This window comes from Pseudoalteromonas sp. Of11M-6 (assembly GCF_022347905.1).
Classification (GTDB): domain Bacteria; phylum Pseudomonadota; class Gammaproteobacteria; order Enterobacterales; family Alteromonadaceae; genus Pseudoalteromonas.
In genome coordinates this window covers 1-57,671 of record NZ_JAKRFW010000026.1, presented here as the reverse complement: position 1 = coordinate 57,671, position 57,671 = coordinate 1, and the positions used below count along the sequence as shown (strand labels likewise).

The following is a 57,671-nucleotide window of genomic DNA, read 5'->3' as shown; positions in this document are numbered from 1 at the left end:
ACAGCAGAAATCTTTGAATATTTTCTGCCATTTTTACCAGAGTCTGTGCCGAGTGTGGATATAGAGAAACTCTATTTCGAGCTTGATTCAGCCTCTGAAAATTACAAAATCGAGTTTGTTGCAACCAATAATGACTGGTGGATCATTCAGAATAAACTTGCCATTAGAGAGTTCTCTTTTCGCCTGAATAAACAGCAACCAACAATCAGGCTGGATGCCAGGGGCAGCTTCGAACTCTGTCAATGCCAATTTTTTATTGAATCCTTTTACGATACAGATACTGGTTGGCTGTTTAAAGGTGGTTCAGCAGAAAATCAAACCATACCATTAGGCAACATAGTTGTAGAATTTGCTTCTCTGTTTGATGTTGGCAACATAGTTCCTGATTTTATACAAAACACCATACTTGAAGACCTATTAATCGAATTTAATGCGGACGCCAGTCATCTGTTGTTTGGCGGAAAACTTTCGCTATCCATTATGGACACTCCAGTTGTCATTGAAGCTTGCGTGCGAGTTGATGAAGAAGAAAACCGTTATAAACGTTCTATAAAGGGTCAGTTGGAGATCGGCAAAGCCCAGTTCTCATTAAGCTTTGAAGCCGAAAAAGAAGACGAACAGCAAAAAGAGCTACTCCACGGCGATTGGAAAATGCAGGATGATCAGACTCTAGGCCTTGATGACTTTACCGAGTTCTTTGGTCTTCACTGGCCAGTTGGGAATATCATTGATATTTCTCTCAAGTCTGCGTCAATGGATTATCTAGAAAAACAAACGGAGAAACAAGAAACTGGAACACCTGCTGTTGAAAAATGCATGGAATTTAACGCTAAAGCAGAAGTATTTTCAACAGGTGCGCTTTTCCAAAAACATAAGGTAAAGCAAGAAACAGAGAAAAAAGAGCAGGACAAGGAAAGTCAACCAGAACTAACGGAAGAATGGGGCTATTTGTTGGCTATGGGTCTTAATAAAGGCAAAACGTTGTGGGATTTGTTGCCTCAGTTAAAGGTTATTGAAGACTATCTAAAAATCTCCGACCTGTGTTTTTCAGTCAGTTCATTTCCTGAAGATACCGCGGTTAAACTGCTTAAACAAAAATCACCAATTACAGATCTAATACCTCAGCCTTTCTTGCCAAAAGCGGGTGAAAAATCCAAAAAGAAATCTAAGGTTAAAATTGCTCAAGGTCTTAATTTATATGGCTGCCTGGAGTTTGGTACACCGTTATTTAGCGCTCTGCCTGCACTTATCGACTTTGGTAATGACTCTGATGAAAACGGCCAGATTAAGCTGTATGCGCTGATCAACGAAGAGGATCAGGAAAAAACGCTATTTGAGGCTCAAATCGAAAATGTCACCCTAGTCAGTCTGATTAAATTTGACCAATTCGCTTTTAGGTATACGCCAGCAGAAAAAGATAAAGCTGAATTTATAGGCGAAGGCAAAATCAAAGGGTTGGAAGTTGGCTTTGACGGCAAACTAGAGTTGACCGAGCCGCAAGCCAAGTTTGATTCCGAGTTTGTCTTGATGGAAAGCCCTTTGGGTATTCCGGGTATTAACTTTGACAAGGCCAGTGTGCATTACCTATGCGTCTATGCAACCAAAGCAACTGAAGATACCCCAGCGAAAGAACAAATATCTGAGCTGTCGCTGACTGGTGAAGTATCACTAGGAGATCTGATACTCAAAGGAGAAATCCTCTTTAAAGACTCTGAAGCCGCTGTTGTGGCTATGAAACTGGACGGCAGGTTATCTATCATAGCTTTGTTCGACCAAGTATTAGGTGGCTTGTTAGGAGACATTAAAGAGATTCCAATTCTTGAACTTTATGACGGTCAGATTTATTACCAAGGCACGGAAGAAAAAATAGTCTTAAATGAACACACTTACTTACCGGGTTTCCATTTAAATGGTCATTTCGATATTTTCGGTGTGGCATTTGATGCCGATCTTGGTTTGAAACAAGACAAAGGTTTAGAAATAACAGGTAGCAAAACCAAGCCGATTGATTTGGGACCGATCCAGTTTACTGGCAAAGAACTAGTCGAAAAAACAACAGATACAGGTGAAAAGGAAAAAGTCGATACAGGGCCCTCACTGGCTTACATCGCCACAACCGATGAAAAATCAGCAGAGCTTGGTTTTGGTTTCCATTTCCTTGGCCTGACCTTTAAACAAGGAGGACTGGGTTGGCATCGAGAAAAGCAGGGAGAATATTACAAGGGTGCCATTACCTATGATGGTAGCTTAATCGGTATTAAAGATCCCAGCCTTGAAGTTAAGTGGTCAGAAGAGAGAGGCTTTGAAATCCTTCACTGGCCTATGGAGCCCATAATAGAAGCGCTGGATTTAATGCGGGAAATGGACAATTTCAGCCTTAGTGGCAAATCCACCTGTGAGTCGATTAAGAAGTTACTGGGCGACATATTAGAAGGTGAGTTTGACGTTGATACTCAACTGCAATTTCCTACCAGGTTAAAAGATGAGGATAGCAGGTCAGGTTATTACGTGCCTTTGTGTTTGGACATAAAATATACCATCTATGTTAACCCGCCTCTTATCGATAGAAGACCAGTTCTTACTGCAGCTCTACCTACTTTCCATCTGGAATTTCATATTCCAACAGGTGCCAATATAAACGCTCTGCTTAAAGCGATAAGTGATAGCGTTTTGGGCAGCGTAAAAGACATGATTAATACCCTGATGGATGACCCTGTTGCCTTTGGCGAGTTCCTAGCAGCCATTGCTGGTATGAAAGCCTTTGACAAAGCCGTTGAAAGTTTCCTGTGCCGAGGCTCAAAAAACAAAGCATTGGAAAAAGAAGCTAAAAAAGAAGCTAAACGCCGCACCGATAAAGATTCCAAGAACAAAAAAGATCTGGATAAGGCGAGAAATGCTCGTAGCACAGGAGGTGGTGGAAGCGGCGGTGGAGGACTTGGTCTATGGCCATTAATAACTGTAATGGGGTTAGCGTTTGGTGCAATGAAAGGCTTTGGCAGCGCACTTGGTCTGTTAGAACTATTTATTCCTCGTGGTAAAAAGTCTGAAGAACAAGAACAAGCTGAAAAAGACTTCCAAGAGGCCAGGGGCATCTATGAAGAAAGCAAAAAAGAGCTCCTTAGTTTGTTGGCTACAATTGAGCTCGACGCTGAATATACTGACAAGTGTCTAGCGGTCAGCTGGTCAAAAATTGAAAAGGGTGAAAAGAACGAAGAGGATGAAATTGATGCAGAGCTTATTTACAGCCTACGAATCTTAAATGAAAACGAGGACACTCTGTTTTCTGACAAATATGTTGACCCACAAACAAAAGTGAAGCTTGTTGACCAGAACTGGCTGCAAGAAGGACAGCCTATAACCATAGAGTTACAGACACAGATAAGCACATATCCAGAGCTGATAGGTCAACCTATTACTAAAAACATAGAGCTAATTGATATAAATAGTAAATGGCGGATAGGCCAAGCTCGCATTGGCATAAATACACGTCCAAATAAAAAAGACTAGGAACCCATTATGACTGATAAGAATACAGTAGAGCGATTGATTTACCGTAATGGTGAGTTGCTGGACGCCAATGATTTAACTCATGAACAGCAATACCATATCAACCAACGTCAGCAACAGACTAGGGCACTATTTACCCCTGGAGTGTTATCTGGATTAGGAGTTTCTTTTAATGAAACTCATATCTCATTGTCATCTGGTTTAGCTATTGATTCTAAAGGCCGGCAAATAGCGCTAGTAAGTAAGGGGCAATTTGGTAATACTCAAATTGAAGCAGATGAACATGGTGTGTTTAGTATTCCACTTAATGACTTGACAGAAGAAAACAGCAGAATTTATATAGAGTATGGTTACGAGCAGAATTCTGGTGATAATCGCCAAACCAGTTGTCCGAAGATTATATTATTAGGTGCTGAAAAAAAAGCGCCAGAAGAAGCCGTTAGTTTATCAAGAGACGACCGTTTTGCTCAATTGAAGACTGAATTTTTCCCCCATCAGACCGAGCCTAAAGCTGGTAGTAATATTCTGTTCAGCGACGGAAAACCTGCAAAGGAACTAGGTAAAGAAGATGACAGCTGTTTTGACAAAATCAATAACGATCTTTATTTAAAAACTTCAGCTGGTTGGCAATTACAAGGTAACTTAAAAGGGCTGGCGGGTGCACAAGGAGATACTGGTGCGCATGGTGAAAAGGGAGAGAAGGGAGAGAAGGGAGAGAAGGGAGAGAAGGGAGAGAAGGGAGAACAAGGTCCCGCAGGACATTGTGGAGTTTCAGACTCTGGACTATTTCGCCGGGTAGATAATGAACACTTAGAAACACCTATCATTGGCATCGAATATTATTCACCACAACAGCACGGCGGTTTATATGGCAATATTTATCGTATTTACATAGGTAGTAACTATTCGGATTCTTCTCTTATCACTACATCACCTAGAGGAGAATTAATCGACTCAAATTTGCTTGTAAAACAGCTAGGCTGCCAAACGGTTATTAAAAATGCATCCTATAGCGATAATAGTAATGAAGCCAGATTTCAGTTGCTTGATAATGGCGAATTGCGATTGAAAATATCATCTGCTTATGAATTAAAAGGTGGGTGGGTTGATTTTACTCGGGTCGAATTACCCGATAGTGCGGGTAAGCTGGCTTTACATAACCTAATCAGTCAGAGCAAAATAAAAATATCTGCTGTCAAACAGTTGGAAAGCTTTGAGCAACTGTGTAAAGGTGTGACATTAGCGAGCGGCAGTGCACAGGCCTATTTAACACAAAAACAGTATGTTGATGCAGGTTACCCATTAGAAATAGTCCTGAATACCTTAGGTGTTAGAGCATTGATGCGGTTGGTGCCACCTTTAATGAGTGGAAGTGAGCACCGTCCTCACTTGGAACCTTATTACGTAGGGAAATTTCAGATTAGTCAAATAGAATGGCAGCGAGTGACAGGTTCGACACCAAGTGAGTTTAAACTTGATGATAACCCAGTGAATAAAGTAACTCGTCAAGAGTGTGTTGACTTCGCTGCAAAATTGAATAGTGATCTGGTGGGCACTGGTTGGGAAGTTTCTTTGCCAAGTGTAGAAGAATGGATCCATGCTTGCCGTGCAGGTACTACAACACAATATTATTCCGGCTCTCTGCCATTGAACAAACAAGGCAAGGAGTTATCTGGTATGTCCCCAGCACAAGCCCATAGCAATGATATGCTTAGAGTTGGCACAATAGCGCCACCTAATGCTTATGGTTTGTACGATCTTTATAGCTATATTTACGACTTTACCATGACCAACGACTTTTCTGGTCAAGATATCTATTTGCGGGGTGGATACTATGGCGGTTTCTTTGGAAGCGAACAACACAGTGGTTCAGATCCGAATGGACCCGCAGCCAACTTTAAAAGCTTTAGATTGGCCCTAAGATATGTTGGAAAGTAATAACTTTTTGTTGGCATATGTATATGTTTTAACAGGTAATGCCACCAGCTAATTAGTATTAGAGGGGTTCTATGTTACTTTCGAGGGGAAAATCCCTAGAACCCCAAACTGTGGGATTTTTTGCAATATGGGGGTTAGCTTATGAAAAGTTCAAATGTTATCGGGTTTGTTTTAGCTACTTTATTGTTTTTTATTGCTAGTTTTATTGACGGAGAGTTTAATGAACTCTTTTTTAGTATTGCTATTTTGTTGGTTATCTTATCTTTGTTTTACTTTTATAAATCAAAAAATGAATTCTAATGATTAAGTGTTATTCTGGCGAGATTTATAAAGTTTTTTAGGTTTTAGGGCATCGAAGGTGTTAAGCTGACATCCTCCGATACCTCTAGTTGTTCTATGATTTGGTTTGTAGTTTCAATAGTTATAAATTGAATGTGTCAGTAATGCGTAAACGTTTTCCTTTCTATTATTCAGCTGAATAGCCTTCACCAGCAGTAGACAACACGCCCTTTGGAACTTCTCCATATACAGAGTTAATAAGTGTGGTCACAGTTGTATTTGTCGTCTTTGGGTTCGCGTGCAACCAAATTATCTGTGCAGAAGCCGTAATTGGATCAACTGTGTTTCCTTCTTCTCGATTGCGGCAGTTTGAATCAAAACTGGGCCACTTGTCCGACTTCGTATGAATTTGTGTGTTCTGATCCTTGTAACTCCGAAAAGCCTTTACTGGATCACATTTAACAGAAGGTGAAACTCCAGGGGCTCCTCTATCAGTGTGGCTTTTTGAATATGAATCTTGAATCAAATGTAAGACTGACCCTAATGCAGCCATCCGAACCTCATCTTCGTTTTCAATAACCGTACAGCTAGCGGAAATAAACATTCCGTCACACGCTAAGTTGAACGTCGTTGCAACACTGAATCCCTTGAAAGTCTTTTGTTTGCCATTCCAAAGCTCAGTGTTAAATAAACGAGACCAAAAACTAATAGGTCTTTCCTCACACCAGCCTTTTGCTCTTACATTGTCTACCCCAAGCGCTGGTTCAATATTTGGGTATTCACCACTAGACCAGTGGTCGCAATACGGTTGACTAAGGTCGCTTGAACCAAGAGATAGATTGAAAGCAAAATTTGACCATTCGATAACCTTATTCAGAGTCTTCTCGCTTGGTATGCCGTTAGCTGATGCCATGGAGTGTAAAAATTGTAATTCCCCTAAATGACTGGCACAAAGTAATCCGTCATCTGTAATATCAATCTTGTTATCAGGGTCATCATCCAGTCTGCGGTTACAAACACGCTTTATGGTAGCTGCAAATTTGGCTGCGGTTCTATCCTTATTCTGCACTTGCCGTGTCGGATCATCAGACCATCTAATCGACTTTACCAGTTGGTAGTAATCTCTAATCGCCTCCGGATACTTATTGGGCGATGAATATATGTCAATGTTGTTATTCTCTGAAATCTGTGAATTGCATTCGTTCGGCATATTGGTGATTTCAGTTTCATTGATATTTGCTTCGGCCAAACACTGTAAAGCTAATACAGTCATTTTTTCGTGGTTCCGCTCCCATTCGATGCCGACGATTCCTAATTTATCCGTATCAAAGGTGGGGGCGGACTCGTTCTTTACTGCTTTTTTCCCTATTTCATAAGAAAGTGCGGATGTGGTAATAGCAAACAGAACAGCTGAAAACAATGAACAGATGACTTTCATATTTGGTCCCCTAAAAATTAACAAATTTATGATCCTTAAAGTGTCGAAATGAAGGCCGACAAAATGGAGCTCGCTACAGTATAGTAGATTTCGCCATGATTTCAGGCTGTAAATATCTGGTTGTGCAAAGCGAAAATAGCAACATATTTATATTGGCGAATGCAGACCTCAGCGATTGCCTTCTGCATCTAAAAATAACGCGAAGAAACTGCTTTCGTTATCGAAAAAATTTCGAGAATTTAACTCTTATGAATGCTTTAAAGTCCTTATTAAAGTGAAATTCTACTAGCAATTACTTTTGTACGCGATGTTAGTGAGGCTGTCTTTACGATTAGTGTTAAAGTGCTTTGCAAGCGTACAAGTTTACTTAAATGCTTTGGACTAATACCAACAAAATCTAAAAACTCCGCTCCAGTAGGCGCTTTTTATTGGGATTTGATGATTGTATTAACCGATATATCGTTATCTAGTGCAAAGTAAATATAAAAGTTCACTTATTATTTATCCAACCTCTATATTTTCATTCAGCGCAAAAGCGCTTGTTTGACCTGCACTTCTCACATTGTTTCCCCTATGAGTCTCCTGACAGTGCTGTGTTTATGTAACTTCTGTAACCGTAGAGTTTGCGAAAGAGCGTGTAGGCCATTTCTGTCACCAGCTTTCGATCATCTACGTGTGTGAGCTTCAACGCCACAATTTCACCTATGTGATTGACGATCAAATGCAGTGTAAATCTAAACGATCAGACCATGGTGCCTTTGCTATCCTGAGCAATGCTTTCAAATACCTTATTTCTCTTGGCGCGAATGACGTGACAGACCCTCGCAATAGGTTTCAACTAACTTATTCACGCTCGTTTCTTTTGGTCGAATGAACTGGTCAGGAAGTGAGCTATTCGTTCCTTTGATTTTTTAAATTCTTATCCGAAGTCAAGACTAAGTTAAATTGGCTAGGCTTAACTTATGACTCTATTGCTGGATAGTACTTATTAAGCCAGTCTAATTCTGCTAACTCTGAGTAATCTTGTTGCAACGTTTGCTCTCTAGTTTGATGTCTAAAGTTTCTTTTTAGACTTATTAAGTAGCTTGAATACATTTTTGCAACGCGTTCCATTGAGTAGTTGTTTTCAGCCCATTCTCTACAATGTTTTGAAGAAATTTTATCTATATTTTTGGTTGCCCAGTAAAACTGCTCTTCGTTACGACACCTAAATCCTGTGAGGCCATGTAGATTATTTTCTGGAATGCCGCCCCAATCACTAGAAATTACAGGTGTACCACTCAACATGGCTTCGATCATAACGCCCCCAAACACTTCAAGAACAATAGTTGGCAGAAAGAGAGCTTTGGCCTTTTTAAGTAAATGCTTTCTTTTATTTAAATCAGCATAACCCACAAACTCAACATGGCTTGGAATTGTTTTATAACTTAGGTGATTGATATCTCCCGGACCTGCGACAATAAGCTTAGCGTTGGCTTTTCTCGTTGCTTCAACAGCTATTACTAAACCTTTATTGGGATCCATCCTACCAAGATATAAAAAATAGTTATCTTTAGCTTCACAGTATTCGAAATCATCACAATCAAAATAGTTTGGTATTACTGCGTCGTAACGTTTGGGATGTGTTATCCCCAATTGACCGTAAACATAGCTCATATGAGCATATGACTCGAATATTTTAAAAGGAGCAAAACATCCCTTGCCATCGTAGCCGATGCCTGGTTCTATGATGAAACATTTTTCCTCGAACATGGATACCGCTTCTTCCATACTATTACCCCAAAAGCATAAAATAGCGTCTCCAGCTTCAACTCTAATTTCTAGTTCTCGTTGAACATTTTGTTTAAATTTATGATGAGCGATGTCCAATGTGCTGTGATTGCAATAACTATCTTGCCAACTTTTACCGCCGTATGCTTTAGTTAAAATGTCGTCGGTCGTCACAGTTACATGTTCATGGCAGTCAACCTCTGATCGTTCATGACCATAATGAATGATCTTAAAAAAAGGTTTCATCATTTTGCAGAATTTGACGACTTTTTGCGTGAAGGCGCAAAACAGATAGTCCTGATTTGTTGTTACGGTATGAGGGGGGGCTAGTACATGCAATATCATTTGTGTTCTTCCATTATTTTGTTGTTTTTATTGGATTCGAAAGTTCTTAAAGATAGAAGGTGAAAATTTGCATGGTAAATCTGCAGAAAATTCTTTCCCTTCAACAGTTAGGACACCTCTCGTAGAGCATGACTTATTATAGCTATCTAAAAGCAAATATCCGTCGCTTCGAATATCCAGCGAATTTATCTTTTCGATGTATCCGTTTGCTTTTTCGAAACTCGATGGACAACTGGAATGTTGGTATATTCTTACTCGCTCTTCGCGAGTTTCGAATGAAAAAAAGCCATCACATGCCGACGTCATAAAATGCCTAAAAATTGCTTTTTTTAATATGTGGTTAGGAGTTGATTTATTAATTATTATTTCACCGATTAGCTGCTGATAGCTTTTTATTATCGCTTCTTCGGGTGGGGGAGTTGAGTTGCCAGAAGTGAGCGCACCTAACGCCGTTTTACTTTCAGGAGATATATTACTCACGAAGTGATTGAGACTATTTTCTCGAGTGTTAAGAAGTTTTTGTCGCCAGTAGTGAAAAAATTGTTTTTCCCCAATTAAGTGATGTAAAAATGCATGTCCGCAGCTATAGCGGCCTGGCCAATACTGCGTTCCCGGTATTACCTTATAGCTATGCTCAAGCGAACAGGTGAGCTTTTGAAGATTATTTTGTGTGTCAAACTGCTCCCTATCGATGAGCTTTAAATTGAGCTTGGCTATATTTGCTGCGAATTCAGCACCACCTTCGCTAAGCCAGTGAGGTTCATGACTGTCATTACTTGTCCAAATATGGAATACTTCGTGAGCGATAAATTGTTCTAGGTGTTGAGCAATAGCAGGGCTAAAGTTGAGGTAACGTTTACCACCAAACCTTAAGACAAAAGTGTTACCATTATGCACCCCGCCATCATAAAAATCAGACTCTGGACTCTCGAAGCTTGCAACAATGGTTAACTTTTTATCATTTGATAGTGCTAATTCTTTACTGTAATAACTGTGAAACTTTTTGAAATTTTCAGTTATCAGATCACTTAGCCATTGTGGTAGATTATCATTGAAGATGAAGTTGAATTTACTTTTCTTACTGACGAGCACTGATTCTTCGTTAAAGTTAAATATTAAAAAGTTATTTTTCTTCTCTACACTTACCAGTTTTTTGTCTTTTTCTGCGAAAAAAGTGATGCAATTTTCTTCTAAACTTTCCCATTCGTCATCTGGCTTTATTTTCATTGCAATTGGAGTGATTGCGGTCATGAATACGCCATGAGAGTCTCCTAAATTCACGTATGGCGCGTATGTTGCGTTAATATACTTATTTAAGGGGGATAGAAGGAATGAGGTAGTTAAGCCTTTCTCATTCATTAGAACTATGTTACTACTATGATGAGCTATATTTTCCCTCTGGTTAATATTTAAAAATGCAGATTCTGTTTCTTTCGATGCGTTGAGTTTCAATGCAGTGTAAGGTTTGCTAGCTCGATATTCGACCTGCAATCCTTTTGGGCTTTGTTTAAGTATTAACTTTACAGGAAAAGTACAGCTCTCTTTTGCGAAACTAGAGAATGAAAGTATCATCGAACTAAAAAATATAAAAATCTTAATCATTTTACTTCCCTTCTATAATTTTAAGGATTTCATCTTTAGGATAGCCATTGGAGACTAAATGCTGAGTAATTTCAAAATATAATGCACTTATTGCCTCGCAAAACACGGATGGGTTATTAAACCCGTTGTTTTTACTGTATCTATTTTCTAAGTCTCCGCCTCTGCAGAGCTTCTCCCATACACAGTCTTTACAGCCTTCAGGTGTTTCTTTGTAAATTTTATCTATCTCTTTAAAAATTTCGTGTTCCAAAAATGATCTTAATGTGGTTTCTTTTACGTTGCTTGTTGGCGCCATTTTTCGCCATTCACTCGTTGGAATGAATGAATCATCAATGGTTATCGTTCCATCTGATTGAATACAAATTATTTGATTGTTTATTATTTCTTTTCGATCATATGGTCTATTGTCTCCTCCTTCCCTCTTTTGAAATATTCTAAATTTGTCTTCAATTTGACGTGCTGAAAAATTATTAGTTTCTCTCCAAAGATTAAAAATATCGAGCACTGCTTTTTTATAATCATTGATTGTTGTATTGTTAGGGAATGGGTCGTCATGACTTATATCTGGGAATAAGAAGCTTAAATTTTTTATATTTAAATCTTCAACTAAGTGCTCAGTGATTTTTTTATAGTCAAAGGTGCCATTTAATACGCTAATGACACCAGGCTGAGTAAGTCGTCCTTCGGAGGCCGCCTTGGTTATAAGTTCAGTGCCCGCCTTTATTTTGTCATAAGAGCCTTTACCATTGTGGTCGATTCTGAATTTATCATTGAAGCTCTTTGGGCCATCAATACTTAAGCCTGGACTCACCTGATATTTCTCGAAGAGCGTAATCCACTCTTCAGTAACTAGAGTTACATTAGTTTGTACTGATAACTTCAACTGGGTATGCTCAGACAGCCCTTTACTTAGTTTTTCACATAAATCTGAAAACTTTTTAAGCGGGAGCATCAAAGGCTCCCCACCATGTAAAGCTATCTCGATAACAGAAATCTTTATTTCTTTTAATGAACGAAGGAGGAAGTCAATCAAGTCATCAACGGTTTTGCCTGAAATTAATGCAGGTCTATCTTTGTAAGAATCATCGCCACCAAAAAAATAATAGCAATATGTACATGCTAAATTACATCTTTCAGATACTTTTAATATAACCTGCAATCTATCTATAGACTTTAGCATTATTATCTCTTTCTATTTTTAGGCTAAAAGTAGCCCATGCTTTTGCATTACATGGGCATAGATTTATACTTATGAACAGCGCTGGCTGTAACTTCCAGAACCTTGAGTGTAACCACTCCCATCATTTCTCTGGTCGTAACTTCCTCCATTTTGTCCATAGCCAGGATTTGAGCCACCACACTGGGCGTAGTTTCCACCTGAAATGGAAGGTAATACTTCAGGCTCTAGTAGCTTAGTCACTAGTGGGCTTTCTGTTACCTTTCCCTCGTGTTGTTGTAGTTGGTTGAATAAATTACTTTTTTCTATCATGAGCTTTCCTTGTAAAAGATTGTTATTAATATCTCGAATTACAGAAGTCTATGTCTGGAGGCATTACTTCGTAATTCACTCGTAGTGACGTTGTCATATCAATCAGCTCTTATTGGCCTTAAAAGTTAATAATGTTTACTTTTGTACCTTAATGCTGAACTTTTAATTTATCAGTACGTAAGTTAAATGAAACTATCTAAGTGGGTAGTTTTGAGGCGACCAACTTTTGCCAAATGGTTATAGCTGCTGAGGAGTTGCGAGTGATGCTGTTGCGCCGAAAATTGTTTGATGTATACCGCTTCAGATAACAGCTGCTATCAATATGAAAGTAAATGAAGGTTGTTTTTATTGAGATGAAAGTATTTGAATGTTAATGTTGAGTTTAAAGGTAATTTTTATGTGATCAAGGAGGTGGGTGTGTCTTGCTGTTTTTCTAAATTATCAAGCCGAGAGCGTGATGTATTACTACTTTTATTATCAGGGAAGTCCTATAAAGACATTGCATTTGAGCTGCATGTTTCATCAAATACCGTGAAGTTTCATTGTGGAAACATTTACGACAAGCTGGGTGTTGCCAATAGAAAAGTGCTGTCGGCTAGGTACTTTAGACATGATGTATTGGAGCAGAATGAGGCTGTAAATGATAAACTACAATACAATGACGCCAAAGAGCCTATCATTTAGCTTGCTATTGTTTATTAAAGCTCAAAGGGAAGCAGAGACAAGCTTAAATTTAACAAAGACTTGTCACTACTTGGCAAACCATTCCTGTAAGCTTTTAGTCGCAGTGGCTGTTTTATCACAACGATCAACATACCTTATTACCTTCGTAAATTTAGCAACCGCCTTATGGTTTGCTTTTTAGACGCGCTTTACCTGCTACTGGCCTTTATTGATATGCTTATTTATCCAATCTTGGTAATAAGATACACGCGTTAATACTGCGGTTGAACCGTATTTTCCTAAAGTATAATTTTCCAAATCGCCTTCAATTTCTCTCCATGCAGCTAATCCAACCAATACCGGAGTTGAGCCTTGATAAATGATTGCTGCGCCGCCGCTATCTCCTGAGCCTATAGTGCCTTCTAACGGTAGCGCATCGGCTCCTTGTTCGAAGGTAAATCTGAGCCAGTGTGCTTTTGCTTCTGTGATCACGTTGTTGTAAACATGCATTTGATAGTCGTCTTGAGTGAAAGCCCAATCTGAGAAAAATTTGGTGACTTGATACCATGCATAGGTAGTTAGACTTGGTCCCTCAGAGTCGTGCTCTTCACCCGTTATTCCCGTTCCGATAGCGCCGCGACCAAACCCGGTTATTTCCATGCCTAACTCTTCATTTCCCTCATATATAGCGATGGGTTGAATGTGTGTCACAGGCTTACTTAAGCGAATTAACGCAATGTCTTTGGCGTTATTTAGCTGCTCCATAAGCGGTGCCGGGTCGCCTTCACTCCAATCACCTTCTACCTTTTTGTAATCCGGGTGAATAATGATTTGTGCGATTTGATTTTCAACGCCATGTACCATGATAGGTTTGTCTTGGTAGTCATACATAAACGTATAAATGACGTGAGCTGGTGCCAATAACCAATGCTTATCGATTAACACCGAACCGCCTTGAAATGGCATATCAACATAAAACTGCGGAATGCTGTTAACCTTATACAAGTCAGGGTCAACATCATGTCTTTTGACAACCGCATGGTTCTGAAAAGAGGCAAACATGAGCAAAAAAATGGCAAGGTATTTCATCATTATTCCTTATTTATTATTATTTCCAAAGTGGCCAATAAATCATCATACTGAAACTTTCTTTTCAATGCATCAATGAATGTACCTATTTTCATACGATGCTCGCTCCCTCAAAAATATCTGCACGCTCACCAAATTAAAATAAATAAAAACAAATGGTTATTGTCATGCTATGACGCCAAAAATATTGCAAATTAGTTCGGAAACATGATTGATAAGAAATGTGACTGGTGCAATCAAGTTTGTGAGGTAACAGCACTAAGGTAAAGTTAATTTACTTGCTCTAGGCTAGGCTATTTGCCGTTTATGCAATCAAAAGCGAGTTGCTTGCAAGGAGATGTCTGAAAGCTAAACTGCTTTGCGGCAATCACATAAAATAAATTGAAAGGAACAACGCATGATAAGGATGATATTTGCAACTTTTCTATTGCTTTGGGGCATGCAGGTTAGCGCTCAAGAGCTTATCTTATCGAAGGTCGTCAAGTTAAAGGTTGACTCACCTATCACTATTTCGCATGTGTCTGAAACGTTAGTGTTAGCGTTTAAAGACAGTAAATTACTTCACGAAACGTTAGATCCGCAAAAGTTTGTACCTGCTGTTGATTTATCTGGGCATGAACATCAATTTATACGGAGTTTGTTTGAGGTTGATTCAAGAATGAACTTGCCTGCTTGGCTCCAGGTACTTTCAGAAGAGATCGCAAGCACCTATCAAATACAGAATGTCCAACAAAAATCTATTCAAGAAATTACGATATTTAGTAGTTACAACAAAGAGGAAACACACGGGATAGCGTTTGTTCTTGAAGCGCAAGTAATTCATAAAATAGAGGTTGTTGGACAACAATCACAGTTTCAAAATGTGATAAATAACATAGCGACAAGGTTTTAGGGAGCTAATAATAAAAGTGCTGTGGCGGAGGTCCAATCACTGCTGCTCAGCACATTAAGTTACTGGCTTTCGATTCGCTAAAACTATCTAAGGCTTTGCTGCTAATCCAGTTAAGCCAATCAAGCTTCAAACCCAACCACACTCTTGACCTCAAGTTTACTTGAAGTAGTACAGTCACCACTTATTAGCATGGCGCAATGGTAGGAGTGGTAACGCATGTTAGAAGATACGGTAAATACAGAGGATAAAATTGCTCTGGGGGCCGGACAAAAGCGGGTGTTGTTCAGCTTGGCTGTGGTACTCATTTTGCCTACGCTTGGCATGAGTAGTATCAATGTCTTGTTGCCAACACTTGCTGAGGAGTTTGGCGTGGGGCAGGCATTGGTGAATTGGGTCGTTGTGGCATATTTGCTTTCGCTTACCGCGTTTATTCTTGGTGCTGGCGCTGTTGGAGATAGTGTTGGCCGAAAAAGGGCGCTGCGCATTGGGATTTGCGTCTTTTGTGTGGGTTCCATTGTCGCTGGACTGAGCGTAAATCTTTGGATGCTGATTGCTGCTAGGCTGTTCCAAGGCATTGGCGCTGCGCTGTTATTATCTCAAGTATTTGCACTGGCAAGCGTTGTGATGCCAAAGCGTAAAGTTGGACTTGCAATGGGGCTACTCGGTACTACCGCTGCGATTGGCACTGCACTGGGGCCACTGCTAAGTGGCGCAATGCTAGAGTGGTTATCATGGCAGTTCACTTTTTGGTTGATGATATTGCTTGGTGGTGCAGCTTACTTTTTAATAGCAAGATTTCTGCCTGATGATGTCGCAAATCCACCTGAGCCGCAGCGTTTTGATGTTATTGGAAGTGTGTGGCTGTCGGCGTCATGCCTATTTTATGTGTTGGCTATGCCATCGAGTAGTTCGTTTAGCCTTGTCTTGCATAGCGTATTTTTCTTCTTTTCTGTGGCTTTTATCTACTGTTTTGTAAAAAGCCAAAAGCGTGCTCAATTTCCACTTGTGAGTTTGGCTTTTCTGAAACACAAGCTACGCAATACCTCATTAATCGTGAGCTTTATAGTTGACGCCATCGCGATGTCGACATTAGTTGTCGGACCTTTTTATCTCACTTATGCGTTAGGGCTGAGCCCGGTCACGGTTGGTCTTATTGTATCTATCGGGCCTTGTATTGCTGCTGTCGCTGGTTATCCATCAGGCGAGGTGGTTGATCATTTTGGTATCGCGTTTGCTATGTTTTTGGGCTTGCTGATGATCCTTATTGGGACAATTAGCTTTGCAATCCTACCTTCATTATTTGGACTTTATGGCTATGTTGTGGCGTTATTTGTGTTAACTCCCGGAAGGCAGTTGTTTCTAGCGGCTCACCATACCTTTGTGATGACGACAGTAGCCGAAAAAGAAAAGGGCATGGGATCAGGGCTCATTAATTTATGTAAAAACTTAGGGTTAATGACTGGAGCCTCATTACTTGGTGGTGTATTTAGCCTGTTGTTGCAGGTCAAGAGTGCGGCCTTGGCAAGCTCTGCACAACTTAATATGGCATTTTCACTGACCTTCTTACTCGCTGCACTGTTTATTTTGGCTTCGCTCGTTGCCGTATTTGTGATTAGCCGAAAGCAAGCGTTTTAAAAGTAGAATGTGTATCAAGAAAAATTTTTTTCTCTTTTTTTCAAACTTAAGGTTTTCTTAATTTTCGCTTTTTAAAGTTTTTACATCAGAACAGGAAAGGTGTGAAAACGATGGGTGAAGCACTACAAGCAACAAACTCACAAAGTCGTCTTAGATGGGCAAACAAGACTTGCGGTGCGCGCGCTGAATTGGAGCACGCTATCCACAGTGGTTTTGCCCATGCTTTTGGCGCTGACATTCATGAGTATTATCCCCTTTTAAGCCATTTAAACTACCGCCAAAGCGATTGCTTTTTAGGTCTTAGATTTGCAGCCAAAGACGCATTATTTGTGGAGCAGTATCTTAATCGTGCGGTAGAGCAGTGCCTCTCAACGGTTTCAGATCGTAATCATATCGCAGAACTTGGCAATTTGTTCTCAACAGGCCGAATGGCAACGTTAAGCCACTTTATTGTACTGACTCAAGCACTGCTTGAGAGTGATATCCGCTACTTGGTGTTTACGGCAACCAAACAAGTGCGTGCATTGATGAAGTTATGCCAAGTCGAGGTTAACAAGATTTCTTTGGCACACGGCACTATCGCCTCAGCCAAAGATTATGGCAGCTATTACCAATGTGCTCCCATGGTTTGTTCGGTCGATTTACATCAAGCCCTGCAGGTGATCACAAACACTGAAATGTATCAACACTTACTACAAGGACTCGAGGTCGAAATCGCGAGCTTAAAAGAGGCATTTTTATATGTGTGATTTCTTAAAAAAACTGCCACATCAAGACAGAGATGTGATTTTACAACAAGGGCAAACTCGTCTCACTTTTGCTGAGGTAAAGTCTTACACGCAAGCATTGGCTGAGCGCTTTATTGTGATGAGTGGCGAGAGTGTTGCGGTCTCTCTAGACAACTCTATCGCTTGGTTATTGGTAGATTTTGCACTATTACAAGCGAATAAAGTGTCTATTCCAGTACCTCATTTCTTTACCACAGCGCAAGTTGAACACACCCTTGAGCAGTCAAAAGCAAACTGGTTGATCAGCGATACCAAGCTTGAAAATAGCGCTGAATATTCGGTGTTAGATGTCTATGGTCAAGCAATCTATGTATATCAAACTAGGTGTGAAAGCACGGGAGCCTATTTTCCTAAAACGCAAAAGATCACTTATACCTCAGGTTCAACAGGCGCACCAAAAGGCGTATGTCTGTCGGTTGAAAACCAGCTTGTTGTGGCGAGCAGTTTATGCGAAACCATCGCACTTAATCGGCCTAAGCACTTATGTTTATTGCCGCTACCAGTGTTGCTAGAAAACATCGCGGGTGTGTATGCGCCGCTACTCAGTGGTGGCATGGTTGAGGTAACCGAACTTGCGTCGCTAGGCTTTTCGGGGAGCCAGTTGCTATATCCACAAAAGTTGCTGCAAAAGATAAGTGAAGTACAACCAAATAGCTTAATTTTAGTGCCTGAGCTGCTGCGTTGCCTGATAAGCGCTGCACAGCAAGGGTGGCAACCCCCTGCAAGTTTACGCTTTATTGCGGTCGGTGGCGCTAAAGTTGACACTGAACTGCTACAGCAAGCTAAACGGCTGGGCTTACCTGTGTTTCAAGGGTATGGGCTTTCCGAGTCGGGGTCTGTTGTTGCATTGAATACTGGTGAGCAAGATGGCAGCGTTGGTAAGTTACTGCCTCATATTCAGGCACGTATTGTGGCAGATGAGTTAGAGATCAAAGGTAATAACTTTTTAGGTTACTTAGGCGGCGAAGCGATAGCCCAAGATGCGTGGTTAAAAACCGGCGATAGAGTGTCCAAGCGTGAGCAGCATTTTGTCATCGAAGGTCGGCTAAAAAATCTTCTGATCAATAGCTTTGGACGCAATATTTCTCCCGAGTGGCCGGAGTCCGTTTTGCTTGCTTATGTACCTTTACTGCAATGCGTGGTGGTGGGTGATGGCAAGCCATTTTTAACGGCGCTTATTTACACCCCGACACAACTAACAGCTGCTGTGATTGATAACGCCATTGAGCTTGCCAACCAGCAACTCCCTGATTACGCCCAAATAAAATGTTATGTGCGCGTAGATGAAGCCTTTTCGGTAGGTAACGGCATGCTTACCGCGAACGGGAGACCTAAACGCGACGTGATTTTAGTTAATTTCGCGCAGCAAATTTCAGCGCTTTACTCCCAGAATCAATACGAAGCGGCAGAGCCCGTAGCTTCGGTTTAAAAGGAAAACGACAATGAGTAACTTTTACCAAATCCTACAATCCGAAACGGAACAAGCGCGCCAATATCTTCTAAGCGCACCCATTATTCATGATGTTTTTCATGGTCAGATCACCAAAGGCCAATACGTTTCATTTTTACAGCAGGCGTTTCATCACGTAAAGCACACAGTACCACTCCTTATGGCGTGTGGCGCAAGACTAGATGACAGTAAAGAATGGTTGCGAGAAGCGATAGGGCATTACATCGAAGAAGAAATGGGACACCAAGAGTGGATCCTTAATGATATTGCCGCCTGTGGTGTGGATAAAGAAGTAATACGTCATAGCATGCCAAGCTTCGCAACTGAAATGATGGTGTCTTATGCGTACGACAGTATCGCTCGTAAACATCCATTGAGCTTTTTTGGCATGGTTAATGTGCTTGAGGGCACTTCCATCGCACTTGCCGATGATGCAGCTCGTCAAATTGCGAAGAAACTTGGTCTGCCTTGTAGCGCATTTTCCTATTTAACATCTCATGGCGCGTTAGATTTTGAGCATATTGACTTTTTTACAGGGCTGATGAACAAGATCAGCTGTGAAAAAGAGCAAGCGATCATTATTCACAGCGCTAAACAGTTTTATCGCTTGTACGGCGACATATTCCGCAATATTGAAGCGGTGCCTGCAGGTGTTGAATTTGCGGAGGTAGGTTGATGAAAGCAACAAAACTTGCCGTTATCACCGGGGGATCTCGGGGGATCGGTCGGGCCATTAGTAAACAGTTGGCCATGCATAATTGGCGTTGTTTGCTGATTGGTCGAGACAGCGAAAAATTAAAGCAGGTGATAGCAGGGTTATCCGGAGAGCACGATTATCTTGCTTTGGATATCACCGCTGAGGACGCTGCGACACAAATCGCGAGAAAAGCGGCGACTATGGGTGGGGTTGACTTACTCGTCAACAACGCGGGCATTAATACCATGGCTGGGTTTGCTGAAATTTTACCAACTGACTTAAAAAAGCAGATGGAGACGAATTTATTAGCGCCCATGCTAGTTAGTCAAGCCTGCTTACCACAACTGATCTCAAGTCATGGCACCATAGTTAACCTAGGTTCAGCGTTTGGTTCTATCGGCTTTCCATATCAAAGCAGTTATTGCGCAAGCAAGTTCGGTTTGCGTGGTTTTACAGAGGCACTGACGCGGGAACTCTATAACCGAGTAGCGGTTAAATATCTCGCGCCACGCGCAACCACAACTGAAATGAATGACGACCGCGCGACAGCTGTAAACCATGCACTCGGCAATCAGATGGACTCGCCAGAGGTCGTCGCACAAGCCTTTATGAAATTGCTCCATAGCAACACCAAACGTGCTGCCATTGGTTTTCCCGAAAGGTTTTTTGCGAGACTTAATGGCTTGTTACCAGAGCTCGTTGATAACGCATTAATCAAAAAAGTGAAAACCATCCAAACCATTTTTTCCACTAAGGAGTCATTACGATGAACGCACTAAAAACCTTGTTAGCTTCAGCAACAATACTGATATTCAGTCAAGGTGCTTGGGCTGCATTTGACGATGATCTTAGCCAAGTCCAAACTAAATGGGCAACGGTAAATTATGAAACTGAGGGCGATGCCCAAGAAAAAGCATTTGAAGAGCTGGTTAAGCAGTGCGTGGCATTTGTTGAACAATATCCAGATCGCGCAGAAGCTTACATCTGGCGTGGTATTGTGCAGTCGAGCTTTGCAGGAGCGAAAGGTGGCTTAGGGGCGCTTGGTCTTGCCAAAGATGCAAAAGCCTCATTCGAAAAAGCCATTGAACTTGATAAAAACGCACTGTCTGGTTCTGCATTAACTAGTTTAGGCACGCTCTATGCTCAGGTCCCAGGCTGGCCAATTGGGTTTGGCAGCGATAAAAAGGCGAAAAAGCTGTTCCAAGAATCATTAGCGATCAATCCGGCAGGAATTGATGTAAACTATTTCTATGCACAGTTTTTATATGACGAACGTGATTATAGTGCCGCACTTGCGCACTTAAAAAAAGCGCAGAATGCGCCAAGCCGTCCGGGTAGAGAAAAAGCCGATGAATACCGTCAAGAAGAAGTGGCACAGCTACTGGCTAAAGTCGAAAAAAAGCTAAAAAGAAGGAATAAATGAGGCTATTACTTGTAGAGGACGATGAGCTACTGGCACAGGGGCTCATCGCATCACTCAAAAAAGAAGGGTATGCCATTGAGCATGCGTCGACGCAAAGACAAGCAATCAGTTTTGTTGAATCTGGTGAATTTGAGCTGGTGGTGCTTGACCTAGGTCTACCCGACGGAGATGGTTTAGCGGTACTCAGGGCGCTAAAAAAAACCAAATCGCAAACCACTGTGCTCATTCTAACGGCGAGAAATAGTCTTGATGATAAAATTGCAGGGCTGGATTTAGGGGCTGATGACTATTTGGCTAAGCCGTTTGAGCCAAAAGAACTGTTTGCGCGTTTACGGGTGATTGGTCGACGCTTCACCAAACAAGTGAGCAGCACCTTGAGCTGCAACGATGTCGTGTTAGATCTTGCCAGTCACGAGGTGCTTGTAAGTGGTAGCGCTCAAGAATTACCTCGTAAAGAATATATGCTACTCAAGGCGCTGATGGAAAACAGTGGCCGTGTGCTGTCTAAAACTCAGTTAGAATCTAAGCTCTATGATTGGGGAGAAGCTTTGGGCTCTAATGCTATTGAGGTGCATATTCACCACCTCCGCAAGAAAATGCCCGACGGATTTATCAAAACGCTGCGTGGCATTGGCTACGTGGTTGGCAAGGGGGCTTAGTGGGCACGAGAAGCTCGCTTGGAGGTGCTTCAATAACGAGAAAGTTGACCCTAATTTTAGTGTCAGCTTTGGTGCTGACTGCATCCATGGCCCTGTTACGGGGTTATCATTCCAGCATGGCGATGGCACAAGCACAATTAGACAGCCATTTAGAGTCCATCGCAACACTCGTTAATGCTCAAGTTACTGCGACTACCTTGCCCAGTGCTGCGGGTAACAACGCATTTTACTTTTTAGTGCTTGAACACAATCAAGTTGTTGCGGGCAGTGAGCTACTTGTTAAGTACAAGAACAAACTTAAATATCATGCTGGGTTTAGCACCCAAAATGTGGGGGCGACTAGACTCAGAACCTTCAGTGAAGCGTTTGGCGAAAGGCAAATACTGGTAGCAGAGCCGGTACAAAAGCGTTTTGCACTTGCTGAAGGCATGATTGTCTCCGCAATGACGCCATTGGTGGTGATTATGCCGTTTCTTGCGGTGTTTATTGCATGGATTATTTATACGGCGTTAAAGCCTTTACGAGATCTTTCTAAAGAGCTTAAACGACGTAACCCCAAAGACTTTACACAGTTGGAAGTGCAAAGCGACAAAGCAGAAGTGGCAATCGTTATCGCGACGCTAAATGACCTCTTTCAAAAGGTTGAGGTTGCGTATCTCAAAGAGCGTTATTTTGCTTCCGATGCCGCTCATGAGTTAAAAACGCCGATCGCAAGCTTAAAAATTCATCTGCATAATTTAACGCACGATACTAAGCATCCCAGTGCCACTGCTATGTCAAAAGGGCTTGAGCAGCTAAACCATGTGGTTGAACAAATGCTGACGTTAGCGCGTACAGAGCCGGAACTGTGGCATAAGCAATTTGCGCAGCAAGACTTAGTGGCATTAACTCAAGACTTGATTGCTAACTGTTACCCGAGAATTGAACAAAAATCACAAAATATCAGCTTAGAAGCGTCAGAAGCGACCATAGAGGGCTGTGAGTTCACATTAACCATATTATTTTCTAATCTAATTGGTAATGCTATTAAATACACGCCAATTGAAGGTGACATAGAAGTAAAAATTCAGCAGCATGCGCAGCGGGTTGTATGGCAAATCGATGATTCGGGTTGTGGTATGTCGGATGCGGAAATAGAACGAATTTTTGACAGATTTTATCGCGTTGGTGGAGATAAACACCCTTCAGGGGAAAAAGGGGCAGGTTTAGGAATGGCGATAGTCAATCATATAATTGCAATTTACCATGCAGATATCTCTTTTGCTCGTAGTCATTTAGGCGGGCTTAGAGTTTGTGTAAATTTACCGAGGGGGCTGGATGCTAAGGACTAAGGTCTCTTCGCTGTCTTTCGCGCTTGGTTTGCCTTTGGCGACCTGTAGTTTCGCCTTGTGGGCGGAAGAAAGTTATACCATTATTCTTAAAAATCATTTGTTTACACCTGCACAAGTTGAGGTTCCTGCAAATCGTAAAGTAAAGCTCATCATCGAAAATCAAGACCCTCAGGTTGAAGAGTTTGACAGTTTTGATCTTAATCGTGAAAAAGTGCTCTTTCCGAACCGTAAAAGTGTGATTTATATCGGCCCGCTAGCACCCGGTGAATATAGTTTTTTTGGTGAATTTTCACCAAATACAGCACAAGGTATCGTTATCGTGAAGGAGCCAAACAATGCTTCTTAATGCGGTGGTGGTGAGCGTGAACCAATTATTACCAGTAACTGTACTTTGGGTACTATTAGCACAATGTACCAATGCTGCTTTACCACTTAAAACGACACTCATCGCGTTGAGTGCGGGGCTAGTCGGCTGTTTTGGCATATGGTTTTTGGGTGGAGAAATAGCCTCGAGTTTTGATTATCGCGGGTTCGAGTTATTGCAAATAGGACTGCTACTCAGTTTATTTTGCTTAATGATTGCAACAAAACGCACCGGACGTACGGCACTTGCTGCCTTGGCCTTTGGATTAGCCGTGGTACTGTATTTGCACCATTTGGCAAGCTTTGCGTTCTCTTACTCAAAGCCAGCGGATGGTCAAACCCTCGCTATTGGCACCTCGCTCGGTGTGGGGATCTGTTTGAGCTTTTCTATTCTACTCTTCTTTTTCCTTGATTGGTTGAAGAGTAAGCACTTACCTTGGTTGTTGCTATTGTTATTGGCTTTACACGGTGCGAGTAAGGTGTCGATTGCATTGGACTTGGCGCTTCAAGTGGACTTAATTAGTGCCGCCAGACTTGAAATTGACTTGCGACAAATTGTGGACGAACACAGTGTTGTTGGTCGAGTGCTAAGAGTATTAGTGGGGTATGAAGCAACACCAAATGCTGCGACGCTTGCAGGGTTTGGAGGCGCGTTGATTACGTTCTTGGGATGTACATATTGGAGAACAGCGCATGCGAAATAATGTTTTACTCGCGCTGCTGGTGAGTTTCTTTGGGATTGTAGCGTTTAGTGCAAAAGCGGATGGTATGGTGGTGGACAAAGTTTATCATCCATACGTTTTACCGCTTGAACGTGAGTTGGAGTGGCGACTACTATCTCGCCAAACCGAGCAAGGGAATGTGTTGGCACAGCGTTTAGGACTTGGTTGGAGCCTCACCGAGACAATGACCATCGAAGGTTACGCAATAGGTGAGCGTGACGATGAGGGCAATTTTGACTTGGCAGCTTACGAGCTAGAGTCGCGGTGGCAATTTGTAGAGCAAGGGCGCTACTGGGCGGATATAGGCATGTTGTTCGAGCTTGAAAAACGCCATAAATTCGATGCCTATGAAGCTACCGCAGGGTTTTTATTTGAGAAGGAATTTGGCCGCACGAGCCTTACCATGAATGCATTTTTGGTGAGGGAGTGGGGTAAGGACATTGAGGATGAATGGGAATCTGAGTTTAGAGCGCAACTGCGCTACCGCTTGTATAGTGCTTTTCAGCCCGCAATTGAAGTCTATGTCGGAGAAGACTTTTTTGGTGTTGGTCCGGGTTTTATCGGATTGCATCGATTCGAAGGTCAAAAACAGCTGAAATGGGAAGCGGGTTTTATTTCGGAGATCAGCCAATCCGGCAAAGATCATAGCTTTAGACTCGCATTGGAATTTGAGTTTTAAGCGCCGCTTTTACTTTGTTTAAATAAAGGGGAGATGCAGCAAAAATGTCATTAGCTTATGGTGCATCTAGCTGCTAACTTTAGAGTCGAACTATAGATATCAAGGAAACGATATGTATCGCACGCTAACTTTATTGGGGTTGTTGTTCGTTAATAGTGCTTATGCACAGATTGCGCTTGAACGCGATATTCAAGAGCACATCGTGGTTGCGAACAAAGTATCTTTGCAGGTTTATCATGTTGCGGGCAATGAACCTGCCGTTATTTTTGAAAGTGGCTCTGCAGCGCCTGCCATTTATTGGACACCAGTAATGATGGGTCTCGCGCAGCAAGTACCCAATGCATTGGTGGCCTATAACCGTGAAGGTTATGGCAAAAGCGAGCTTAGCCGCAGAGCTTATAGTATTGATACGGATAATCGTAATCTTCGTGAAGTGTTGAGAACGCTTGATATTCGGCCGCCATTTATTTATGTCGGTCATTCATACGCATACTATGTAATGCAAAACTACATCACCTATTATCCAGATCAAGTTGCAGGCTTGTTATATGTTGACCCTGTGACCGTTTACTTCATCGATAAAACCCATGCCTTAGCGCAGGATAAGCTACTAAAACCCTTGAGTACTCTGCCAGAAAATACCTTCGGTGAAGCTCTGCGCCGGGAAACTCAAGCGCTAAGTGAAACCGTTGCGAGTGTTCGGGCGCATCAAGCACCTGATCATATACCGTGTCGTGTTATCGTTGCCCAAAGACCATTTGATCCAACTCAGCGCGATGTTAAAGCATGGCGAGAAGGACAAGAAGCGTTGGCATCACATTGTGATTCTGAGCTAATTATAGCCAAGGGGAGTGACCACACGGTACCTATGAATGCCCCGCAAGTGGTTGTCGAGCAAGTGGTGCAATTAATTCGGGAATTAGAGTCAAAAAAGCCTCTCTAGCTTTATGAATATTTTATTGCAATCTCTATTATTTACACAGGGTTAGGGGAATAATGTGTTTAAAAAATAGGGTGTTGAAAAAGCCGTGAAAAAAATATTGATATTTGTCATTAGCAAGTCATATTGATGATTAAAAATACATTGACTTAGGGCGGAATCCCTATATGATGTTCATAGACAGAATTTGAGTCAGTGTTTTAAAATCTCCATTACGTTGTTGTATAAGTGTTTGCTTGTAGTAGTACCGTCCTGAAGTTTTATCCACTCTACAAATTTAGGTCTATGCGCCCACATGGGCATAGCTCATCAATGCGCAGCATTGGTTTTTGTTTTTATATCAGGATTAGTATTATGTCTAACACTCTTACAGGTACCGTTAAGTGGTTTAACGAGTCTAAAGGTTTTGGTTTCATCGCTCAAGAAAATGGCCCTGACGTGTTCGCACACTTCAGCGCAATCAAAGGTGACGGTTTCCGTACACTTGCTGAAGGCGAGAGAGTAGAATTCACAGTTACTGACGGCCAGAAAGGTCCTCAAGCTGAGAACATCGTTAAGCTTTAATCGCTTAATTGATGAAGAAAAAGCAAGCTAAGGCTTGCTTTTTTTGTGCCTAAAATTTTGCTATTTGCTCCCTCGGGTTGAGTGAATAATGAACAAGCTTGTATAGCGCGGCTAGACAGATTAACCCCTCAAATTAGCATTGTATTTCTGTGTGTCTTGGCGAGATGTTCAAGCGTATTGATCGCCGAAGCATAAATCTCTCGCGATGTTTTATTGAGCCTGCCGCTAGCTGCTGAGATTTCAAATGTACGCTTCATATCACCAAGTAAATTGATTTTTTCGTGAGGATTTTCAGTTATTGATATTGGCGCGCCGATAGCCATCATTTGGCCTGAATCAATAAATCCTCCTTCGAATAGTTCTCGGGACATAGTTCGTGCTTCTGCCGCTGAAATATTGTGAACGTTGTATTTAGAGGCAATAGTTTGCCAATTATGTTTGGCATTGTTTGCGGTTTGGCTAATGGAGACTTGAGTGTCTTTCTGTACTGCTTCAGCCTCTTTTGGTTGATTCTGGCTCTGGCTGCTATAAATTGTTGGTGAGCCAACCCCTTGAGTTTGACTAACAAGCATAGGTAATCCTTTATATGATGAAATATAGATTAATAACTAAGCAATTGTCGTGCCGCAACATTTTGGGTATCTACTTTTAATTCAATAGCGATTTAAAGAAGAATATAGAGGACGCTCCAGTCACTTTTACAGTATCATATGTCCATGATACACAGCCTAAAAAGTGATACAGTTAATTATGTCTTTACCTGCTTGCCCCAAGTGCAATTCTGAATATGTTTATCAAGATCAAAGTCAGCTAATATGCCCTGAATGTGCTTACGAATGGGATCCTAACGCGACTGCTACCGAGGACGACATTCAAGTAAAAGATGCCAACGGCACACTATTAGCTGATGGCGATAAAGTCACTGTGATTAAAGATCTTAAGATTAAAGGCAGCTCACAAGTCATTAAGATTGGCACCAAGGCTTTGGTAAGGCGTGTGCTGGATAAAAAAGACCACGAACTTGACTGCAAGGTTGATGGCGTAGGTGAAATGATGGTTACGGCGAAATTTGTGAAAAAAGCAAATACTTAAGTGGATAAGTGTTCAGAGGTTATGGAGTTTTGAAGTTGCTCCACTTCTATTAAACTGATTTGTCTTTTACGGGTAGTTGCCATAGCTAGTTTCCTCTGCAGAATTAAAGCTTAGGCGGTATCTTTGGAAGGTGCAAATTAGTGGTAGGTGTCACATCTACACATAAAAACAGGGCAAGCTGTATTTTTAAACAAATATTGAATAACTTAAAATTTAGTTGAACTAGCTCATGATTGAGCTAGTTCACTTAATAGTTTATTCCATCCAAGCAGGAAAAGGATCGGGTAAGGATTTCCAAATATCTACGCCTAATTGCAACTCCTCATCGGTCAATAAGCATTCATCTAGTTTATTAATTAATTCGCCTTTATCTAAACCTTGACCAATGAAAACCAACTCTTGGCGTCTATCGCCATAAGGTTCAGCCCACTGCGCTTCAATCGCAGAAACATATGCAGGATCTTCAGGCCACTCTTCACGAGGTACCGCAAACCAGAATAAGCCTGCCTGACCATATCTGGCGATGCCGCCTGCTTGGCTCCAACTACCAGCAAAGTTGGGTCGAGTTGCTAACCAAAAAAAACCTTTAGAGCGCAGTAGCTTACCAGCTTTATCGTTCGCATGTAAAAAATCATAGAAACGCTTCGGGTGAAATGGGCGCCTACGACAATAGCTAAAACTAGTTATACCGAACTCTTCTGTTTCAGGCATATGTTCACCACGCATTTCTTTAAGCCAGCCGGGAGCTTGCTGCGCTTTTTCAAAGCTAAAACTGTTGGTATTTAAAATTTGCTTTAATGGAATTTGGCCATGCGTTATTGGGATTTGTGTTGCCTCTGTATTCAAACTCCTTAGAATACTTTGTAGTTGTTTGAGCTCTTCAGCACTCACTAAATCTGTTTTACTGATCACGAGTCTATCTGCAAACTCTACCTGTTCAATCAGTAGGTCAGCAACACTTCGTTCGTCTTCCTCACCAAGACTTTCACCAACTTCCAGCAAGGACTTCGCCTGATTATAGTCCTTTAAAAAATTAACAGCATCGACAACCGTAACCATGGTATCTAACTTGGCGACGTTCGATAAGCTAATGCCATCTTCGTCCTCGAAGGTAAACGTTTCGGCAACAGGTAATGGCTCCGAAATACCAGTTGACTCGATAACAAGATAATCATACTTTTCAGATTTAGCTAAACGAGTAACTTCCTCAAGCAAATCCTCTCGAAGGGTACAACAGATACACCCATTGCTCATTTCAACGAGTTTCTCTTCAGCTCGGTTAAGGCTGACTTCGTTTTGTACCGTTGCCACATCAATGTTGATTTCACTCATATCATTCACTATCACAGCGACTCGTAAACCGTCACGATTGTTTAAGATGTAATTGAGTAAAGTTGTTTTACCTGCACCAAGGAATCCTGATAAAACAGTTACAGGTAATAAGTTTGTTGAGTTTAACATTGTAATTTCGCCCCAAGTTACAAGTGTTTTAGTAGGTTAAGATTCTTCTCGAATCTTTGCATAAGCATGCTCTGTAAGTTCTTTTGTTTGTTTTACATCTGCACAATATTCTGCTGTAGGTCTAGCTAAGAGTCTCTCTATACCAATTGGCTCGCCACTTTCTTGGCAATAGCCGTACTCTCCCAATCTAATGCGTTCTAAAGAGTCTTGGATCTTAGGAAGTAACCGCTGCTCTCTATCTACAATCCGCATCAGAATGGCACATTCTTCTTCCCAAGATGCCCTATCACTGATGTCGGCCAGCTCAGGACGATTAGCTAGTTGCGCCTTAGCATCTCTAATGTGTTCTCGCGTTATATCATGAAGTTCAATCAAGTAATTTCGAAAGAATGTGCACTGTTGTTCATTCATATAATCTGACTGAGGTGCCGCTTTTATCTCTTGTATTGATAAAGAACCATACACTTTATTTATATCTTGCATGTTAACCTCCCAAGTAATTGTTGCATTATAACATAACACATGTAATCTAGAACATCGGCTATTTTCTTAAGCTAACCAATTAGACTGGTTGAGCTGTGCTATTTTCTAAAAAGCAACTGTTCTTCTGATATAAATAAATGATTTAATGGAAAAAACTCAATTTATCTTTTTTGGGCTATTACTCAAATTGCCAAGAAAACACTTAGTAGCAATTGTCGTTTCGACTATTACGCTTACTTGGTTGATCAGTTTAGAGTCTTCGAAAAGCCACTTAGTCTCAGATAAGCGAATAGATATTAATGAAGTTATAGCGGCCAAACCCAACTTGATTACAGATAAAGTTTCTGATCTTAGCGAGCAGGATATTTCAGCTCCATTGAAAGTAAGCCCTGAACCCAAATATCAAAAGACCGAAGTGGTCATTACTAAAGGTGATACACTGAGCACTCTATTTGAGCGCTTAAACATTTCACAACAAACACTTTATGAGGTGCTTAGTGCTGATGAATCTATATTGGCACTAGAGACACTCAAGCCAAATAATGTGCTTATTTTTAAATACCTTACTAAAAGTCATGAATTGCAGGAGTTAGAGTTATTCGTTCATGCTGGTCATCGTGTAATTTATCGTCGTGCTGAAGATGGTGGCATAGAGTATGAAACATTAATTCAAGATGGCGAATGGCGCACTAAACTCATTAGTGGTGAAATAAATGGTAGTTTTTATCTCTCGGCGCAAAAAGCTGGATTAACTGAAGCAGATGCAGCCGTAGTGACTAAAATATTTAAGGAACAGCTCAATTTTGCTCGCGCTATTCGAAAAGGCGATAAGTTTCAAGTAATCAGAAATGAGCAGTTTGTTGATGGAAAACCTACTGGACAAGCCCACATAGTTAGTGCCAGATTTCAACAAAAGACCAATGAATACACAGCTTTTTTATTTGATGATGGGCGTTTTTACGACAAGCAGGGCCATAGTTTAACAAGAGCATTTAGAAGGTTGCCTTTACAAAAATCGTACAGGGTAAGCTCTCATTTTAACCCCAGAAGAAAACACCCTGTTACAGGTCGTATTAGGCCTCACAACGGAGTAGACTTTGCCACGCCTACAGGTACTAAAATAGTTTCCACTGGCGATGGTATTGTAACAAGAGTAGGCAATCATAAATTTGCTGGTAAATATATAGATATTAGACACAGTAGTAAGTATAAGACGAGATATTTGCATTTATACAAGATCAATGTCCATAAAGGTCAGTCTATAAAGCGTGGACAGATAATTGCGCTTTCAGGCAACACAGGTCGTTCAACTGGTCCTCATCTGCATTTTGAACTTCACATTAATGGTAGACCAGTTGATCCATTGAAAGCCAAAATTCCACTTACTCGATCATTAACCAAAAGCGACAAAACCGCTTTCTTAAAACTGGTTGCTATGCGTAGTAATATGCTAGACAGTGCACTTGAATCTGAAATAAACAAAGCGCACGAAACCATGTTGGCAGATTGAAGTTTAAGGTGAGCTTACTGTTCACCTTAGCTCAATATCAGACGACAACGCTTTTTTATTAAAGTTAATCCGATAAAGCGAGCTTATCAATCTCCATATGCTTTTTAATAGAGCGGATCTGTTGTGGTTCAATAAATCCGGACACTACTTTAGGTGGTATCATTACCACCTGACACTGCTGCGTCAAATACGGCTGTCAAATTTGATCAATATCTAAAAACCAAATCTGACAGATTAACAGTCAGCCTTGTTTAAACTAGGCTTATATTTTTTTAGACTAGATTTCTGCAGCAACCACCGAAATCTCAACAAGCAATGCATCACGGGCCATGCTCGCTTCTACGCAAGCGCGAGCTGGTGCATAACCTTCAGGCACCCATGCATCCCATACCTCGTTCATTTCTGCAAAATATTTCATGTCTTTAATATAAATTGTCGCAGAAAGAATGTGTTTGCGGTCGCTGCCTGCTTGAATAAGTAGCTCATCAACTTTCTCAAGCATGGTTTCAGTTTGTTCCTTAATTCCTTGTTCTGCGTCTTTACACACTTGGCCACATAAATAAACAGTACCATTGTGTTTTACAATACGGCTCATTCGTTGTTTGGTGTCAATTCGTTCAATCACTGTTTTTCCTTTCTAATCGTTACTGTAATCGGCAGGTTTAGGCTGAAATGTTATCTCTTTTTTATAAAATGAGCTACTTGCTTGGTATTGGTTTTGTGAAAAGCATCGACGGTTAATTGCTACCTACACAAATCAAGATACGTGAGAGTATTTTGAACTAAAGCAATTGGGTTTAGCTACAGCTCTAAAACGCGTCGGTAAGCTTCTGTTTTACTTATCTTAGTAAATGCACTACGTAGTCTCTCAACGATCGCTAACGGAAGCTGGTTGTTCGTTGCAAGGTAACCTTTGACCGAGAGTGCTTCCACATCGTATAAAAAGGTAAAGTGGTCGGCTGGAAGGTTAAGCTCCGAGGCCATGGTTTTGATATAACGCGGGTCATCAATCACTAAATCAACACGGTTTGTGACGAGTAATTCATATGACTTTTCGATGTCGCTGGTTTGAACAAAGTTAAACCCGAGTGCTTTAAGTGTGCCTTCGGCGATATCACCACGCTGAACCGCTATTTTGTATTGCCTGGCATCCTCAAGTGATTGAATTTTTATGTCCTCACGATAGCGATTGGTAACAAACCCTAAATGAAACACAGCAACGGGGCCAATCCAATGAAAGCTGTCTTCTCTCGCGGGGGTCTTTGCGATGCTATAAATTAAGGTATGTTTGTCATGCTGCGCTAATTTAAAAGCTCTAGCCCAAGGGTAAATAGAAAACTGTCCCTCAAGTTCAGCCGCTTTTAAAATCGCTTTGACCAGATCGGTACTTGAGCCTGCAACTTGGTGGTTTTCTATGGTTTGATTGGGTGGAGAAAGTTCCGTAACAACCTGTAATTTCGCCCATAAGGGCAACGGGCTAATCAGTAAAATAAACAGTAGTAGACGTCCAACAACAGCATTCGTCATTACCAAACAACTCCACACATTAATGCGTTAATCTATATTTAGCATAGATGGATTTTATTTTTCCGTCATTAACCATTCGTCGCAAGGCGATATTTATTTCCGTTTGTAGCTCAGTTAGATGAGGCTGCAAGCGCATATGTACGGGTAATCGGCTTATTTCATAGCAAGACTGAAATTTGCGATACTTTGGTTGTTGTGAAATATAGTAGTCTGCTGTCACCGAGCCAATCATGATGTAGTCTAAACGCTCATGTTCAAGCTGTGCGAGCAGTTCTTTCTCCGATACATTTTCATAAACTACGATCTTGTCTTCGCCCAAGTGCGCTTCAAAATTATCGTAACGATATCCTCTTACTTTGCCGACCAATGCGCCGTAAAACTGGTCAGGCCTATGCTTGCCTACACAGCGAGATTGATACCCAAGCAGTACTTCGGTTGAGAAGGCATAGTCGATGCTGTAAATCCCCGGAACGTCTGCCTCGGCCCGCCATACTTTATTGATCCCAGGTTCAATATCTATTTTACCTTGGTCGAAATAGCGCTGTCCTCTGGCGACAGAGAGCGGCATAAACTCAAATTGGTATGAAGTCAGTTTTGCCAACTCTTGAAAAATGTCGACAAAAATACCTTTGGGTTTTCCCTGTTCTTCAAAATAGTAAGGAGGATTAGCACCGTGATAGACCAGTACGGTATAGATCTTCGCCTGCGCTAAGCCGCTTATTAGCAGCAGGGAAAGTATTACTATTTGAAAACACCGCATCGTAATCTTCAGGCTAAAGTAAAGGTATCTTCATAATATGCATGATTTTTAAGCGGTGCAATTAATCCTTTCCTGATACCGTATCGAGATAAATACACCAGACTGATTATTTGTCACAAGCTATAAATATGGTGAATACTGCTTATATTTAGAATTGTCGACAATTTGCGGCGAGGCTGGTTGACGTGCGCGTCAACCAGCACTATATTGTCTACAACTTAAATTACTAAGACTGGCTAACTAATGATGAGCTTTTTTGACGAGCAAGCGGTTACTTCTTCTGATAAAGCATTCTTTCGTATGCGTAAGGAAATTGTAGAAGGGGAAATAGCGGCAGGTTCTAAGCTCAGCGAAATGGAATTGTCGACAAAGTATGAGGTCAGCAGAGCGGTTGTTCGCGAGGCAATTAATCGCTTGGAGTCATGTCACTTAGTTGAACGTAAAGCCAATGTAGGGGCGCGGGTTGTTACTCTCACACCGGAAGGGTTAATGGAGCTTTATCAGATCCGTGAAGCACTAGAAGGGATGGCGGCAAGGCTTGCAGCGCAGCACATGACTGACAGTGAAATTCAAGACTTAGAAGGTTTGTTGTCGAGTCAATTCGATGAAGTCAAAAACCAACATTCTTATTATCAAGAAGCGGGTGATCTCGATTTTCATTACCGCATTATTCTTGGCAGTAAAAATGCGAGCCTTATCTCAATGCTAGTCAATGGACTGTACCACTTGGTACGTATGTATCGCGTGCAGTTAGGGATGGCCGGCCCCCGCGTCACTACGGCATTTGACGAGCATAAACATATCGTCCGTGCGATCAGTAACCGCGACCCAGAACTGGCAGAAATACTGATGCGTCGACATATTCAATATTCTAAAAATAATATCGCAACCAAGTTAGCAAGCAATCAATCACACTTTTAAGAGAGAGCATCATCATGAGCGCAGGAAAAAAATTTCGTGAAGCATTAAAAGCCAATAAACCGCTTCAAATCGTCGGCACTATCAACGCATATAGCGCTATGATGGCAAAGAAAATCGGTCATCAAGCTATCTATCTTTCTGGTGGTGGCGTTGCTAATGCATCTTATGGTTTACCTGACTTAGGAATGACATCTCTAAATGATGTAATTGCAGATGTAAGTCGCATTACCTCGGCTTGTGATCTACCTTTAATGGTCGACATTGATACTGGATGGGGCGGCGCTTTCAATATCGCAAAAACCATCCGAGATATGGAAAAAGCAGGTGCCGCTGCGGTACATATGGAAGATCAAGTAGCGCAAAAGCGTTGTGGTCACCGTCCAAATAAAGAAATTGTGTCGACAGAAGAAATGGTTGACCGTATTAAAGCAGCAGTTGATGCGCGCACCGATCCTGACTTTTTCATTATGGCAAGAACAGATTCGTTTGCACAAGAAGGGCTAGAAGCGGCAATTGAACGTGCAAAAGCTTATGTTGCAGCAGGCGCTGATGGCATTTTTGCAGAAGCGGTACAAACTGAAGAACACTATCGCGCATTCAGCGAAGCACTTGATGTGCCCATCCTAGCGAATATCACTGAGTTTGGTAAGACAGAACTTTGGAACAAAGCTGAGCTGGGTGAGTGGGGCGTAGATATGGTGCTATACCCATTGAGTGCGTTCAGAGCGATGAACAAAGCGGCGGAGCTGGTGTATCAGTCTATTTTAGAAAATGGGGACCAGAAAGCGGTACTCGATACCATGCAAACCCGAATGGATTTGTATGATTACCTTGGCTATCACGATTATGAGCAAAAGCTCGATGCATTATTCGCCGAAGGTAAAAATAAGTAAAAATTAAAGCTGTTGAGGGTTGCTCAGCAGCACAAAATATCAATACCCAGCAGGTAAAAAATTCAGGAGACAATAATATGGCTAAAGTACTAAGTGGCGCGGGCCTTCGTGGTCAAGTAGCAGGAAAAACAGCACTATCAACGGTAGGTAAGTCGGGCTCAGGTTTGACTTATCGTGGCTACGATGTAAAGGATCTAGCTGAAAATTGTCAGTTTGAAGAGGTGGCTCACCTTATCCTTAAAGGTAATTTACCAAATCAAGCTGAACTAGACGCTTATAAAAGCGAGCTAAAAGCAATGCGCGGTTTGCCGCAGGCATTAAAAGAAGTATTAGAACGTATTCCTGCTGACGCACACCCAATGGACGTATTACGTACGGGTTGTTCAATGCTTGGCAACCTTGAAGGTGAAGCAAGCTTTGATGAGCAAGGTAAAGTAACCGATCGCATGCTAGCAAGCTTCCCAAGCATTATTTGTTACTGGTATCGCTTTAGCCATGATGGCGTTCGTATTGATGTGGAGACGGATGACGACTCAATCGGTGCACACTTCTTACACTTATTGCACGGCGAAAAACCAAGTGAGCTACATGAGCGTGTGATGCACGTATCACTTATCCTTTATGCAGAGCACGAGTTTAACGCGTCGACCTTTACAGCGCGTGTTTGTGCCTCAACGCTTTCTGATATGCATTCATGTATTACTGGTGCAATTGGTTCTCTACGTGGTCCACTTCACGGTGGCGCAAACGAAGCGGCAATGGAAATGATTGAGCGCTTTGAATCTGCGGATCACGCAGAGCAAGAAATGATGGGCATGCTAGAGCGTAAAGAAAAGATCATGGGCTTTGGCCACGCTATCTATTCAGAGTGTGACCCTCGTAACGAAATCATCAAACGTTGGTCTGAAAAACTAGCGGTAGATGTGGGTGATACGGTACTTTACCCTGTGTCTGTACGCTGTGAAGAAGTCATGTGGCGCGAGAAAAAACTATTCTGTAATGCCGATTTCTTCCATGCATCAGCTTATAACTTCATGAAGATCCCGACTAAATTGTTCACACCAATCTTTGTTATGTCACGCTTAACAGGTTGGGCTGCACACGTTATGGAGCAGCGCGCAGATAACCGTATCATTCGTCCATCGGCGGAATATACTGGCGAGGAGCTACGCCCAGTTCCAGCCATATCTGAGCGTTAATCGAACACTGTTCGAATCTATTCTGGCGGTCGCCATGGCCGCCTGTTCTCCGTCACCGATTGTTGGAAGTTGTTATGAATACTCAATTCCGTAAACGTTTACCTGATTCTGAGCTTTGCTATTACGATACAAAAGAAGCGGTAGAAGCCATCAAACCAGGTAGCTACGAGACTTTACCTTACACCTCACGCGTCCTTGCTGAAAACTTAGTACGCCGCGCTGAGCCTGAAAAACTCAATGATTATCTTGAACAAATTATCGAGCGTCGTCGCGATTTGGACTTTCCGTGGTTTCCTGCTCGCGTGGTTTGCCATGATATTTTGGGTCAAACTGCGCTAGTCGACCTTGCGGGTTTGCGTGATGCTATCGCTGAAAAAGGCGGCGATCCGGCTAAAGTCAATCCAGTCGTACCGACTCAACTGATTGTGGATCACAGCTTGGCTGTAGAGCACGCCGGTTATGAAGAAGATGCATTTGAGAAAAACCGCGCGATTGAAGACCGTCGAAATGACGACCGTTTTCATTTTATCAACTGGACCAAAACGGCATTTAAAAACGTTGATGTGATCCCGCCAGGCAACGGTATTTTGCACCAAATCAACTTAGAAAAAATGTCGCCAGTTATTCAAGCGCGCGACGGTGTTGCCTTCCCTGATACGCTTGTTGGCACCGACAGCCACACGCCACACGTTGATGCACTTGGTGTTATTGCCGTTGGTGTGGGTGGCCTTGAAGCAGAAAGCGTGATGCTTGGCCGTGCTTCCTACATGCGATTGCCGGATATTGTTGGTGTTGAAATCATTGGCAAACGCCAACCAGGGATCACCGCAACGGATATCGTACTGGCGATCACTGAGTTTTTGCGTAAAGAGCGCGTCGTTTCTAGCTACTTAGAATTCTTTGGTGAAGGTACGCAAGACCTTAATTTAGGTGACCGTGCGACAATTTCAAACATGACACCAGAGTATGGCGCAACCGCGGCCATGTTCTACATCGATGAGCAAACCATTGATTATTTGAAGCTCACAGGCCGTGATGACGAGCAAATCAAGTTGGTGGAAAAATACGCTAAGCTGACAGGGCTTTGGGCTGATTCTTTACAAAACGTGCAGTACGAGCGTGTACTTAAGTTTGATTTGTCGACGGTGACGCGTAATATTGCCGGTCCTTCAAATCCGCATCGCCGCGTTGCAACTAACGACCTTGCTAATCAAGGTATCGTTAAAGAGATTGAAGCGCCAAAAGATGGTTTGATGCCAGATGGCGCGGTGATCATCGCTGCTATCACCAGCTGTACGAATACCAGTAACCCACGCAACGTAGTTGCCGCAGGCTTGCTAGCACGTAATGCCAATAAATTAGGCCTTGCTCGTAAATCTTGGGTGAAAACGTCTTTTGCACCGGGGTCAAAAGCGGTACGTTCTTATATGGAAGAGGCAAAGCTCCTACCTGAGCTTGAGCAGCTCGGTTTTGGTGTTGTTGCCTTTGCTTGTACGACTTGTAATGGCATGAGTGGCGCACTTGATCCGAAAATTCAACAAGAAGTGATTGACCGTGATTTATACTCAACGGCAGTGTTATCGGGTAACCGTAACTTTGACGGTCGAATTCACCCTTACGCAAAACAAGCCTTCTTAGCTTCACCACCGTTGGTTGTGGCTTATGCAATTGCAGGCACCGTGCGCTTTGATATTGAAAATGGTGTTTTAGGTCGCGACCAAGAGGGCAATCCAGTCACGCTTAAAGATATCTGGCCAAGCGATGAAGAAATCGATGCGGTGATCAAAGAAAGCGTAAAACCAGAGCAGTTCCGCGCCGTTTATGAGCCAATGTTTGACCTCTCGGTAGACTATGGTGAAGACAACGACCCACTTTATCAGTGGCGTCCAACGAGTACCTATATTCGTCGCCCTCCATATTGGGAAGGGGCACTCGCGAGCGAGCGTACCATGAAAGGCATGCGTCCATTAGCGATTTTAGGGGACAACATCACGACTGACCATTTATCGCCATCGAATGCGATTTTAGCAAGCAGTGCGGCGGGTGAATATCTGGCCAAAATGGGCTTACCAGAGGAAGATTTCAACTCGTACGCGACACACCGAGGTGATCACTTAACGGCGCAGCGTGCGACATTCGCCAACCCCAAACTGTTAAACGAAATGGTGGTAGAAAACGGTGAAGTAGTACAAGGTTCACTGGCGCGTGTTGAGCCTGAAGGCAAAGTCACCAGAATGTGGGAAGCCATCGAAACCTATATGGAGCGTAAACAGCCGCTGATCATCGTTGCAGGCGCAGATTACGGCCAAGGTTCGTCTCGTGACTGGGCTGCAAAAGGTGTGCGTTTAGCTGGGGTAGAAGTTATCGCAGCGGAAGGCTTTGAGCGTATTCACCGTACTAACTTAATCGGTATGGGTGTACTACCGCTTGAGTTTAAAGCGGGCACGACCCGAAAAACGCTTCAGCTCGATGGCACAGAAACCTATGACGTTGAGGGTGAACCGGCACCTGGTGCTACATTAACACTCGTGATTAACCGTCAAAGTGGTGAGCGTGTAGAGGTGCCTGTGACTTGTCGATTAGATACCTTTGAAGAAGTGTCTATTTACTCTGCAGGTGGTGTACTGCAGCGCTTCGCTCAAGACTTCCTCGAAGCGGAAGGCGTATAACCATGAGTCAATTTAAGCCGCAAATTAAAATTCCCGCCACTTATATGCGTGGCGGCACCTCTAAAGGGGTGTTCTTTAATTTAACAGATTTACCCGAGTACGCGCAGCAACCGGGTGAAGCGCGAGATAACTTGCTGCTACGTGTGATTGGCAGCCCAGATCCCTATGGTAAACATACCGATGGCATGGGCGGTGCAACTTCTAGTACCAGCAAAACCGTGATCTTAAGTAAAAGCGACAAAGCCGACCATGACGTGGACTACTTATTTGGTCAGGTTGCTATCGACAAACCATTTATTGATTGGAGCGGAAACTGTGGCAATTTAACGGCTGCGGTGGGGGCATTTGCAATCAGCAATGGCTTAGTCGATGCGAATAAAGTGCCAGAGAACGGTGTTGCTGTCGTTAAAATCTGGCAGGCGAATATTAGCAAAACCATAGTAGCGCATGTTCCAATCAGCAATGGAGAAGTGCAAGAGACGGGCGACTTTGAACTGGATGGCGTAACTTTCCCAGCAGCAGAAGTGGTGGTTGAGTTTATGGATCCAAGCGACCCAGATGTTGATATGTTTCCGTCGGGCAATCTCGTCGATACGTTAACTGTGCCTGATGAAGGCACCTTTGAAGTGACCATGATAAGTGCCGGGATCCCAACGCTTTTCTTCCGTGCTTCCGATTTAGGTTATGAAGGTACAGAGTTACAAGAAGCAATTAATGGAGACCCAGCTGCACTAGAGCGATTTGAAAAGATCCGTGCTTATGGCGCAGTTAAAATGGGTTTAATAGGTCATATTGACGAAGCGAAAGTTCGCCAACATACCCCAAAAATTGCCTTCGTTGCACCTGCTAAATCTTATGCTGCGTCGAGCGGTAAAGCGGTGGCAGCCAATACCATCGACTTAAACGTTCGCGCCTTATCTATGGGTAAGTTGCACCATGCGATGATGGGAACTGCCGCTGTGGCGATAGCAACCGCGGCGGCAATTCCTGGCACTCTAGTTAACGAAGCCGCTGGTGGTGGTGATCTTAACTCCGTGACCTTTGGACATCCGTCAGGCACCTTAAAGGTTGGCGCTGAAGCACTGCAAGAGTCTGGTCGTTGGCAAGCTAAAAAAGCCGTCATGAGCCGCAGCGCTCGCGTGCTAATGGAAGGCCGAGTTCGCGTCCCAGAGGCGTAGCTCCATACTAAATTAAAGGCTCTGTTCCCAAGAGCCTTATTCTCTACATAAGAAAACTCCCGAGTTGTTGCTTGGTCGTTAAGGTGTGCCTGTCATTCGGCTTTTTCTTTGATTTCCACCATGCAGACTTGAAATTCATAAGGACGATATGATGTTTGAAGCTTTACTTTCTGTGGCAATCACAACCGCGGTGTTGCTTGGTTCACCCGGTCCTGCGCCACTTGCGCTGGCTGCAACGGGGGCGAGTCAAGGTGTTAAAAAAGGCTTCCCATTCTTAGCAGGTATTTTGACAGGATTGCTTGTTGCGGTGATCTTTGCAGCCACTGGAATTGCAGGGTTACTGGTGAGTCAGCCTCAGGTGACGCTTGTACTCAAATGGCTTGCAGCCGCCTACTTAATTTATGTTGCCTACAAAATTGCAGCAAACAACGCGGCGCTTGGCAGTGCAGGTGCGCAGCTACCGAGCTTTAAGGATGGGTTTATTCTTAACCTCCTCAACCCCAAAGCCTACGCGGCTTGTATCGCTATTTTTGCGACGGCTTCGGTGCCGGCAAGCTCAAACCTAGTTGCTACGCTACTTGCCGCTAGCGTGTGCTACGTGGTGGCGATAGTGGTCGACACAATGTGGCTGGTATTAGGTGGTGTGATTTTTAAAACACTGAATGATGAGACCGTACTTAAACGGATCCGAATTGGTTTTGCGTTGACTTTGGTTGTGCTCGTTCTTTACGGGCTATTTGTGGTTTGAGGTTGATGGGAAGTCACAGGCATAGCTTTTAGACTTGAATAGATGTAATAATCTGAGTTATGCAACCGTCACTCAGAAAAGCCAATGATCGCCCCACCAGATGAAAACAACGTCCCCATAAGTGACATCCGTGTTGAATTTTCGGACTCGGCATTTGCTTTGAGAACGTTAAGAGCGGGTGAATATCAACGGTTGGAGCGTCTGTTTTCGCTTAGATATGGTGAAGAGTACGATGCCGAAGAGTTATTAAAGTTGCGACAACAAAGAGTGCTAGTACCTTTTTTACAAGCAGCTGAAGATAAATCAAAGCACTGTATTTGTGTGCGGCAAACTCAAACGCGCGAAATGCTTGGCATGATCTTAATTACAGTCGATGACTCAGCGGCCAAAAAAGTGCTGGTAGAAGAGAGTTGGTTTATCCACGATACTCTGTTCGACAAGGTGTTTTGTTTATTCGTGACAGAGTATTTGAATACGCTAGGTTTCGCTTTGGTTGAATTTAGAGTCGACGAGCGTAATGATTTAGTACGCCGGTTGGTTGAGCAACTTGGTGCGTGTTTTGATGGCATATTACGTCGTGCAGGTGTTTATCGGAACGAGTGCTTCAACCAAGCTGTGTACTCTATTTCTCAGGAAGAGTGGCAGTGCGTTGTTCCTCTGTATTCTATTTACAAAGCATTGCCACAATAATAATGAAGCTTAAAGTGTGCATTTATGGAAAGTAAAGCAAAGTATTTTCGCTGGCAACTTGGCAGACAACAGTCCGGCTATCAAAAAATGTTACTAGCAACCGCGATGTGGCCGGTTAAGTTTGATATGTATTTACTGAAGTTTCCGACTGGATGCGAAGTACCACCGCACACCGATAAAGTCGTTTCAGGGAAGCATTTCAGGCTAAATATTGTTTTAAAGCGGGCGAAGTTAGGCGGTGAATTTAAGTGTAAAGATCCGCTCTATAGCAGCAGTCGCATCAAACTTTTTAGACCCGATAAATCAGAGCATTCTGTTTCAAAAGTAGAAGCGGGTACTCGAGTGTTGTTAAGTATCGGCTGGGTCCGTTAGCGCGACTAGCTCGGCAACTTGATAATGATGCATGTTCCGGAATTAGATTCTGTTTCACACTCAATTACGCCATTAAAATACTGAGTGACAATAGCGAGCGCAACACTTAGCCCTAAGCCCAGGCCTTTTTGTGTGCGATTACCGACAACAAAAGGATCAAATACTTTATCTTTGATTTCATGTGGAATACCGCCGCCGTTGTCCGTGACTTTAATCGTATATCCAAGTTTTGAGGTTTGAGCCGATATAATCACACATGGGCTTTGCACTGAGTTATCAGCAAAGGCGTGGTAAAACGCATTTTCTATTACAGGTTGGAAAATCTGCTGTAACAATCTCTCTGGGGCGGTGATAGCAAGTACTTCGGGAATATCTAAGGTAATATCAATATGTGGGTGTTGATTGGCAAGCTCACTCACACAGTGTGCGATAAGCGGTTGTAAGTAAACTGGCTTTACTTCTCCTTCAAATCCAGTATTGGTGATGATTTTGAGCTTGTCGATAATACCGGTTATCCGCTCGGTACTATTGACGACGAGCTTGGCACAGCTTTCGATATTTTCTATCGAATGCAATAAAGCAGACTTAGCTATTTCATTTTTATTTACCCTTTGTCTTACCCCTTCAACAAGCAATAGTTGGTTACTGGAAGCGGTCATGGCGACGCCAATCGGCGTGTTAATCTCATGAGCAAGTCCTGGGATCAATCGCACCAGCGTTGCTGACTTTTCGGCGTTTATCAGGCGTTTTTGAGTCTCACTGAGTTCGCTGATCGCGTGATTAAGTGCTTTGTTTTTTTCTATTAACTCTTCAGTTTGGCTTTTTACCTCCGTATTTAGATAATCAATAATACTTTTACGGATGGCCGAACGAGAGTTGTACAACGCGATGAGACTAAGTAATAGCAAGATAAAACAAACAAACGCGGCGCTATAATAGGATTTTACCTTTTTATTGCTGCTTGCAAGGAGTGAGCTGAAATCCTGCTCTCTGCGTTCTAAAAAGGCATTGATGTGCGTCATTATATGTACTTTACTTTGGAGGTAAGCCTCGCTGTACAAAATCTTGAGGGCCTGTTGATTTTTCCCTGCTACCACGAGTTCAAAGGCTTCACGCTCAAGTGACACGAGTGCTTCACTTTTATCCTCTGCATTTCGCAACATAGTTAATTCATCCGTAGAAACTCCGTTTTCTAATAATAATGTCAGCAGCGCTTTTGGTGCTTCTTTTTCAAATGGCGCCAGACCCTCTTTGACCAGCAACATGTCCCAATAAACGCGGTGCAAATGCTTAGGGCGAGGGGAAGTGCCGTTACGGATCGTTAAGATCTCATCAAAAAATTGCTTAAACTTAGGGTTGCCTGTGGCGGCATAAGCCCGCGCCATCATGGTGAGTTGATCTGAGCTGAGTCTTAACTCTTGGGATAAACGAACAAGATTAAAATTTCTTTCTATTTCTTGCTCTTGCGCTTCTTTATTGACGAATGCTAAAAATGTGAACACCACAGAAAGAAAAAAAAGCAGCATGGAGAGCGCTGATATATGGTAGAAGTACTTAAAGCTAAACGACTGACTTGGGTGAAGTATGTTGCTTTGACTGGCTGCCATGTATTCAACGTTGTTAAGACTCGAATACACAAAGTATAGTTAACCTAAGCTCGGAATAACAATTTGTTCTCTGGCCGTTGTCATCCCTCGTTCTGGTTGGTCGTTCTAGGCTCTTGTCACTTTGCCTAAGTGAGAAAGCAGCCAAATGGCTATCAAGTATTTGGCTGCTCGATGGGTCTAGTCGAAAGTAAGTACGATCCTGCCGTTAATGTCGCTATTGAGCATATCGTCAAATATATCGTTGATTTGCTCAAGTGGCTTGGTTTCAATAATGGCCTTTACCTTGCCCTCAGCGGCAAACTGCAAGCATTCAGTGAGATCTTGACGGGTACCAACGATGCTGCCAACAACACTGATACCTTTAAGAACGGTATCAAATATAGGAATAGGCATTTCCTCTGGTGGTAAGCCAACGAGCACGCAAGTACCGCCTCGCTTCACGCTGTTAAATGATGTCGTAAAGGCAGGCTTTGAGACTGCGGTACAAACTACGGCTTGGACTCCTCCTAGCTTATTTTGCATCAACTCTGCGGGATCGCTCTGCTTAAAGTCGATACATAGATCGGCGCCAAGCTCTTTTGCTAGTGCTAACTTTGATTCGCCAGTGTCAACTGCAACTACATTCAGCCCCATTGCTTTGGCGTATTGCACTGCTAAGTGACCAAGGCCTCCTACACCAATAATGGCAACCCATTCACCGGGTTTAGCTTTCGATACTTTTAGTGCTTTATAGGTGGTGACGCCCGCGCAGAATAGAGGAGCGGCATCGACAAATGACAAGCCTTCGGGGATTTTTACCACGTAGTTGGCATCGGCTTTACAGTACTGTGCGTAACCGCCGTCGACGGAATAGCCGCTATTTAACTGCTCTGGACATAAGTTTTCGTCGCCTTTTAGGCAGTGTTCACAATGACCGCAGGCGCTATGAAGCCAAGGTACACCGACTCTATCACCAACGGCTAGGTGTTTAACATCGTCAGCTTTTGCGATAACAGTACCCACACCTTCGTGACCAGGCACTAGTGGTAATTTAGGCTTAACTGGCCAGTCACCATGACAGGCGTGTAAGTCGGTGTGACAAACACCACAGGCGGCTATTTCAACGATGACCGATCCTTGTGTAAGTTGCGGTTTCTCAATTTCTTGAATTTCTAACGGTTGTTTAAATTGGTGCACTAACGCTGCTTTCATCTTTTTGCTCCTTGATTGATTCGATGGTAGCTTAGCAGCTATAACCAGAAACAACTTGATCCGAAACAATGAATGAGATGAGAGTAAACAAAAATGGCGAGCACAATGCTCGCCAATTCATTACTTAATTACAAAAAAGTAGGGTGTTATTTTCTTCTACGTAGCAGCGCCAGTGGTGCAGCTAGTAGTAACCAAGATAGTGAGTCATTTGAAGGTGTTGATGTTGGATCTGGTGTAGGTGCTGTCGAAATGATGAATTAAGCGCTACTTTTATATTGTTGATTCAAACTAGAAAACCGATCACGGTGAGTTGATTTAAGGTTTTTATTGCAAATATATACACTCTATCTTTAAATGATACTTTAAATAAGAATAAGTACTTAATACGACAGCGTTTTATATCATGGGAAAGCATATGGATCTAAATAGCTTTAAAAGCAGGTGTTTAACAGGAATTTTCGCTGCAAATAAGGAGTCTCCTGAACTGACAACTTTGTTTGACGAGTTTGTCAAATTCTTTGGTACACTGAGTGGAGTTGATACTCAGTTTGATATGAATGATTGGAGTTGTGTTCATACTGAATATGGTGTTGCTATTTCTCCTGTTCAGGCAGCTAAATGCTCTCAAGAACTGCTGCGCAGTTTGATTTTTATGCAAGGTGTAAAAGCGGCTATCGAAGATAAACAGCAAGAAGGGTTATCTGAAGTTCATATTTTATACGCAGGCACTGGTCCTTACGCCACGTTGCTGCTTCCATTGTTAGCACTACATCCCAACCTTCCTGTTAGGGCAACCCTGATTGACATACATCCAGAAAATATAGCTGCGGTAAAAAAGTTAATTGATGCTTTTGATGTAGAGCACCGTATCGAACGCTTGGTTTGTTGTGATGCATTAAAATGGCAGGATGAAGAAAAATGTAGCTTTGATATCGTGATTTCTGAAACGATGACAGCATTACTAAAAAGAGAGCCACAAGTTTGGATCTTCAAGCACTTATTTCCCTACCTAAAAGAAGACGGTATTTTGATCCCTGAGTCTATCGCGTTGTCGGCAATGTTAAATAGAAAAGGGGAGCAAATACACGTTGGAGAATTTTTTAACTTACAGAAGTCTTCGGTACAGAAGCTCAGCCGTGGTGACGATACGTTATTACGTGGGGAGTTGATTATCCCGGATAGCCACCAGCCTGGAGATGGCTTTAAGTTGCAAACGGATATTATAGTCTATGGCCATTATGTCCTTGGTGAAAATGAATGCAGCCTCAATATTCCTTTTACTATTCCATGTGAGGCGACAAATTTATCTGCTGGCGCTATTGTTAAATATGAGTACACCAATTATGAATCTCCTGAGTTCGTGTTCAACTTCCCAGCATCGCCGCGTTTTGTGCAAGATAATCACCTTGCACCAATAGATGAACAGGGGAAGCTTGGCCTTGTCGGAATAAAAAGTGCTTTTCAGCATTCTCAGCTCATCAAGTATGGTAAGAATGTGGCGATGCCTGAAAATATTTGGTTATGTCAGCAAGCTTTATGTGAGGCTTGTGATATATCACTCCAAGATTGGCTATCGCAACTTTATCAGTCAGCTACATTAGAAGTTTTTGAAGCGTGGCTGATCGAGCAAGAATCGAGGTTACAGGATAGCCTTTTCATTAATGAACTTAATTCAAAACTCTTACTTAACTATAAAAGCGAATGAGATGCTCATATTAGTTCAAGGGGTTTTTTACACAACCTCCAGCTTTGAGCAAAATGGAGAATGCGGATGATAATAAGGAATTTATCTTGAGCAATTCGCTGCTTGTTCATCAGCAGTTATTTTCTGAGCCCAACATACACTATTTAACAATCCACTCAGATAGTGAAATAGTTGGCTTTATAATTTTAGCCGTTGAACCAGAACTGAAAAGTGTTGAATTTTGCCGGATTGTGGTTGCTAAAAAGGGATTGGGAATAGGGCAAGAAGCGATAAATCAGATGGAAAAATACGTGTTAGAGGAGTTGCGTATAACGCGAGTTTGGCTAGATGTTTTTGCAGATAATACGCGAGCGCAGCACATATACCAAAAGCTTGGATATCAGCAGTTCGATACGATACCTTACGACAATAAAATCCTGTTAATATTCGAAAAGCACTTACACTAATGTCTAAATCAAGTAACGAAAATTATCAAAAATGGTTAGCTGTATATGGGCGGTTAGTGGACTTCTCACTTGAGGATTGGCTTCTTATGGCTCCGTATATAAAAATCGGTCATATCACAGCCGATACGATGCTATTCGAACAAGGTGAGAAAATCTCGAGTGTTTATTTCTTATTAGATGGATATGGACGTTATTTCTACCTAGATGAAAAGGGTAATGAACGGAACAAATCTCTGCTACAGAAGGGCGGGGCATTCTCTTGTTTATCTTGTTATCTAGAAGAACAGCCGAGTCCATTTTCAACGCAAACGCTAACAGACTGTGTTATTGCCGAAATTCGCTATGCTGATTTAATCACTGTATCTGAGCAAAACCTCAACTGGGGACGGTTTGTGCGCAAAATTTATGAACAGTTAGTGCTTAAAAAAGAGAAACGCGAAGCGGCGTTACTCCAGTTAAGTGCAAAGGAAAGGTACTTACGCTTTATCACGGAAAATCAAGCATTAAGCCGCTCGGTTGCTTTGCGCCATATCGCAATGTACCTTGGGATCACGGATGTATCGCTGTCGAGAATTAGAAAAGAGCTTGGCTTAACATAGGTTAAGGCACAGCAACAAAATTCGCATTACCTTATCTCTAATTATTGTTCTAAAGGTAAGGAATAACATCATGAAAAAGCTACTGCCTCCTATTTTACTGTTTTTATTTGTCATATTGATGCCTGTGGTGTGTTGGTTGATTGCTGCACCACATTTTATTTATTACCCTTTAAATCTGTTAGGGTTAATACCGATTGCTTTGGGGTTTGCACTGGCCAAGTCGGGCAGCATGATATTCGCGAGGGAAGAAACCGATATTATGACTTTCAATAAGCCTGATAAATTAGTGGAGGCTGGGGTATTTCAATATACCCGCAATCCCATGTACCTAGGTTTTGTCATTGCATTACTAGGCTATGCCGTATTAATCGGTGGTGCACTCGTGTCATTTTTGTTTGTGACTGCTTTTTTACTTATTGCCGACAGATGGTACATTCGATTTGAAGAAAAAATGATGGAACAAACTTTTGGAGATGCCTATTTACGCTATCAAAGGAGAGTGCGTCGTTGGCTTTAAACATCCAGCATAAATAAGGGTTAAATGGTGCAAGATATTGATTATTCAAAATCCCTACAAACAATCGTTGGAAAAGTGGTTAGGGTGTATCAATCTGGAGATATGCTTACCCAAGATCATCAACCTCAGCGACTTAATATTGAGTTAAACGACGCGCAACAGGTCGTGCGTATGTGGTGGGGATAGCCCCACCCAGTTTGTATATTGATTGATGAAGATGATGTATTTCGTCCAATAAAATGACTAAAGGTAACAAGATGCATATTGGCCTAGTTAAGGTATTTTTTGTTTTAGCCACGCTCACGAGCCTAGCTGTCTATGCCGTTAGCTACGATGAAATAACAGATATTGATGCGCTAGCGGCGCATTTTGATGAGCCCACTTTTGAACAACACTTCTTAGAAGAAGACATGGAGTTCATTTGGTTTTACTTTAAGGATATTGACCATTCCTTTTTAGTTAATACCGAAACGGGAGAGGTCTGCCATCATTTTAAAGGCAAAAAGAGAGAGTCTTGTTTTCCGGCAAGTTATTTTGAGTAAATCTATTTAAAGGAGCTGCGATGTCACACTCAAGTTGTAATTTGGTTCAATCTCCTTGCATCAGAAAGTGTTGTTTGGATGATAAAGATGTGTGCTTAGGTTGCTTTAGAACGTTGGACGAAATCACCAGCTGGACAAGTTACAGCGAAGATGAAAAGCTCAAAGTCTTAGCGCATTGTACGAGGCGCAAACAGCAACATGCTCAGAAATATAATAGGAATTGACCTCTCTATAATGACAAAGCAAAAATAGCTCAGCTTTTGTCTCGCTTTTGGCACAGTCATTACTGTAGTCGTGTCTCATTTTCGAGACATGCTTTATCGGGTATTATCTTAATTTATTTTTATGTTATTGATTTATAATTAGAAAAAGTTTGGCCTGAAATTTGATTCATCAACTGTATTCTCAAAGTGGAGTACAAAGTATGGATATAAAACTGGCGAAAACAAAGCGCATGCCGATTAAGAAGCTCGCATTGCTTGTAATTGTGCTACTTGTGGTCGGTTTGGTGTTTTTTGCCAAAGCGTATACCCAAAGTGCATCAAACGTGGTTTTCCAAGAAGAGTTAATCGTTGCTACAGTCCAACAGGGCGAGTTTGAACTCAGTGTTAAGGGACTTGGTAGTCTTGCATTGGAGAAACGCCATTTGGTTACCAGTAGTAGTGGCGGCAAAGTAGTTGAAGTGCTGGTTAAACCGGGTGAAATGGTCACTCAAGGTACGCTACTTGCTCGGCTTGAAAATCCATCACTGCGCGAAGCGCTCATTCAAAAACATAGCCAACTTACCAAAATTTCAGCACAACATGAGGCTGAACTTGCAGAGTTAAAGGCCAAAGTGCAAGAGGCCCACACCGCACATCATGATGCTTTGTTGGGTTATAAAGCAGACAAAATTCAGTGGCAGGCGCAAAAAACCTTAATAGAAAAGGGCAATAGCACTATCTCTATGCTTGATCATCAACGCAGCGAGTTTGCAATGCAGCGTAGTCAAAAGCAAGTGGAGTTACAGCAAGCTAGGGTTGCCACTCAGCAACAAGTACAGCAGGCGAAAGCCAAAGCGCAGCTGGCTGAGCAAGCAAGCCTACGATCCGAAATTAAGCTACTTGAAGAGAATATCGCAGCGCTTGATGTGCGCTCGCCAATCACTGGACAAATTCAGGATGTGCTGATTGAAGTGGGCATGCAATTGTCTAATACCAGTTCAGTTGCAGAGGTGGCAGATCCGCGTTTGCTGGTTGCTAAGATAAACATCGCGGAACTAGATGCGCCGCATGTACAAGTTGGGCAGTCGGCTACAATCGATACTTACACTTCGCGTTTTAACGCCATCGTAAAACGTGTTTCCCCAAAAGTCACCAATAGCCAAGTTGAAGTGGAGCTGAGCATTGAAGACGCTTTGCCAAGAGAAGCCAGAGATAAACTCAACATTGAAGGGGTTATTGTAACGAGCTATAAACCCGAGGCTATATTCGTCGCAATACCGGCCAATGCCATTGCAAATAATCAAGCGAGCGTGTTTGTTGTTAATAAACATCTCGCGACGAAAAAAACGGTTAAATTTGGTCAGCGTTCGGTAAACTACATCGAAGTGCTTGAAGGCCTTAATAAAAATCAAACTATCATTATTTCCGATATGGAAAAGTATACTCAAGATAGCCAAGTGCTAGTGCGTTAACAGGACACTATTATGAACTCAGTCATTCAACTTAATAACATCAAAAAGCGGTTTCAGACGGATGAAATTGCAACTCAAGCACTAGACGGTATTAATCTCGTGGTAGAGCCCGGCGAGTTTGTGGCTATCACGGGACCTTCGGGGTGCGGCAAGTCTACGTTACTGTCAATTTTGGGCCTGATTGATGAGCCAAGTAACGGCGAGTATTTTATCAGCGGTAACCAAGCATTTAATTTGAGCTCAGACGAGCGTGCTCATATTCGCGCTAACCATATAGGCTTTATTTTTCAGGCATTTAATCTTATCAGTGATTTAAATGTACTTGAAAATGTCATGTTACCGCTGACTTATATCGGCGGCATTAGCCAAAAAGAAATGGAGCAAAAAGCCAAAGATGCACTGGCGATGGTGGGGTTAGAAAACCGAGTCAATCATTTTCCCTCTCAACTTTCAGGTGGTCAGCAACAGCGGGCCGCAGTTGCAAGAGCGTTGATTAACAGCCCCGACCTCATTCTCGCCGATGAGCCGACTGGTAACTTAGACTCAAACAATGCCCAGCAAGTGCTAGGGTTGTTGAGCGAGCTTCATGCTGCTGGCAAAACGATATGTATGGTAACGCATGATATTGAATCAACGACCTACGCCAGCCGGGTGATCTCAATGCTTGATGGCAATATTTTACGAGATAAAAAGCAGCTTGACCGTGTAAGTAAAGTCGTTGGAGCTTAGTATGGGATTACTTTTAGATTTTCGCTATGCGCTGAGAAACATCGCAAAATCAATGCGATTTACGTTATTGATGATGTTTATTATGGTTGGTAGTTTGACCATATCATTGATTGGCTTTAATTATATTTATACCGTGGCATTCTCACATAGCCAAGTAGGGAATGGCAGCTCTGAAATCAGGATCTTCAAGGTTCGCAACCCTATCAGCACGCAAAATCGATTTGAATATAGCATGCTGCCACAACTACGAGAACTTGATGAAGTTAAGCAACTTGAGGAGTGGCTTTATATTGCACCTGTGAGTGTTTGGGTAAGTGACGCTGAGCGAGGAAATCATTATCGAGGCTCCTATGTTGATGAGCGCTTTTTCCAGTTTATGGATATTAAGCCTGAGCTCGGGCGATTTTATACCGCTGAGGACTTTGTGGGATCAGCTCAAGATGTAGTCGTGATTTCAGACTATCTATGGTCGCATTTATTCCAAGGTAGCGAAGATGTTATTGGGCGTACGATGATCGTTGATCAAAAGCCCTACGAGATAATCGGCGTGATGCCCAAACGTAATAACTTCCCGATATTTTCTAAACTCTGGCTACCGCTTAAAGGTAATAACGCAGCACCTGCTGATGCTATTGATATTATTTATAAGATGCCAAACGAGGTGGTAGAGTCAAAGCTGGAGCAACGCTTAAGTTTATTCTTCACTGACTATGCAAAGCAACGCGCTAGTCAGTCAGAGCTCGAGGTGGATAAAACAGTTCGAGTTGAATCAATGACTTTAGTAGAATACAACACTGATGGTGAGGCGATATTTGTATTTACCCTATTTATGATAGGTATCGTACTTATTTTGCTTATTTCCTCAATCAACATTAGTAACTTACTCTTTGCCAAAATAATCGAGAGACAAAAAGAATCGGCTATTCGTGCCGCGATTGGTGCGAAAAAATTAAGAGTTGTTCAGCAGCATGCCTGTGAGGGCTTTATTTACTGCTTTAGCAGTTGGGTAGTGGCGCTATTGCTAACGGATCTCGGTTTGCGGGCACTAAACTTTGTTATTAATATGATGATTGGTGGCAAAATGCCGTACTGGTGGTATTGGCAATTAAATACCATCACTATCTTGGTGTCATTGTTGTTGATAAGCTTTGTATTTGCTATTGCTGTGCTGTTACCTGCGGTGAAAACCGCTAACTTTAACATCAATGATGTACTGCGAGACGGCACGCGAGGTGCAACCGGCAAACAGGCTGGATTGATGTCAAAACGGCTATTGTCTTTGCAGGTGACTTTAGTGAGCTTTATGCTGATGGCGTCGAGCACCATAGGTTATGTGATGTACTCTATGGCGGGAAACATCGACGGAGAGACTCTCAAAGGGGTGCATTCCACTGAGCTGCAATTTCAAGCTGAAAACGAATTTTCGAGTGATAAAGCGGTCGAAATGGCAAGCGCGTTGGTTGTGGGTATGACACTGGATCCTGCTTTTAAAGAAGGGCGCGTGTATCAGCGTGAGATTGAACTTGATGTGCAAACAAGCGAAGGCGAAGTCTACACCGATAAAATCATAAATATTGAAGCTGTAACTCATCTTTTCAATCGCGAACTGCAAAGCGGCAGAAACTTTACCGCACAAGACAACACAGAAGCGGCACCCGTGGTGATCATTAGTCAGTCTCTCGCAAAGGCTTTGTTTGGCAGTGAGGATGTATTAGGACGCTCACTGATGTTACGTGATGCAAAATGGCCAAGTGCTAAAATAATTGGCATAGCAGTGGATGAAATGAGCGTTGTCGCCAGTGAACGTCGTCATGAGGTCTATTTTAGTTTTCGTCAATATGCGCCAAAGGATAACGCAATGGCGGTTAAATTCGTCACTGAACTGCCGCCAAGCCAAAGTTATGAAGCGTTCTATCGCGTGTTAGGTAGGCTTTCAAGTAAGCTCGAAACTAGCTATGTTTTTGATCACTACGACAACCATCGCTCTATGATGGGGGCATTCACTAGCATCATTTATGTGTTTTTGATTGTGGGTGGATTTGCCTTAACGCTTTCTTTAATCGGCATTTATGCCATGGGCCTTAGTAATATTAATAAATCTAGCTATGAAATAGGCATCCGCCGTGCGCTTGGCTCCAAAGATCGCCAGATCATGTTGTTATTTATCAAGAAAAATCTAACTCATACCGTTACAGGGCTGACTATTTCTGCATTAATTTTCTATATCTTGTGTTATCTTGCTGTAGACTTTTTCCGTGGTATTGTGCCGTTTAGTGTTATGTTTGGTGCGGGTAGCATTACTTTGCTACTGGTATTTGTTGCGGTATGCCTTGCGCTTTATATCCCGGTGAAACGCAGCATAAAAGTCCAACCTGCGGTTAGCTTAAGAATGGAATAATAATTTGAAAAAGGTGTTAATAGTAGACGACTCGCTTGATATTCAAGCGAGTCTGAAGTTTTTACTTGAGGATGAAGGCTACGCCTGTCACGGTGTGGTGACACCAGAGGCAGCATTTGATTATGTCAGTACACAGGAAGTGGACTTGGTGCTATTGGATATGAACTTTACCCATGACACCACCAGTGGCAAAGAAGGGTTGGCGGCGATTGCTAAGCTCATTCAAATAGATCCGCTTTTACCCATTGTGGTGATGACTGGTTGGGCGACATTAGACCTTGCCGTTACTGCCCTAAAGCAAGGAGCGGCCGATTTCATTGAAAAGCCATGGGATGATGAGCGCCTTGCTCATAGCATCAAAGTACAAATCGAGAAGCGAGCTGACAGACAATATTTAGCGCGGCTATCTGCTGAAAACGAACGCCTTAAACAGCCCCAACAAACGATCAACTTTGTTACGCAAAGTGAGAAAAAACAGCGTGTGCTGACACAGCTCACCCAGTTGGCACAAAGCGATATGAACATCTTGCTGACCGGTGAAAATGGCACAGGAAAGAGCTATTACGCACAGTATGTACACGAGCACTCAAGTCGTGCTGGTGGCAGTTTTATTTCGATTAATATGGGGGCAGTGAGCGACGAGCTATTTAACTCTGAGTTATTTGGCCATAAAAAGGGGGCATTTACTGATGCGAAAGCAGATCGAGTGGGTGCATTTACACTCGCAAGTAATGGCTCGTTGTTTTTAGATGAAATTGCCAATTTATCTTTGCAATCTCAAGCAAAGTTGCTTCAAGTGCTAGAAGAGCGGAAGTACGCGGCAGTTGGCAGTCACAAAGTTTTGGATAATACTGCGAGAATAATTTCTGCCACCAACTGCCAACTCAATGAAGCGATTGCCAATAACCAGTTTCGCCAAGATTTATATTATCGATTAAATACTATAGAAGTAGAAATACCGCCTTTAAGAGCGTGCCCAGAGGATATCTTGCCATTAGCAGAGCGTTTTTTAATGCGCTTTAGTCAAGATTACAAAAAACCACCACCAATCATTATGCCTTGTGCTGCTAAAGCACTGAGTGCTTATGACTTTCCTGGCAATGTAAGAGAGCTTAAACATATGATGGAGCGCGTGGTATTTACATGTTCAAACGCCCGAGTATTTGCCAGCGATTTGGCGCTCAGTCCCACACCGCACTCAGCGTTGCAATCGGTGAATACTGCTACTGTGAGCACATCAGAAAATCACGATTTAACGCTGGATGAAATTATTGAGCAAGCACTATTTAAAAGACTGGAATTTCACGGTGGTAATGTATCAAAAGCGGCGAAGAGCTTGGGACTATCGCGCAGTGCGTGGTATCGCAAAATGGATAAATATGAGTAGGAGATAAGCAAGCTTGTTTTATCGATTTGGACACTGGTTGTTAAGTGCATTACTACTCGTTATTGCTAACGTTCTGCTCCTTGTGCACAATTACCCGGTTGCACTCGTTATATTGCTAGATTTGGTATTTGCGCTGTGTTTTGCACTGCTCACTTATAAATATAGCTCTACAAGACAAAACACTATTAATCTCATTGATACCTTGTTGATATCGCTTCGCCAAGGCGATTATGCTCTAAGAGCGGCACATGGCAAAGACGCACAATTATATTCAACGGTGGAACACTTAAACGCGCTTGCACAAACCATGCAAGCCGATCAGCGAGCGCTGGCAGAGCAAAGCGACCTGCTAAAGCAAATCATTGAAAAGCTTGATTGTGCACTTATCGTGTTTGACAAACAAAGCGTTGCATTTGCCAACAGCTACGCTGAGCGCACCTTTTTTGACTGTTACAAAGACGATGCCTGGCGCTGGTTTCAGTCATTACAAGCTCAGCAAAAACAAGGAAAGGTTACGGTGATGCTTGACGGTACCGAGCATGCTTTTTTGCTTGAACACGACAGCTGCTACATTGCCAATAAACCTCGCACTTTACTGGTTTTAAAACAGCTCGATAGTATTTTATATCAACAAGAAAAAGACGCCTTACAGCGGTTTGTCCGTATTTTAAGTCACGAGATCAATAACACCATAGCGCCGATTGGTACGATAGCTCGCAGCCTAACCAAGCGCCTAGACCGTGAGTTAGATTTAGAAAGGTTTACTAGTGGGCTGTCACTCATCAACGAGCGCGCCAATTACCTTAAATCTTTTATGGGCAACTATGCCTCACTTGCCAAATTACCTCCTGCGCATAAGCAGATTGTTGCACTCAGTGAGTTTTGCACTCAGCTACAAAGTATCTACCCTCAGCTAAAGGTAGAAAGCACAGCGGACCTGCTCGGTTTTTTTGATACGAGTCAAATCAAACAGGTGCTTTGCCATCTTATTAACAATGCCCAAGAAGCGTGCACACCTTCGCCAGAAGTCACACTCAACATCACCTCCGATGCAGACAAGTTAGCGTTTACGGTCACAGATACAGGCCCCGGTTTTTCCAACCTAAACGAAGCTGCTGAAGCATTTTACACCACCAAAGCTGATGGCAACGGCATAGGCCTTATGCTCTCTCGCATTATTATTGAAAACCACGGTGGACAACTCAAACTAGGCAATAACTCAAGCGGTGGTGCAAAAGTCAGTTTTAGCGTAGAGCGTGGTGGAGGTTGAGTGCTGAAAGCAGCAAAAATAACAAAGAGACCCCGAGCAACAGTAACGACAAAGTAACGAAGACACCCAGTGTAATGTATTCAAAATCATTAGTGAAAGAGTACAAGTATGAAGCGGGTCGCAGGGTGAAAAATTTGAAAGACTTTAATTAAAAAACAACATTAATAAGGATTGTTTATGACATCACGATGCATTTTATTGGCACTTGCACTGGTTAGTACAATTGTGTTTGCAACTCCACATAATAGCTCGCTTGACCCAACTAAGGGAACTTGGCAAAACAAAGATGAAGATGGTGATGGTGTGTTAGACGAGCATGATGAGTTTCCATTTGACAGTCAACGCGCTCGTTATCCCGAAATTGTCGAGATTGAACCTAATGATAACCCCAGCAATGCGGTAAAAGTTGCGCATCAACTTCCGTTTAAAGTAAAAGGGGTTATTTCAAATGCGGGTGATAATGGTGATTTGTACCAATTTAGTGCAAACAAGGGCGACTATATCTCAGCTCGCATTACCTATAGCTCCGATAATTTTAAGCCTAAAGTGTATTTTTCCGAGCAAGGTGGTTTTGTGATCAACTCATCGCAGATCCATACCCATAGCGCACTCAAAATGGCGCATATCCTGACTAAAATACCCCATGACGGAAAATTCAATTTGAGCGTCATTGATGATTTTTCGGGTGGCGCGCCGGACTATTCCTATGAAATTTACGTATTTAAAGATAAGGACACCGACGGTATTGATGATCATGCAGAATATGCAATTGGTGTTGAACCAACTCGTATTGATACCGATAGAGACTCTATCCATGACTTCTATGAATATTATGTAAAGCAAGGTGCTACACTTGATGAGGACAATAACGGGGTAATTAACTTATTAGACTTAGACAGTGATGGCGACGGCATTAGTGATGAGCGCGAAGGCTCAGGAAATGCAGATCAAGATGATAAATTAAACTTTTTGGATCTTGATTCTGATAATGACGGCATAGCGGATGCCGACGAAAAACTCAACGCGAAAGGATGGCCGGAAGACTCTGACAAAGACGGGGTTGAGGATTTTATCGATCTCGATAATGATGGCGACAAAGTGTTAGATATTTATGACGCCGAGCCGTATGAGCGAGTGCGAGGCTTTAGATTAAGCGATTCACCGAGTGTACAAATATCCTCTCAAGCCGGTTATTACAATGGCTATTCATTACCTCGAATTTATCGTATCGGCGATAGTGTTGTATTTACTGGTGATGACTTTGCCGGGCTGGAGAACCCAAAAGTGGTTATCTATAACGGTGAAGAAATTTATAATATCGCGCCAACATCGCACACTAACTCAGCGCTAATCTTTGAGCTCAATCTACCATTTCGCAAATATAAGGCATTTATTTACACTCGAAATAAGCGTTCTAATGAAGTGCGATTAAGCCCATACAAAGCGGGTTCACCGTTAATATTTGGATATGCCTCAATCAAAGTTCAAGAAGGTGAGCAATATGAGCTTAAGGGAGTGGGGTTTGATGATAAAACCCGCATCATAATGGGAAATAAAACACTTGTTCCTTCAACTCATACACCATCTAGTCTTACATTTACGATACCAACCGGTATAACAAAAGGCATATTACAATTAACGAATAATGTTGGAACGAGCAATAAGGTTCGGTATCGGGTGCAAGCACGCTAAAAAATAAAGAACGATAGTAGACCAATGAAGATTAAGAAAGAAGATTAAGACATATATGGACGCTCAGCTGCTGTCAAGTAATACTCATCCAACAAGGTTGTTTTAACAGCCTTGTTGCTTCTTTTATTTATCTCTCATTTACTATTT

General features: G+C 42.3%; 55 protein-coding genes (1 of these 55 running past the window's edge). 41 read left to right on the top strand and 14 right to left on the bottom strand.

The features are described 5' to 3' along the window. Both MHN32_RS13840 and MHN32_RS23755 read left to right on the top strand, forming a co-directional pair. A protein-coding gene (locus tag MHN32_RS13840; RefSeq protein WP_239422083.1) for a hypothetical protein crosses the window boundary here: on the top strand, positions 1-3,507 show its 3' portion. The gene continues 1,212 nt to the left of window position 1, outside the view; 3,507 of the gene's 4,719 nt are visible here — the last part of the coding sequence; the start codon falls outside the window, past its left edge; it ends in the stop codon at positions 3,505-3,507. A 9-nt stretch (positions 3,508-3,516) separates the two neighbouring features. Continuing rightward, on the top strand, positions 3,517-5,445 hold the full coding sequence (locus tag MHN32_RS23755) for an SUMF1/EgtB/PvdO family nonheme iron enzyme (protein WP_275440400.1): 1,929 nt from the start codon (positions 3,517-3,519) through the stop codon (positions 5,443-5,445). A 466-nt stretch (positions 5,446-5,911) separates the two neighbouring features. Here MHN32_RS23755 and MHN32_RS13830 read toward each other — a convergent pair whose 3' ends face one another. From MHN32_RS13830 to MHN32_RS13810, 5 genes are all read right to left on the bottom strand, one after another. Then, positions 5,912-7,162 carry a hypothetical protein gene (locus tag MHN32_RS13830; protein WP_102058314.1) on the bottom strand — a complete coding sequence of 417 codons (1,251 nt, stop codon included), beginning with the start codon at positions 7,160-7,162 and terminating at the stop codon, positions 5,912-5,914. Positions 7,163-8,122: 960 nt separating this feature from the next. Then, entirely contained in the window at positions 8,123-9,277 is a 1,155-nt protein-coding gene (locus tag MHN32_RS13825; protein WP_010603839.1) for a glycosyltransferase, read from the bottom strand. 27 nt (positions 9,278-9,304) lie between these two features. Beyond that, entirely contained in the window at positions 9,305-10,879 is a 1,575-nt protein-coding gene (locus MHN32_RS13820; RefSeq protein ID WP_102058315.1) for a hypothetical protein, read from the bottom strand. A gap of 1 nt (position 10,880) precedes the next feature. Next, positions 10,881-12,059, bottom strand: coding sequence for a radical SAM protein (locus MHN32_RS13815; RefSeq protein WP_239422082.1), 1,179 nt, complete (start codon positions 12,057-12,059; stop codon positions 10,881-10,883). A gap of 69 nt (positions 12,060-12,128) precedes the next feature. Then, positions 12,129-12,368 (bottom strand): hypothetical protein, encoded by a 240-nt coding sequence (locus tag MHN32_RS13810; RefSeq protein ID WP_010603836.1) that lies wholly within the window; start codon positions 12,366-12,368, stop codon positions 12,129-12,131. A 417-nt stretch (positions 12,369-12,785) separates the two neighbouring features. On the opposite strand from MHN32_RS13810, the gene MHN32_RS13805 reads away from it, so the two are divergent. After that, positions 12,786-13,052: a LuxR C-terminal-related transcriptional regulator gene (locus MHN32_RS13805; RefSeq protein WP_211865235.1), complete on the top strand. Its 267-nt coding sequence runs from the start codon at positions 12,786-12,788 to the stop codon at positions 13,050-13,052. 195 nt (positions 13,053-13,247) lie between these two features. Here the strand turns inward: MHN32_RS13805 and MHN32_RS13800 are convergent, their stop codons facing one another. Further along, positions 13,248-14,123 carry a trypsin-like serine protease gene (locus tag MHN32_RS13800; RefSeq protein ID WP_223229984.1) on the bottom strand — a complete coding sequence of 292 codons (876 nt, stop codon included), beginning with the start codon at positions 14,121-14,123 and terminating at the stop codon, positions 13,248-13,250. Between the two features lie 394 nt (positions 14,124-14,517). Here MHN32_RS13800 and MHN32_RS13795 point away from each other — a divergent pair, with 394 nt between their 5' ends. The 14 genes from MHN32_RS13795 to MHN32_RS13730 all read left to right on the top strand — a co-directional run bounded on the left by MHN32_RS13795 (position 14,518) and on the right by MHN32_RS13730 (position 26,263). Next, complete coding sequence (locus MHN32_RS13795) at positions 14,518-15,012, top strand: hypothetical protein (RefSeq protein ID WP_239422080.1); 495 nt, start codon at positions 14,518-14,520, stop codon at positions 15,010-15,012. Positions 15,013-15,228: 216 nt separating this feature from the next. Beyond that, on the top strand, positions 15,229-16,647 hold the full coding sequence (locus MHN32_RS13790) for an MFS transporter (protein ID WP_239422078.1): 1,419 nt from the start codon (positions 15,229-15,231) through the stop codon (positions 16,645-16,647). A gap of 110 nt (positions 16,648-16,757) precedes the next feature. Then, complete coding sequence (locus tag MHN32_RS13785; RefSeq protein WP_237117026.1) at positions 16,758-17,396, top strand: thermostable hemolysin; 639 nt, start codon at positions 16,758-16,760, stop codon at positions 17,394-17,396. Further along, on the top strand, positions 17,389-18,864 hold the full coding sequence (locus MHN32_RS13780; protein ID WP_239422076.1) for an AMP-binding protein: 1,476 nt from the start codon (positions 17,389-17,391) through the stop codon (positions 18,862-18,864). The genes MHN32_RS13785 and MHN32_RS13780 overlap by 8 nt, the downstream gene beginning before the upstream one ends. Before the next feature lie 13 nt (positions 18,865-18,877). Continuing rightward, the gene (locus tag MHN32_RS13775) at positions 18,878-19,561 is read left to right on the top strand and encodes an iron-containing redox enzyme family protein (protein ID WP_239422074.1); all 684 of its coding nucleotides are present in this window, start codon (positions 18,878-18,880) and stop codon (positions 19,559-19,561) included. Continuing rightward, the gene (locus MHN32_RS13770; RefSeq protein WP_239422072.1) at positions 19,561-20,352 is read left to right on the top strand and encodes an SDR family oxidoreductase; all 792 of its coding nucleotides are present in this window, start codon (positions 19,561-19,563) and stop codon (positions 20,350-20,352) included. Before MHN32_RS13775 ends, MHN32_RS13770 begins: the two co-directional genes overlap by 1 nt. Then, entirely contained in the window at positions 20,349-21,005 is a 657-nt protein-coding gene (locus MHN32_RS13765; protein WP_239422071.1) for a hypothetical protein, read from the top strand. The genes MHN32_RS13770 and MHN32_RS13765 overlap by 4 nt, the downstream gene beginning before the upstream one ends. Then, complete coding sequence (locus MHN32_RS13760; protein WP_239422070.1) at positions 21,002-21,664, top strand: response regulator; 663 nt, start codon at positions 21,002-21,004, stop codon at positions 21,662-21,664. The genes MHN32_RS13765 and MHN32_RS13760 overlap by 4 nt, the downstream gene beginning before the upstream one ends. After that, positions 21,664-22,995: an ATP-binding protein gene (locus tag MHN32_RS13755; protein ID WP_239422068.1), complete on the top strand. Its 1,332-nt coding sequence runs from the start codon at positions 21,664-21,666 to the stop codon at positions 22,993-22,995. Before MHN32_RS13760 ends, MHN32_RS13755 begins: the two co-directional genes overlap by 1 nt. Then, positions 22,982-23,341, top strand: a complete 360-nt coding sequence (locus MHN32_RS13750) for a cupredoxin domain-containing protein (protein WP_010603824.1) — start codon at positions 22,982-22,984, stop codon at positions 23,339-23,341. The genes MHN32_RS13755 and MHN32_RS13750 overlap by 14 nt, the downstream gene beginning before the upstream one ends. Then, on the top strand, positions 23,331-24,062 hold the full coding sequence (locus tag MHN32_RS13745) for a hypothetical protein (protein WP_102058325.1): 732 nt from the start codon (positions 23,331-23,333) through the stop codon (positions 24,060-24,062). The genes MHN32_RS13750 and MHN32_RS13745 overlap by 11 nt, the downstream gene beginning before the upstream one ends. After that, positions 24,052-24,759: a hypothetical protein gene (locus MHN32_RS13740; RefSeq protein ID WP_174169585.1), complete on the top strand. Its 708-nt coding sequence runs from the start codon at positions 24,052-24,054 to the stop codon at positions 24,757-24,759. The genes MHN32_RS13745 and MHN32_RS13740 overlap by 11 nt, the downstream gene beginning before the upstream one ends. Positions 24,760-24,871: 112 nt before the next feature. Further along, complete coding sequence (locus tag MHN32_RS13735) at positions 24,872-25,702, top strand: alpha/beta hydrolase (RefSeq protein WP_239422067.1); 831 nt, start codon at positions 24,872-24,874, stop codon at positions 25,700-25,702. Between the two features lie 351 nt (positions 25,703-26,053). Next, positions 26,054-26,263 carry a cold shock domain-containing protein gene (locus MHN32_RS13730; protein WP_010603820.1) on the top strand — a complete coding sequence of 70 codons (210 nt, stop codon included), beginning with the start codon at positions 26,054-26,056 and terminating at the stop codon, positions 26,261-26,263. Positions 26,264-26,391: 128 nt separating this feature from the next. Here MHN32_RS13730 and MHN32_RS13725 read toward each other — a convergent pair whose 3' ends face one another. Beyond that, positions 26,392-26,835, bottom strand: coding sequence for a hypothetical protein (locus MHN32_RS13725; RefSeq protein WP_239422065.1), 444 nt, complete (start codon positions 26,833-26,835; stop codon positions 26,392-26,394). 178 nt (positions 26,836-27,013) lie between these two features. On the opposite strand from MHN32_RS13725, the gene MHN32_RS13720 reads away from it, so the two are divergent. Beyond that, the gene (locus MHN32_RS13720) at positions 27,014-27,355 is read left to right on the top strand and encodes a zinc ribbon domain-containing protein YjdM (RefSeq protein ID WP_017217750.1); all 342 of its coding nucleotides are present in this window, start codon (positions 27,014-27,016) and stop codon (positions 27,353-27,355) included. Between the two features lie 255 nt (positions 27,356-27,610). Here the strand turns inward: MHN32_RS13720 and zigA are convergent, their stop codons facing one another. Next, positions 27,611-28,816, bottom strand: a complete 1,206-nt coding sequence (zigA, locus tag MHN32_RS13715; RefSeq protein ID WP_239422064.1) for a zinc metallochaperone GTPase ZigA — start codon at positions 28,814-28,816, stop codon at positions 27,611-27,613. A gap of 36 nt (positions 28,817-28,852) precedes the next feature. Beyond that, positions 28,853-29,299: a TraR/DksA C4-type zinc finger protein gene (locus tag MHN32_RS13710; protein WP_239422062.1), complete on the bottom strand. Its 447-nt coding sequence runs from the start codon at positions 29,297-29,299 to the stop codon at positions 28,853-28,855. A gap of 145 nt (positions 29,300-29,444) precedes the next feature. Between MHN32_RS13710 and MHN32_RS13705 the strand changes: the two genes are divergently transcribed. Next, positions 29,445-30,809, top strand: a complete 1,365-nt coding sequence (locus MHN32_RS13705; protein ID WP_239422061.1) for a peptidoglycan DD-metalloendopeptidase family protein — start codon at positions 29,445-29,447, stop codon at positions 30,807-30,809. A 277-nt stretch (positions 30,810-31,086) separates the two neighbouring features. Here MHN32_RS13705 and MHN32_RS13700 read toward each other — a convergent pair whose 3' ends face one another. The 3 genes from MHN32_RS13700 to MHN32_RS13690 all read right to left on the bottom strand — a co-directional run bounded on the left by MHN32_RS13700 (position 31,087) and on the right by MHN32_RS13690 (position 33,096). After that, positions 31,087-31,434, bottom strand: coding sequence for a RidA family protein (locus MHN32_RS13700; protein WP_235368831.1), 348 nt, complete (start codon positions 31,432-31,434; stop codon positions 31,087-31,089). A gap of 176 nt (positions 31,435-31,610) precedes the next feature. Next, complete coding sequence (locus tag MHN32_RS13695; RefSeq protein WP_239422059.1) at positions 31,611-32,336, bottom strand: transporter substrate-binding domain-containing protein; 726 nt, start codon at positions 32,334-32,336, stop codon at positions 31,611-31,613. A 19-nt stretch (positions 32,337-32,355) separates the two neighbouring features. Beyond that, complete coding sequence (locus MHN32_RS13690; RefSeq protein WP_239422058.1) at positions 32,356-33,096, bottom strand: transporter substrate-binding domain-containing protein; 741 nt, start codon at positions 33,094-33,096, stop codon at positions 32,356-32,358. A gap of 246 nt (positions 33,097-33,342) precedes the next feature. Between MHN32_RS13690 and MHN32_RS13685 the strand changes: the two genes are divergently transcribed. From MHN32_RS13685 to MHN32_RS13650, 8 genes are all read left to right on the top strand, one after another. Continuing rightward, the gene (locus tag MHN32_RS13685) at positions 33,343-34,017 is read left to right on the top strand and encodes a GntR family transcriptional regulator (RefSeq protein ID WP_174169697.1); all 675 of its coding nucleotides are present in this window, start codon (positions 33,343-33,345) and stop codon (positions 34,015-34,017) included. 14 nt (positions 34,018-34,031) lie between these two features. Further along, the gene (gene prpB / locus MHN32_RS13680; protein WP_010603812.1) at positions 34,032-34,910 is read left to right on the top strand and encodes a methylisocitrate lyase; all 879 of its coding nucleotides are present in this window, start codon (positions 34,032-34,034) and stop codon (positions 34,908-34,910) included. Positions 34,911-34,987: 77 nt separating this feature from the next. Further along, positions 34,988-36,109 (top strand): 2-methylcitrate synthase, encoded by a 1,122-nt coding sequence (prpC, locus tag MHN32_RS13675; RefSeq protein WP_239422057.1) that lies wholly within the window; start codon positions 34,988-34,990, stop codon positions 36,107-36,109. A 74-nt stretch (positions 36,110-36,183) separates the two neighbouring features. Next, the gene (gene acnD, locus MHN32_RS13670; RefSeq protein ID WP_239422055.1) at positions 36,184-38,778 is read left to right on the top strand and encodes a Fe/S-dependent 2-methylisocitrate dehydratase AcnD; all 2,595 of its coding nucleotides are present in this window, start codon (positions 36,184-36,186) and stop codon (positions 38,776-38,778) included. A 2-nt stretch (positions 38,779-38,780) separates the two neighbouring features. Next, entirely contained in the window at positions 38,781-39,956 is a 1,176-nt protein-coding gene (gene prpF, locus MHN32_RS13665; RefSeq protein WP_239422053.1) for a 2-methylaconitate cis-trans isomerase PrpF, read from the top strand. Positions 39,957-40,104: 148 nt separating this feature from the next. Beyond that, positions 40,105-40,704, top strand: coding sequence for a LysE family translocator (locus MHN32_RS13660; RefSeq protein ID WP_239422051.1), 600 nt, complete (start codon positions 40,105-40,107; stop codon positions 40,702-40,704). Between the two features lie 84 nt (positions 40,705-40,788). Beyond that, positions 40,789-41,394: a GNAT family protein gene (locus MHN32_RS13655; RefSeq protein ID WP_010603808.1), complete on the top strand. Its 606-nt coding sequence runs from the start codon at positions 40,789-40,791 to the stop codon at positions 41,392-41,394. A gap of 24 nt (positions 41,395-41,418) precedes the next feature. After that, complete coding sequence (locus MHN32_RS13650) at positions 41,419-41,766, top strand: 2OG-Fe(II) oxygenase (RefSeq protein WP_010603807.1); 348 nt, start codon at positions 41,419-41,421, stop codon at positions 41,764-41,766. Between the two features lie 5 nt (positions 41,767-41,771). Here the strand turns inward: MHN32_RS13650 and MHN32_RS13645 are convergent, their stop codons facing one another. Both MHN32_RS13645 and adhP read right to left on the bottom strand, forming a co-directional pair. Next, a complete protein-coding gene (locus tag MHN32_RS13645; RefSeq protein ID WP_239422050.1) occupies positions 41,772-43,373 on the bottom strand; it encodes a HAMP domain-containing sensor histidine kinase in 1,602 nt (533 codons plus the stop codon). A gap of 177 nt (positions 43,374-43,550) precedes the next feature. After that, on the bottom strand, positions 43,551-44,564 hold the full coding sequence (adhP, locus tag MHN32_RS13640) for an alcohol dehydrogenase AdhP (RefSeq protein WP_102058341.1): 1,014 nt from the start codon (positions 44,562-44,564) through the stop codon (positions 43,551-43,553). 105 nt (positions 44,565-44,669) lie between these two features. Here adhP and MHN32_RS13635 point away from each other — a divergent pair, with 105 nt between their 5' ends. From MHN32_RS13635 to MHN32_RS13570, 14 genes are all read left to right on the top strand, one after another. After that, positions 44,670-44,825: a hypothetical protein gene (locus tag MHN32_RS13635; RefSeq protein ID WP_206472577.1), complete on the top strand. Its 156-nt coding sequence runs from the start codon at positions 44,670-44,672 to the stop codon at positions 44,823-44,825. 154 nt (positions 44,826-44,979) lie between these two features. Next, positions 44,980-46,269: a class I SAM-dependent methyltransferase gene (locus tag MHN32_RS13630; RefSeq protein ID WP_239422049.1), complete on the top strand. Its 1,290-nt coding sequence runs from the start codon at positions 44,980-44,982 to the stop codon at positions 46,267-46,269. Between the two features lie 86 nt (positions 46,270-46,355). Further along, positions 46,356-46,715 (top strand): GNAT family N-acetyltransferase, encoded by a 360-nt coding sequence (locus tag MHN32_RS13625; protein WP_239422047.1) that lies wholly within the window; start codon positions 46,356-46,358, stop codon positions 46,713-46,715. Continuing rightward, entirely contained in the window at positions 46,715-47,314 is a 600-nt protein-coding gene (locus tag MHN32_RS13620) for a Crp/Fnr family transcriptional regulator (RefSeq protein WP_239422045.1), read from the top strand. Before MHN32_RS13625 ends, MHN32_RS13620 begins: the two co-directional genes overlap by 1 nt. Before the next feature lie 70 nt (positions 47,315-47,384). Beyond that, complete coding sequence (locus tag MHN32_RS13615; RefSeq protein WP_239422043.1) at positions 47,385-47,831, top strand: isoprenylcysteine carboxylmethyltransferase family protein; 447 nt, start codon at positions 47,385-47,387, stop codon at positions 47,829-47,831. Between the two features lie 24 nt (positions 47,832-47,855). After that, positions 47,856-48,017 carry an I78 family peptidase inhibitor gene (locus MHN32_RS13610; RefSeq protein WP_010603803.1) on the top strand — a complete coding sequence of 54 codons (162 nt, stop codon included), beginning with the start codon at positions 47,856-47,858 and terminating at the stop codon, positions 48,015-48,017. A gap of 71 nt (positions 48,018-48,088) precedes the next feature. Further along, a complete protein-coding gene (locus MHN32_RS13605) occupies positions 48,089-48,373 on the top strand; it encodes a hypothetical protein (RefSeq protein WP_239422041.1) in 285 nt (94 codons plus the stop codon). 20 nt (positions 48,374-48,393) lie between these two features. Then, positions 48,394-48,597, top strand: a complete 204-nt coding sequence (locus MHN32_RS13600) for a DUF1289 domain-containing protein (RefSeq protein WP_102058347.1) — start codon at positions 48,394-48,396, stop codon at positions 48,595-48,597. Positions 48,598-48,797: 200 nt separating this feature from the next. After that, positions 48,798-50,048, top strand: a complete 1,251-nt coding sequence (locus MHN32_RS13595) for an HlyD family efflux transporter periplasmic adaptor subunit (RefSeq protein WP_239422040.1) — start codon at positions 48,798-48,800, stop codon at positions 50,046-50,048. A 12-nt stretch (positions 50,049-50,060) separates the two neighbouring features. After that, positions 50,061-50,777, top strand: a complete 717-nt coding sequence (locus tag MHN32_RS13590) for an ABC transporter ATP-binding protein (RefSeq protein ID WP_010603799.1) — start codon at positions 50,061-50,063, stop codon at positions 50,775-50,777. Position 50,778: 1 nt separating this feature from the next. Next, the gene (locus tag MHN32_RS13585; RefSeq protein WP_239422038.1) at positions 50,779-53,175 is read left to right on the top strand and encodes an ABC transporter permease; all 2,397 of its coding nucleotides are present in this window, start codon (positions 50,779-50,781) and stop codon (positions 53,173-53,175) included. A gap of 4 nt (positions 53,176-53,179) precedes the next feature. Next, positions 53,180-54,562: a sigma-54 dependent transcriptional regulator gene (locus MHN32_RS13580; protein ID WP_239422036.1), complete on the top strand. Its 1,383-nt coding sequence runs from the start codon at positions 53,180-53,182 to the stop codon at positions 54,560-54,562. 13 nt (positions 54,563-54,575) lie between these two features. Further along, positions 54,576-55,832, top strand: coding sequence for an ATP-binding protein (locus MHN32_RS13575; protein ID WP_239422034.1), 1,257 nt, complete (start codon positions 54,576-54,578; stop codon positions 55,830-55,832). A gap of 177 nt (positions 55,833-56,009) precedes the next feature. Continuing rightward, positions 56,010-57,524, top strand: coding sequence for an MSCRAMM family adhesin SdrC (locus tag MHN32_RS13570; RefSeq protein ID WP_239422032.1), 1,515 nt, complete (start codon positions 56,010-56,012; stop codon positions 57,522-57,524). The last annotated feature ends 147 nt before the right edge of the window (positions 57,525-57,671 follow it).

What these genes read in the sequence shown, in the direction of transcription:
- MHN32_RS13775 (WP_239422074.1), top strand. Translation starts at nt 18,878, where the DNA reads ATGAGTAACTTTTACCAAATCCTACAATCCGAAACGGAACAAGCGCGC.
- MHN32_RS13830 (WP_102058314.1), bottom strand. Translation starts at nt 7,162, where the DNA reads ATGAAAGTCATCTGTTCATTGTTTTCAGCTGTTCTGTTTGCTATTACC.
- MHN32_RS13790 (WP_239422078.1), top strand. Translation starts at nt 15,229, where the DNA reads ATGTTAGAAGATACGGTAAATACAGAGGATAAAATTGCTCTGGGGGCC.
- MHN32_RS13740 (WP_174169585.1), top strand. Translation starts at nt 24,052, where the DNA reads ATGCGAAATAATGTTTTACTCGCGCTGCTGGTGAGTTTCTTTGGGATT.
- MHN32_RS13705 (WP_239422061.1), top strand. Translation starts at nt 29,445, where the DNA reads ATGGAAAAAACTCAATTTATCTTTTTTGGGCTATTACTCAAATTGCCA.
- MHN32_RS13635 (WP_206472577.1), top strand. Translation starts at nt 44,670, where the DNA reads ATGCTCGCCAATTCATTACTTAATTACAAAAAAGTAGGGTGTTATTTT.
- MHN32_RS13735 (WP_239422067.1), top strand. Translation starts at nt 24,872, where the DNA reads ATGTATCGCACGCTAACTTTATTGGGGTTGTTGTTCGTTAATAGTGCT.
- MHN32_RS13585 (WP_239422038.1), top strand. Translation starts at nt 50,779, where the DNA reads ATGGGATTACTTTTAGATTTTCGCTATGCGCTGAGAAACATCGCAAAA.
- MHN32_RS13820 (WP_102058315.1), bottom strand. Translation starts at nt 10,879, where the DNA reads ATGATTAAGATTTTTATATTTTTTAGTTCGATGATACTTTCATTCTCT.
- MHN32_RS13725 (WP_239422065.1), bottom strand. Translation starts at nt 26,835, where the DNA reads ATGCTTGTTAGTCAAACTCAAGGGGTTGGCTCACCAACAATTTATAGC.
- MHN32_RS13660 (WP_239422051.1), top strand. Translation starts at nt 40,105, where the DNA reads ATGATGTTTGAAGCTTTACTTTCTGTGGCAATCACAACCGCGGTGTTG.
- MHN32_RS13685 (WP_174169697.1), top strand. Translation starts at nt 33,343, where the DNA reads ATGAGCTTTTTTGACGAGCAAGCGGTTACTTCTTCTGATAAAGCATTC.
- MHN32_RS13600 (WP_102058347.1), top strand. Translation starts at nt 48,394, where the DNA reads ATGTCACACTCAAGTTGTAATTTGGTTCAATCTCCTTGCATCAGAAAG.
- zigA (WP_239422064.1), bottom strand. Translation starts at nt 28,816, where the DNA reads ATGTTAAACTCAACAAACTTATTACCTGTAACTGTTTTATCAGGATTC.
- MHN32_RS13730 (WP_010603820.1), top strand. Translation starts at nt 26,054, where the DNA reads ATGTCTAACACTCTTACAGGTACCGTTAAGTGGTTTAACGAGTCTAAA.
- MHN32_RS13710 (WP_239422062.1), bottom strand. Translation starts at nt 29,299, where the DNA reads ATGCAAGATATAAATAAAGTGTATGGTTCTTTATCAATACAAGAGATA.
- MHN32_RS13605 (WP_239422041.1), top strand. Translation starts at nt 48,089, where the DNA reads ATGCATATTGGCCTAGTTAAGGTATTTTTTGTTTTAGCCACGCTCACG.
- MHN32_RS13760 (WP_239422070.1), top strand. Translation starts at nt 21,002, where the DNA reads ATGAGGCTATTACTTGTAGAGGACGATGAGCTACTGGCACAGGGGCTC.
- MHN32_RS13615 (WP_239422043.1), top strand. Translation starts at nt 47,385, where the DNA reads ATGAAAAAGCTACTGCCTCCTATTTTACTGTTTTTATTTGTCATATTG.
- MHN32_RS13610 (WP_010603803.1), top strand. Translation starts at nt 47,856, where the DNA reads ATGGTGCAAGATATTGATTATTCAAAATCCCTACAAACAATCGTTGGA.
- MHN32_RS13630 (WP_239422049.1), top strand. Translation starts at nt 44,980, where the DNA reads ATGGATCTAAATAGCTTTAAAAGCAGGTGTTTAACAGGAATTTTCGCT.
- MHN32_RS13590 (WP_010603799.1), top strand. Translation starts at nt 50,061, where the DNA reads ATGAACTCAGTCATTCAACTTAATAACATCAAAAAGCGGTTTCAGACG.
- acnD (WP_239422055.1), top strand. Translation starts at nt 36,184, where the DNA reads ATGAATACTCAATTCCGTAAACGTTTACCTGATTCTGAGCTTTGCTAT.
- MHN32_RS13745 (WP_102058325.1), top strand. Translation starts at nt 23,331, where the DNA reads ATGCTTCTTAATGCGGTGGTGGTGAGCGTGAACCAATTATTACCAGTA.
- MHN32_RS13800 (WP_223229984.1), bottom strand. Translation starts at nt 14,123, where the DNA reads ATGATGAAATACCTTGCCATTTTTTTGCTCATGTTTGCCTCTTTTCAG.
- MHN32_RS13720 (WP_017217750.1), top strand. Translation starts at nt 27,014, where the DNA reads ATGTCTTTACCTGCTTGCCCCAAGTGCAATTCTGAATATGTTTATCAA.
- MHN32_RS13815 (WP_239422082.1), bottom strand. Translation starts at nt 12,059, where the DNA reads ATGCTAAAGTCTATAGATAGATTGCAGGTTATATTAAAAGTATCTGAA.
- MHN32_RS13770 (WP_239422072.1), top strand. Translation starts at nt 19,561, where the DNA reads ATGAAAGCAACAAAACTTGCCGTTATCACCGGGGGATCTCGGGGGATC.
- MHN32_RS13765 (WP_239422071.1), top strand. Translation starts at nt 20,349, where the DNA reads ATGAACGCACTAAAAACCTTGTTAGCTTCAGCAACAATACTGATATTC.
- MHN32_RS13795 (WP_239422080.1), top strand. Translation starts at nt 14,518, where the DNA reads ATGATAAGGATGATATTTGCAACTTTTCTATTGCTTTGGGGCATGCAG.
- MHN32_RS13645 (WP_239422050.1), bottom strand. Translation starts at nt 43,373, where the DNA reads ATGGCAGCCAGTCAAAGCAACATACTTCACCCAAGTCAGTCGTTTAGC.
- adhP (WP_102058341.1), bottom strand. Translation starts at nt 44,564, where the DNA reads ATGAAAGCAGCGTTAGTGCACCAATTTAAACAACCGTTAGAAATTCAA.
- MHN32_RS13750 (WP_010603824.1), top strand. Translation starts at nt 22,982, where the DNA reads ATGCTAAGGACTAAGGTCTCTTCGCTGTCTTTCGCGCTTGGTTTGCCT.
- MHN32_RS13650 (WP_010603807.1), top strand. Translation starts at nt 41,419, where the DNA reads ATGGAAAGTAAAGCAAAGTATTTTCGCTGGCAACTTGGCAGACAACAG.
- MHN32_RS13595 (WP_239422040.1), top strand. Translation starts at nt 48,798, where the DNA reads ATGGATATAAAACTGGCGAAAACAAAGCGCATGCCGATTAAGAAGCTC.
- MHN32_RS13695 (WP_239422059.1), bottom strand. Translation starts at nt 32,336, where the DNA reads ATGACGAATGCTGTTGTTGGACGTCTACTACTGTTTATTTTACTGATT.
- MHN32_RS13825 (WP_010603839.1), bottom strand. Translation starts at nt 9,277, where the DNA reads ATGATATTGCATGTACTAGCCCCCCCTCATACCGTAACAACAAATCAG.
- prpC (WP_239422057.1), top strand. Translation starts at nt 34,988, where the DNA reads ATGGCTAAAGTACTAAGTGGCGCGGGCCTTCGTGGTCAAGTAGCAGGA.
- MHN32_RS13570 (WP_239422032.1), top strand. Translation starts at nt 56,010, where the DNA reads ATGACATCACGATGCATTTTATTGGCACTTGCACTGGTTAGTACAATT.
- MHN32_RS13620 (WP_239422045.1), top strand. Translation starts at nt 46,715, where the DNA reads ATGTCTAAATCAAGTAACGAAAATTATCAAAAATGGTTAGCTGTATAT.
- MHN32_RS13785 (WP_237117026.1), top strand. Translation starts at nt 16,758, where the DNA reads ATGGGTGAAGCACTACAAGCAACAAACTCACAAAGTCGTCTTAGATGG.
- prpF (WP_239422053.1), top strand. Translation starts at nt 38,781, where the DNA reads ATGAGTCAATTTAAGCCGCAAATTAAAATTCCCGCCACTTATATGCGT.
- MHN32_RS23755 (WP_275440400.1), top strand. Translation starts at nt 3,517, where the DNA reads ATGACTGATAAGAATACAGTAGAGCGATTGATTTACCGTAATGGTGAG.
- MHN32_RS13810 (WP_010603836.1), bottom strand. Translation starts at nt 12,368, where the DNA reads ATGATAGAAAAAAGTAATTTATTCAACCAACTACAACAACACGAGGGA.
- prpB (WP_010603812.1), top strand. Translation starts at nt 34,032, where the DNA reads ATGAGCGCAGGAAAAAAATTTCGTGAAGCATTAAAAGCCAATAAACCG.
- MHN32_RS13655 (WP_010603808.1), top strand. Translation starts at nt 40,789, where the DNA reads ATGATCGCCCCACCAGATGAAAACAACGTCCCCATAAGTGACATCCGT.
- MHN32_RS13780 (WP_239422076.1), top strand. Translation starts at nt 17,389, where the DNA reads ATGTGTGATTTCTTAAAAAAACTGCCACATCAAGACAGAGATGTGATT.
- MHN32_RS13690 (WP_239422058.1), bottom strand. Translation starts at nt 33,096, where the DNA reads ATGCGGTGTTTTCAAATAGTAATACTTTCCCTGCTGCTAATAAGCGGC.